50 protein-coding genes (1 of these 50 only partly in view) are annotated in these 56,439 nt (G+C 65.8%); 21 read left to right on the top strand and 29 right to left on the bottom strand.

The features are described from left to right. The first annotated feature begins 67 nt into the window (after positions 1–67). From KVP10_RS03960 to KVP10_RS03950, 3 genes are read left to right on the top strand one after another with little or no spacing between them, the layout of a single operon-like run. Positions 68–1,045, top strand: a complete 978-nt coding sequence (locus KVP10_RS03960) for a Bug family tripartite tricarboxylate transporter substrate binding protein (RefSeq protein ID WP_217963185.1) — start codon at positions 68–70, stop codon at positions 1,043–1,045. Positions 1,046–1,056: 11 nt separating this feature from the next. After that, positions 1,057–2,649 carry a class I adenylate-forming enzyme family protein gene (locus KVP10_RS03955; RefSeq protein WP_217963184.1) on the top strand — a complete coding sequence of 531 codons (1,593 nt, stop codon included), beginning with the start codon at positions 1,057–1,059 and terminating at the stop codon, positions 2,647–2,649. 25 nt (positions 2,650–2,674) lie between these two features. After that, a complete protein-coding gene (locus KVP10_RS03950) occupies positions 2,675–3,451 on the top strand; it encodes a citryl-CoA lyase (RefSeq protein ID WP_217963183.1) in 777 nt (258 codons plus the stop codon). On the opposite strand, the gene KVP10_RS03945 is transcribed toward KVP10_RS03950, so the two are convergent. Next, a complete protein-coding gene (locus KVP10_RS03945) occupies positions 3,439–4,395 on the bottom strand; it encodes a LysR substrate-binding domain-containing protein (RefSeq protein ID WP_217963182.1) in 957 nt (318 codons plus the stop codon). The two genes, KVP10_RS03950 and KVP10_RS03945, sit on opposite strands and share 13 nt — an antisense overlap. Before the next feature lie 148 nt (positions 4,396–4,543). On the opposite strand from KVP10_RS03945, the gene KVP10_RS03940 reads away from it, so the two are divergent. Together KVP10_RS03940 and KVP10_RS03935 are read left to right on the top strand one after the other, a co-directional pair. Then, complete coding sequence (locus KVP10_RS03940; RefSeq protein ID WP_217963181.1) at positions 4,544–5,605, top strand: aromatic ring-hydroxylating dioxygenase subunit alpha; 1,062 nt, start codon at positions 4,544–4,546, stop codon at positions 5,603–5,605. 1 nt (position 5,606) lies between these two features. Further along, the gene (locus KVP10_RS03935) at positions 5,607–6,767 is read left to right on the top strand and encodes a 2Fe-2S iron-sulfur cluster-binding protein (protein WP_217963180.1); all 1,161 of its coding nucleotides are present in this window, start codon (positions 5,607–5,609) and stop codon (positions 6,765–6,767) included. A gap of 48 nt (positions 6,768–6,815) precedes the next feature. Here KVP10_RS03935 and KVP10_RS03930 read toward each other — a convergent pair whose 3' ends face one another. The 4 genes from KVP10_RS03930 to KVP10_RS03915 form a co-directional block, all read right to left on the bottom strand. Next, positions 6,816–7,451 carry a thiol:disulfide interchange protein DsbA/DsbL gene (locus KVP10_RS03930; protein ID WP_217963179.1) on the bottom strand — a complete coding sequence of 212 codons (636 nt, stop codon included), beginning with the start codon at positions 7,449–7,451 and terminating at the stop codon, positions 6,816–6,818. Between the two features lie 111 nt (positions 7,452–7,562). Continuing rightward, positions 7,563–8,291: an SPOR domain-containing protein gene (locus tag KVP10_RS03925; protein ID WP_217963178.1), complete on the bottom strand. Its 729-nt coding sequence runs from the start codon at positions 8,289–8,291 to the stop codon at positions 7,563–7,565. 6 nt (positions 8,292–8,297) lie between these two features. Further along, positions 8,298–9,983 (bottom strand): arginine--tRNA ligase, encoded by a 1,686-nt coding sequence (argS, locus tag KVP10_RS03920; RefSeq protein WP_217963177.1) that lies wholly within the window; start codon positions 9,981–9,983, stop codon positions 8,298–8,300. Positions 9,984–10,128: 145 nt separating this feature from the next. Continuing rightward, complete coding sequence (locus KVP10_RS03915) at positions 10,129–13,965, bottom strand: phospholipase effector Tle1 domain-containing protein (RefSeq protein ID WP_217963176.1); 3,837 nt, start codon at positions 13,963–13,965, stop codon at positions 10,129–10,131. A gap of 110 nt (positions 13,966–14,075) precedes the next feature. On the opposite strand from KVP10_RS03915, the gene KVP10_RS03910 reads away from it, so the two are divergent. Beyond that, positions 14,076–14,423, top strand: a complete 348-nt coding sequence (locus tag KVP10_RS03910; protein ID WP_217963175.1) for a DUF1840 domain-containing protein — start codon at positions 14,076–14,078, stop codon at positions 14,421–14,423. A 201-nt stretch (positions 14,424–14,624) separates the two neighbouring features. Here the strand turns inward: KVP10_RS03910 and leuA are convergent, their stop codons facing one another. Continuing rightward, positions 14,625–16,331 carry a 2-isopropylmalate synthase gene (gene leuA / locus KVP10_RS03905; RefSeq protein WP_217963174.1) on the bottom strand — a complete coding sequence of 569 codons (1,707 nt, stop codon included), beginning with the start codon at positions 16,329–16,331 and terminating at the stop codon, positions 14,625–14,627. Between the two features lie 273 nt (positions 16,332–16,604). Continuing rightward, the gene (locus tag KVP10_RS03900) at positions 16,605–17,177 is read right to left on the bottom strand and encodes a hypothetical protein (protein ID WP_217963173.1); all 573 of its coding nucleotides are present in this window, start codon (positions 17,175–17,177) and stop codon (positions 16,605–16,607) included. Here KVP10_RS03900 and rpoN point away from each other — a divergent pair. From rpoN to bfr, 3 genes are all read left to right on the top strand, one after another. Further along, a complete protein-coding gene (gene rpoN / locus KVP10_RS03895; RefSeq protein WP_217963172.1) occupies positions 17,176–18,618 on the top strand; it encodes an RNA polymerase factor sigma-54 in 1,443 nt (480 codons plus the stop codon). The two genes, KVP10_RS03900 and rpoN, sit on opposite strands and share 2 nt — an antisense overlap. Before the next feature lie 194 nt (positions 18,619–18,812). Further along, complete coding sequence (locus KVP10_RS03890) at positions 18,813–19,103, top strand: (2Fe-2S)-binding protein (protein WP_217963171.1); 291 nt, start codon at positions 18,813–18,815, stop codon at positions 19,101–19,103. A 516-nt stretch (positions 19,104–19,619) separates the two neighbouring features. Next, on the top strand, positions 19,620–20,096 hold the full coding sequence (gene bfr, locus KVP10_RS03885) for a bacterioferritin (protein ID WP_217963170.1): 477 nt from the start codon (positions 19,620–19,622) through the stop codon (positions 20,094–20,096). Positions 20,097–20,208: 112 nt separating this feature from the next. Here bfr and KVP10_RS03880 read toward each other — a convergent pair whose 3' ends face one another. From KVP10_RS03880 to KVP10_RS03865, 4 genes are all read right to left on the bottom strand, one after another. Further along, positions 20,209–20,883, bottom strand: a complete 675-nt coding sequence (locus tag KVP10_RS03880) for a hypothetical protein (RefSeq protein WP_217963169.1) — start codon at positions 20,881–20,883, stop codon at positions 20,209–20,211. Positions 20,884–21,107: 224 nt separating this feature from the next. After that, the gene (locus KVP10_RS03875; protein ID WP_217963168.1) at positions 21,108–22,715 is read right to left on the bottom strand and encodes a peptide chain release factor 3; all 1,608 of its coding nucleotides are present in this window, start codon (positions 22,713–22,715) and stop codon (positions 21,108–21,110) included. 164 nt (positions 22,716–22,879) lie between these two features. After that, complete coding sequence (locus KVP10_RS03870) at positions 22,880–23,509, bottom strand: LysE family transporter (RefSeq protein WP_217963167.1); 630 nt, start codon at positions 23,507–23,509, stop codon at positions 22,880–22,882. A gap of 295 nt (positions 23,510–23,804) precedes the next feature. Beyond that, positions 23,805–25,307 carry a DEAD/DEAH box helicase gene (locus KVP10_RS03865; protein ID WP_217963166.1) on the bottom strand — a complete coding sequence of 501 codons (1,503 nt, stop codon included), beginning with the start codon at positions 25,305–25,307 and terminating at the stop codon, positions 23,805–23,807. Between the two features lie 335 nt (positions 25,308–25,642). Here KVP10_RS03865 and KVP10_RS03860 point away from each other — a divergent pair, with 335 nt between their 5' ends. The 3 genes from KVP10_RS03860 to KVP10_RS03850 are packed head-to-tail and all read left to right on the top strand — an operon-like array spanning position 25,643 to position 27,815. After that, positions 25,643–26,257, top strand: a complete 615-nt coding sequence (locus KVP10_RS03860) for a LemA family protein (RefSeq protein ID WP_217963165.1) — start codon at positions 25,643–25,645, stop codon at positions 26,255–26,257. 13 nt (positions 26,258–26,270) lie between these two features. Then, positions 26,271–27,218 carry a TPM domain-containing protein gene (locus tag KVP10_RS03855; protein WP_217963164.1) on the top strand — a complete coding sequence of 316 codons (948 nt, stop codon included), beginning with the start codon at positions 26,271–26,273 and terminating at the stop codon, positions 27,216–27,218. Positions 27,219–27,275: 57 nt separating this feature from the next. Next, the gene (locus KVP10_RS03850) at positions 27,276–27,815 is read left to right on the top strand and encodes a TPM domain-containing protein (RefSeq protein WP_217963163.1); all 540 of its coding nucleotides are present in this window, start codon (positions 27,276–27,278) and stop codon (positions 27,813–27,815) included. Positions 27,816–27,888: 73 nt separating this feature from the next. On the opposite strand, the gene KVP10_RS03845 is transcribed toward KVP10_RS03850, so the two are convergent. The 9 genes from KVP10_RS03845 to argE all read right to left on the bottom strand — a co-directional run bounded on the left by KVP10_RS03845 (position 27,889) and on the right by argE (position 38,501). After that, positions 27,889–29,328 carry a GTPase/DUF3482 domain-containing protein gene (locus tag KVP10_RS03845; RefSeq protein ID WP_217963162.1) on the bottom strand — a complete coding sequence of 480 codons (1,440 nt, stop codon included), beginning with the start codon at positions 29,326–29,328 and terminating at the stop codon, positions 27,889–27,891. Next, complete coding sequence (locus KVP10_RS03840) at positions 29,315–30,850, bottom strand: DUF2868 domain-containing protein (RefSeq protein ID WP_217963161.1); 1,536 nt, start codon at positions 30,848–30,850, stop codon at positions 29,315–29,317. The genes KVP10_RS03845 and KVP10_RS03840 overlap by 14 nt, the downstream gene beginning before the upstream one ends. Further along, entirely contained in the window at positions 30,850–31,224 is a 375-nt protein-coding gene (locus tag KVP10_RS03835; RefSeq protein WP_217963160.1) for a YkvA family protein, read from the bottom strand. The genes KVP10_RS03840 and KVP10_RS03835 overlap by 1 nt, the downstream gene beginning before the upstream one ends. Before the next feature lie 239 nt (positions 31,225–31,463). Continuing rightward, the gene (locus KVP10_RS03830) at positions 31,464–31,712 is read right to left on the bottom strand and encodes a GlsB/YeaQ/YmgE family stress response membrane protein (RefSeq protein ID WP_217963159.1); all 249 of its coding nucleotides are present in this window, start codon (positions 31,710–31,712) and stop codon (positions 31,464–31,466) included. A gap of 189 nt (positions 31,713–31,901) precedes the next feature. Further along, positions 31,902–33,641 (bottom strand): dipeptide ABC transporter ATP-binding protein, encoded by a 1,740-nt coding sequence (locus KVP10_RS03825; protein ID WP_217963158.1) that lies wholly within the window; start codon positions 33,639–33,641, stop codon positions 31,902–31,904. A gap of 14 nt (positions 33,642–33,655) precedes the next feature. Beyond that, entirely contained in the window at positions 33,656–34,576 is a 921-nt protein-coding gene (locus KVP10_RS03820; RefSeq protein ID WP_217963157.1) for an ABC transporter permease, read from the bottom strand. Between the two features lie 13 nt (positions 34,577–34,589). Further along, positions 34,590–35,561 carry an ABC transporter permease gene (locus KVP10_RS03815; protein WP_217963156.1) on the bottom strand — a complete coding sequence of 324 codons (972 nt, stop codon included), beginning with the start codon at positions 35,559–35,561 and terminating at the stop codon, positions 34,590–34,592. Positions 35,562–35,648: 87 nt separating this feature from the next. After that, on the bottom strand, positions 35,649–37,247 hold the full coding sequence (locus KVP10_RS03810; protein WP_217963155.1) for an ABC transporter substrate-binding protein: 1,599 nt from the start codon (positions 37,245–37,247) through the stop codon (positions 35,649–35,651). Between the two features lie 105 nt (positions 37,248–37,352). Next, entirely contained in the window at positions 37,353–38,501 is a 1,149-nt protein-coding gene (gene argE, locus KVP10_RS03805) for an acetylornithine deacetylase (protein ID WP_217963154.1), read from the bottom strand. A 515-nt stretch (positions 38,502–39,016) separates the two neighbouring features. Here argE and KVP10_RS03800 point away from each other — a divergent pair. Then, positions 39,017–39,685, top strand: coding sequence for an O-methyltransferase (locus KVP10_RS03800; protein WP_217963153.1), 669 nt, complete (start codon positions 39,017–39,019; stop codon positions 39,683–39,685). A gap of 96 nt (positions 39,686–39,781) precedes the next feature. On the opposite strand, the gene KVP10_RS03795 is transcribed toward KVP10_RS03800, so the two are convergent. From KVP10_RS03795 to KVP10_RS03760, 8 genes are all read right to left on the bottom strand, one after another. After that, positions 39,782–40,561, bottom strand: a complete 780-nt coding sequence (locus tag KVP10_RS03795; RefSeq protein WP_217963152.1) for an SDR family oxidoreductase — start codon at positions 40,559–40,561, stop codon at positions 39,782–39,784. Between the two features lie 40 nt (positions 40,562–40,601). Continuing rightward, positions 40,602–41,348, bottom strand: coding sequence for a class II aldolase/adducin family protein (locus KVP10_RS03790; RefSeq protein ID WP_217963151.1), 747 nt, complete (start codon positions 41,346–41,348; stop codon positions 40,602–40,604). Continuing rightward, positions 41,345–42,328 (bottom strand): Bug family tripartite tricarboxylate transporter substrate binding protein, encoded by a 984-nt coding sequence (locus KVP10_RS03785; RefSeq protein WP_217963150.1) that lies wholly within the window; start codon positions 42,326–42,328, stop codon positions 41,345–41,347. The genes KVP10_RS03790 and KVP10_RS03785 overlap by 4 nt, the downstream gene beginning before the upstream one ends. Positions 42,329–42,492: 164 nt before the next feature. Further along, positions 42,493–43,302: a 4-hydroxy-2-oxoheptanedioate aldolase gene (hpaI, locus tag KVP10_RS03780; protein WP_217963149.1), complete on the bottom strand. Its 810-nt coding sequence runs from the start codon at positions 43,300–43,302 to the stop codon at positions 42,493–42,495. 409 nt (positions 43,303–43,711) lie between these two features. Beyond that, a complete protein-coding gene (hpaH, locus tag KVP10_RS03775; protein WP_217963148.1) occupies positions 43,712–44,518 on the bottom strand; it encodes a 2-oxo-hept-4-ene-1,7-dioate hydratase in 807 nt (268 codons plus the stop codon). Positions 44,519–44,571: 53 nt separating this feature from the next. After that, positions 44,572–45,348: a fumarylacetoacetate hydrolase family protein gene (locus KVP10_RS03770; RefSeq protein ID WP_217963147.1), complete on the bottom strand. Its 777-nt coding sequence runs from the start codon at positions 45,346–45,348 to the stop codon at positions 44,572–44,574. A 9-nt stretch (positions 45,349–45,357) separates the two neighbouring features. Further along, positions 45,358–46,044, bottom strand: a complete 687-nt coding sequence (locus tag KVP10_RS03765) for a fumarylacetoacetate hydrolase family protein (RefSeq protein ID WP_217963146.1) — start codon at positions 46,042–46,044, stop codon at positions 45,358–45,360. After that, positions 46,041–46,457 carry a 5-carboxymethyl-2-hydroxymuconate Delta-isomerase gene (locus tag KVP10_RS03760; RefSeq protein WP_217963145.1) on the bottom strand — a complete coding sequence of 139 codons (417 nt, stop codon included), beginning with the start codon at positions 46,455–46,457 and terminating at the stop codon, positions 46,041–46,043. The genes KVP10_RS03765 and KVP10_RS03760 overlap by 4 nt, the downstream gene beginning before the upstream one ends. Before the next feature lie 229 nt (positions 46,458–46,686). On the opposite strand from KVP10_RS03760, the gene hpaE reads away from it, so the two are divergent. Then, positions 46,687–48,153, top strand: coding sequence for a 5-carboxymethyl-2-hydroxymuconate semialdehyde dehydrogenase (gene hpaE, locus KVP10_RS03755; protein WP_217963144.1), 1,467 nt, complete (start codon positions 46,687–46,689; stop codon positions 48,151–48,153). A 111-nt stretch (positions 48,154–48,264) separates the two neighbouring features. Beyond that, positions 48,265–49,119: a 3,4-dihydroxyphenylacetate 2,3-dioxygenase gene (gene hpaD, locus KVP10_RS03750; RefSeq protein ID WP_217963143.1), complete on the top strand. Its 855-nt coding sequence runs from the start codon at positions 48,265–48,267 to the stop codon at positions 49,117–49,119. A gap of 195 nt (positions 49,120–49,314) precedes the next feature. On the opposite strand, the gene hpaR is transcribed toward hpaD, so the two are convergent. Further along, complete coding sequence (gene hpaR, locus KVP10_RS03745) at positions 49,315–49,764, bottom strand: homoprotocatechuate degradation operon regulator HpaR (protein ID WP_217963142.1); 450 nt, start codon at positions 49,762–49,764, stop codon at positions 49,315–49,317. A gap of 304 nt (positions 49,765–50,068) precedes the next feature. On the opposite strand from hpaR, the gene KVP10_RS03740 reads away from it, so the two are divergent. The 6 genes from KVP10_RS03740 to KVP10_RS03715 all read left to right on the top strand — a co-directional run. Further along, positions 50,069–50,989 carry an N-formylglutamate amidohydrolase gene (locus KVP10_RS03740; RefSeq protein ID WP_217963141.1) on the top strand — a complete coding sequence of 307 codons (921 nt, stop codon included), beginning with the start codon at positions 50,069–50,071 and terminating at the stop codon, positions 50,987–50,989. Between the two features lie 23 nt (positions 50,990–51,012). Continuing rightward, complete coding sequence (locus KVP10_RS03735) at positions 51,013–52,719, top strand: M28 family metallopeptidase (protein WP_217963140.1); 1,707 nt, start codon at positions 51,013–51,015, stop codon at positions 52,717–52,719. Between the two features lie 46 nt (positions 52,720–52,765). After that, positions 52,766–53,752, top strand: a complete 987-nt coding sequence (locus KVP10_RS03730; protein ID WP_217963139.1) for a Bug family tripartite tricarboxylate transporter substrate binding protein — start codon at positions 52,766–52,768, stop codon at positions 53,750–53,752. A 67-nt stretch (positions 53,753–53,819) separates the two neighbouring features. Next, positions 53,820–54,590 (top strand): IclR family transcriptional regulator, encoded by a 771-nt coding sequence (locus tag KVP10_RS03725; protein ID WP_217963138.1) that lies wholly within the window; start codon positions 53,820–53,822, stop codon positions 54,588–54,590. After that, the gene (gene thpR / locus KVP10_RS03720) at positions 54,577–55,209 is read left to right on the top strand and encodes an RNA 2',3'-cyclic phosphodiesterase (RefSeq protein ID WP_217963137.1); all 633 of its coding nucleotides are present in this window, start codon (positions 54,577–54,579) and stop codon (positions 55,207–55,209) included. Before KVP10_RS03725 ends, thpR begins: the two co-directional genes overlap by 14 nt. Positions 55,210–55,332: 123 nt before the next feature. Then, positions 55,333–56,439, top strand: partial view of an NAD(P)/FAD-dependent oxidoreductase gene (locus KVP10_RS03715; protein ID WP_217963136.1) — the 5' portion only. The gene runs 111 nt beyond the window's last position; the window shows 1,107 of its 1,218 coding nt (coding positions 1–1,107); it begins with the start codon at positions 55,333–55,335; the stop codon falls past the right edge of the window.

The following is a 56,439-nucleotide window of genomic DNA, read 5'->3' as shown; positions in this document are numbered from 1 at the left end:
GCAATCGGGATCCGATGGGTCCGAGTTGCCGCACTTGACTCTTGTAAATCAACGACGGAGACGCTTAGTGAAATTTTCAAGAATTGTTGCCGCCGGTATCTTGGCCGGCTTCGGCGTGACTTCGGGCTTCTGTGCCCGCGCCGCTGCGGACGAATTTCCATCCCGCCCTGTTCATATCGTCGTGCCTTTCGCAGCGGGTGGCGGTGGAGACTTCATTGTTCGGGCGATGTCCGACAAATTGGCTGCGGCATTGAAACAGCCGGTCATCGTGGAGAATCTCGGTGGCGCCAGCACGGTAGTAGGCACCGAACACGTCGCCAGGGCTGCGCACGATGGTTACACGCTGCTGTTCACCAGTACGGCGCTCTCCACCAACCCGACTTTGCTTCCCAAGCTTCCCTACAAGACTCCCGACGATTTCGCACCCATCGGCCTGGCCATTACTTACCCGCTCGCGCTGGCGGCCAGAAAAGATCTGAATATAAACAGCATCCCTGAACTGATCAGCTACGCCAAAGCAAACCCCGGCAAGATCAGCATCGCCAACTCGGGCAATGGGTCGGGCTCGCACCTTGCCGCGCTGCTCCTGGAAGACACTGCGGGCATCAATCTTACGACGGTGCCGTATCGGGGCGCGGGCCCTGCGGCCAACGACCTGGCGGGCGGGCACGTCGATCTGATGTTCACTGGAATGTCGCAGATCAAGGCCCTGGCGGACGCCAAGCGGGTCAAGCTGCTGGCGACGTCCGGGGCGCATCGGATCGATTCCGCTCCCGAAGTGAAGACTATCGCGGAGCAAGGCCTGCCTGGTTTCAGGGCCGTCGTATGGTGGGGCCTGCTAGCCCCCAAGGGCACTCCGAAAGCTGTGGTCGATACCTTGAACCAGGCCTTGCGCACAGCCCTGGCTGATCCTGCTGTGGCCAAACGCATGGCCGTTATTGATGGCGAAGCGAGCGTTTCGACGCCTGCAGCGTTCGATGCCCTTATCCGCGAGGAGATCCAGCGTTGGCGCAGGCTTCTGCAACCTTCCTCTAGCAAGTCCTGAAAGGGTTTTCCATGCTGTCCCCTTTGAGTGTATTGCAGAGCTATCCGCCCCACGATTCGACACTGGACGGATTGTTCGAGAGCCGGCATGCCATCAGGGCTGCGATGCCGATGCTGATGGATGACGATCGGTCGCTGTCCTGGGATGAGTTTGGCAGGGCGTACCATGCGCTCGCTCGGGCGCTTTTCTCAATGGGAGTGCGCCCGCTTGATCGGGTTGCTTTCGTCGCTCCCAATGGCGTAAGCCATGTGATCGTGCTGTTCGCGCTGGCGCGCCTGGGCGCCATCATGGTGCCCGTGAACCCGGGCTTTTCCGGCCGGGAGCTGGAATACGCGCTCGGCCATGCTGATGTGTCAGCCGTTTTTGCCAGCAACGAAACAGTGGCGGCTGTGCAGGAAGCGCTTGCTGCCAGGCAGAAGGAGGCCGCCATTATCCTTGTTCGGGAAGGCGGGCCATTTCCTGCCTTGCAGGGGCTGATCGATGGGGCTCCCGAGGTGGATCTGCCGCCCAATCCCTCAGCCGATGCGCCCTGCGTCATGATTTTCACCTCCGGCACCACGGGGTTCCCAAAGGGGGTTCTGCACAGTCAGTCCAATCTGGTGAAAGCTGGAGAGGCCAATCTCGGGCGGCTGCACCTTCAGCCCGAAGACCGCATTCTGGTCGTACTGCCGTTTTTCCACGTGAATGCGCTGTTCTACTCGTTGGGCGGAGCGCTTGCAGCTGGCGCGGCGTTGCTTATTCAGGCCAGGTTCTCGGCTTCGCGCTTCTGGCACATTGCCGCGGACTCAAAGGCTACCGTCGTCAACATCATCGAGGCGATGGGCACAATACTCCGCTCGCGGGACCGTTCCGAATTTCGTCCAGATCACTCGCTGCGTATTGCCTACGGGGTACGCCAGCATTCGGTCCCGTGTTTCCGCGACGAATTCCACATCCCGTATTTGTTTTCCGGCTTCGGCATGACCGAAATCCCCGGCGTCACGTGCAACCCGATAGATCGCCCCAACAAGCCTGGATCCATGGGCATGCTCGCCACGCATCCGGACCCCGCCCAGCCTTGGGCCCAGGCACGCATCGTAGATGACGGCGGTAGCGATGTTTCCGATGGCGAAACGGGCGAGCTATTTGTCAAGACGCCTGTCGTCATGCTCGGTTATTTTCGTGATCCCGATCAGACCGCCTCCAGCTTCCAGGACGGCTGGTTCAAAACCGGCGATCTGGTCCGCCGCGACTCTGATGGCTATTATTTCTATGTTGCTCGCAAGAAAGACATTATCCGCAGGCGCGGGGAAAACATTGCTGGTGCGGAACTGGACCTCGTCATCAACGCCAACCCCAAGGTATACGAATCCGCTGCCATAGGGGTGCCTTCTCCCCTAGGCGAGGACGATGTTCTGACAGCTATCGTCGTCAAACCCGGCCATGCACTGAGCGCTGCCGAGGTCGTCGAATGGTGCCGCCCACGCCTGGCTGCGCACAAGATCCCGCGTTACGTCGTTTTCTTGGACGCTCTGCCTCACACTCCGACACACAAGATCGCCAAGGCTCAATTACGCATGAACGCTTCATTGCGCGAGCAGGCGATCGATACGGACAATCTCTAACCCACCCAGCAAATCGAGGTCGAACATGGCAAAACACAAACCCATCAGTTCTGATATCGCCTGGAGCACGACCGACAAGATCACTGTCAAGGGCCTGGATCTGTGCCAGGACATTCTCGGCAAGGTTTCCCTGGGCGATATGGCATTTCTGGAATTGACCGACCGCCTGCCCACGCCGCAGGAATCCCGGGCCTTCAACGCGATTGCCGTTGCCCTGGTCGAGCACGGCCTGACGCCCAGCGCCATCGTGGCACGCATGACTCTCGCCGGCGCGCCCGAAGCCATGCAGGCGGCCGTCGGCGCCGGCCTGTGCGGCTTGGGCAGCGTGTTTGTCGGCAGCATGGAAAACGCTGCGCGCCTGCTGCAGCAAGCACTGCCGGACAAGAACCAGTCTATCGATATCGGCGCGCTGGCGGTGCAAATCGTCGATCGCGAACTGGCCGCGGGAAGAAATATCCCGGGCATAGGCCATCACATCCACAAGCCGATAGACCCCCGCACGCCCGCCCTGTTCGCCGTGGCTCGGGAAACCGGGTTTTCGGGGCAGTACGTTCAACTGATGAACGCCCTGGCTGAAGAGGCCGGCCGGCGCCTGGGCAAGAGCCTGCCGGTCAACGCGACGGGAGCGATCGCGGCGATCGCCAGCGAGCTCGAAGTACCCTGGGACGTGGTGCGCGGCATCGGGGTGATGGCGCGGGCCATCGGCCTGGTTGCGCATGTGCTGGAGGAATTCCGCAATCCGCTGGCGCGCCAGGCCAAGGCCATGATCGAAGGGCAGGCCACGGCCCATCATCTCGCCTGACGGCCGAGCATCCTTTTGTTCAGTTCTTCCTGCTGCCTGCCGCGTGCCGCCAGCCAGCGATGGAAGGCGCGGCAATGCGGCCTGTCGAAGGCGCTGGGCTTCCATTTCAGCACATAGGGCCACGGCAGGGGCAGGGCCAGGCGGAACGGGATCACGAGCCGCCCGTCCGCCACCTCGCGGCCTATCATCGAGCATTGCGCGAGGGCGAAGCCCTGGCCCTCGAGCGCGGCTTCGATGGCCATGTGCGATAGCGAAAAAATGCGATGGCAGGCCGGTTCGGGCGCGGCGGCGCCGGACTGCGGCATGTACGCAGCGAACCAGTCGCGCCAGGATGGCGGCGAGGTGAACTTGGGCCGCCAGTCGGTGGCCAGCAGCGGGTAGCGCAAGATGTCGCGCGGCTGCCGCAAGCCGCGCGACGGCGCGATGAGCGCCGGGCTGCACACCGGCACGACGCTGTCGGTATAGAGCGCGAGCGAGTTCGGGCTGGGCGCGGCGTTGTTGCCATAGGTGATGCGGAAGTCGATATCTTCCAGTTCGCTGGCCGGCTCGGAGTGGCTGCCGAGGAACTGTATGGTGAGTTCGGGGTAATGCCGGTCCTGCCATTCGTACACCAGGGGCGCGAGCCAGGCCTTGAGCAGCGACGGCAGGGCGCTGAGCGACAGATTGTGCTGGTTCTTGGAGCGTTCCAGTTCGGCCTGCGCCTCGCGCAACTGTTCGAAGGCCCGCGCGCAGGATTCGTGGAAGCGCAGGCCTGCCTCGGTGAGCCGCAGGCGCTTGCCGTCCTTGAATGTCAGGCTGGCGTCCAGCGCCTGTTCGAGCAGGCGGACCTGCTGGCTGATGGCGCCCGGGGTGATCTGCAGGCGCTGCGCCGCCTCGGCCAGGCTGCTGCTGCGGCCCAGGGTGTCGAAGATCTGCAAGGCCCGCAAGGGAGGCAGGGCATCCACGATATAGTTTTCCTAAACGATCAGGCTGATTATCGCAGAATTGCCGGAGTTATCATTATTCCTGTTCAATTCATTCATGCCGGCCCGACAGCCCCGAAGCCCGCGAAAGGCGGCGTCTTCCGGGCGCGGCAGGCATCGGGAGATGCTCATGTTCCTCAAGAACGCATGGTATGTCGCTGCCTTGCAGCACGAAGTCGACCGCGGCCTGCACGCCACGAAAATGCTCGGCGTAGACCTGGTGCTGTACCGCCGCCAGGATGGCGGCGTGGCCGTGCTGGAAGATGCCTGTCCGCACCGCAAGCTGCCGCTGTCCATGGGCCGCCTGCAGGGCGACACGGTCGAATGCGGCTATCACGGGCTGACCTTCGACTGTTGGGGGCAGTGCGTGCGGGCCCCCGGCGTGTCGCATATACCCAAGGCCGCAGTCGTGCGCAGCTACCCGGCGGTGGAGCGCTACGGCCTGGTGTGGGTCTGGATGGGCGACCCGGCATTGGCCGATCCGGCGCGCATCATGGAAGTCGCGCATTGGGACGATCCGGCCTGGGGCGTCAACCGGGGCGATGCGATGACGGTGCAGTGCAACTATCTGTACGTTACCGACAATCTGCTCGATCCCTCGCATGTGTCGTGGGTGCACCAGACTTCGTTCGGCAATGCCGCGATCGTGGGCGAACCCCTGAAGACCGAAGTCAGGGACGAGGGCGTGGTGGTGTCGCGCTGGATGCGCGACGTCGAGGTGGCGCCGTTCTACGCCAAGTTCGTGAAATTCCGCGGCAACTGCGACCGCAAGCAGCACTACGAGGTGCACTTCCCCGCGCACGCGCTGATCAAGGCGATCTTCACGCCGGCCGGCGCGGCCGCAGACTCCGAGCCCTTCCACGAGGATGTGTTCCTCATGGATTCGTACAACTTCATGACGCCGGTGGACGAGGAAACGACGCGCTATTACTGGTTCCAGATGCGCAACTTCAGCCCGGACGACGAAGAGGTGTCGCGCCAGTTCTCGGAAGACGTGCGGCATGCTTTCGAAGAGGATCGCGCGGTGCTGGCCGCCGTGCACGCCGGCATGGCGAAAAGCCCGTCGAAGCTGGATTTGCCCCTGGATTCAGGCCCTTTGCGCTTTCGTCGCAAGCTGCGCCAGTTGATCGAGGCCGAGCAGGCCGGCGCGGCGCAGGCCGTGCGCCCCGCGGCGGCCTTGCAGGAGGCCTGAAGTGAAAGACGACAGCCCGGCCGCAGGCGCCGCGGCGGTCGATCGCGCCTTCCGCGAATACCGGGTGGTGGCGCGCCGGGACGAAAGCCGGATCATCACCTCATTGGTGCTGGCGCCGCTGGACGGCGCGCCCGTGCCGGACTACCGGCCCGGTCAGCACCTGGTGTTCCGCCTGAATGCAGGCGACGGGAACATCCTGCGCCATTACAGCGTGTCCGGCGACCCTGCCGACCGCGGCCAGTTGCGCATATCGGTCAAGCGCGAGCCGGCGCCGCCCGGCCGGCCCGAGCTTCCGGCCGGGCTGGGCTCGGCCTATATGCACGACCACGCGCGGGTGGGCGATGTGCTGAGCGCGGCCGGCCCCCTGGGCGGCTTCGTGCTGGACGAAGACAGCGAGCGTCCGGTGCTGCTGCTGAGCGCCGGCGTGGGCTTGACGCCCATGATGGCCATGTTGCATCGCCTGGTGCGCGACAGCGCGCGCCGCGTGTACTTTGTGCATGCCTGCGAGAACGGCGAAGTGCACGCCTTCGCCGAAGAGGTCCGGGCGCTGGCGGCCGCGCGGCCCGGCGTGGCGGCGCATTTCCGCTACCGCTGCGCCACGGACGAAGACCTGGCGCGGGGGCGTTGCCACAGCCGGGGGCTGGTGGACAAGGAACTGCTGCAGTCCTTGCTGCCGCTGGACGACTACGATGTCTATCTGTGCGGGCCGCCGCCCTTCATGCAGGCCGGCTGGAGCCTGCTGCGCGGCCTGGGCATTGCGCCCGGACGTATCCACTACGAGTTCTTCGGCCCCGCCACGGTGCTGGAGGCGCAAGAAGCTGCCGGGGCTCCGGCGGCCGGCAGCCCGTCTGCCGACGATCGCCAGGCGGCCGAACCTGCGGCGGAGCCGCAGTCCGCGTCCGCAGCCTTGGTGCGTTTCGGGCCGGCGGGACTCGGGGTACCTTGGGACGATGCCTGCCCCTCGCTGCTCGACCTGGCCGAGCGGGCCGGCCTGGACCCGGATTTCAATTGCCGGGCGGGCCTGTGCGGCACCTGCATGTCCACGCTGGTCAGCGGCACGGTGGAATATTTCGAAGAGCCACTGGATCCGCCGCCCGAAGGCAAGGTGCTGCTGTGCTGCTCGCGGCCGGTGGGGCCGGTGGCCATAGACCTGGCCGGCTGAGTGTCATGCCGCGGTCCGGGCGGCGAGCGCCGCCCCGGCGCCCGCGCTTTACTTCTTCTCGGCCATCTCGACCAGTTTCTGGGCTTCCGTGATGGTGCCCTCGTAGCTTTGCGTCATGGACGGCGAGGTCACGTACTTGCCTGCCACCGAAATGCTGGGCGTGCCTTCGATCTGGTAGTTCTTGGCGAGCTCGTTGGCCCGCGTGACTTCCGTCTGCACGCCGAAAGAATCGAAGATGGATTTGAATTTATTGCGGTCCAGGCCTTGCGACGCGGCCCAGTCGACGATCGCCGGCTCGGTATAGATGGCCTTGTTCTGCTCGTGTATGGCCTTGAAGACCGCCGCATGCAAGTCCAGCCGGTTCATGGTGGCCAGGGTGTAGTAAAGCTTTTGCAGGTCGGCCATGCTGGCATTGAAGGCCACCGGCACGGGGTGGAACACCACGTTCGCGGGCAGCGTCTTGACCCACTTTTCCACCATGGGTTCTATGGCGTTGCAGTGCGGGCAGGTGTAGGCGAAGAATTCCAGCACCTCGATCTTGCCCGGGGTGTCGGTAGGCTGCGGCTGGTCCAGCGTGACGTACAGGGGGCCGCTGGCGGCAGCCTGGCTAGCGGGCGCCAGCATGGCGCCCGAACCCAGGGCGATGATCGCAATTGCACGCAGAAGCAAGGTTTTTAGCGACATGGTCTATGGTCCGTAGATGAACCGGCCGCCGTGGCCGGCAATGGGTGTGGCAGGTGAGACAGGAAATGCCGGCGCAAGTTCAGCTTGCGAGCCGCGCCGGCCATGCATGTATTACTGGCGCACCACCGTCGAGGCGATCTGTTCTTCCCCGAGGCGGCTGCGCGAGCGGTTCATTTCGTCTATGCCTTTGAAAGGCCCTACGCGCACGCGGTTCACTGTGGAGCCGTTGACCTGTGCCTTCTGCACGGCCACCGGCAGGCCCAGCATCAGGATGCGCGCCTTGACGGCTTCGGCCTCGCTGCTCGAGTGAAACGAGCCGGCCTGCAGGTAGTAAGTGGTTTGCGTGCCCGGCGCCGGAGCGGCCTTGGGCGCGGCCGCGCTCTTGGGCTGCGCAGCGGCCGGATGGTCGGGGGCCGCCGGACGGGGATGGGCGGCCGGCGCGGCGCCCTGGGCGGGCGCGGGCTTGCTGGTATCGGTCAGCGTGGCGATCAGCTTGCTGATGTTGTCGTTGCCCGAGGGCGCCGGCGCGCCGTGCGGCGCATTGCCCGGCAGGGGCTTGGGCGCGGTATTGACCGGCCCCGTGGCGCCGGGCGCGGTGCCGGCGCCGCCATCCGCCCCGTACAGGCCGAGGTTGGGATCGGGGGCGTCCTTGACGTTGGGCAGCAGCGCCGTCTGGGCGGGAGCGCGGGTGGCATGGTCGACGAAGGGCATGGGCGCGCGCATGACGAACACGGCTACGCCGGCGGCCACCGCCAGGCCTATGATCAGCCCCGCCAGCATGGCGAACAGCGTATTGCCGCCCGATCGGGATCCGGAGGATTTGCGATTGGATTTGGCCATGGCGGATTACATCCTTTCGGGGGCGGACACGCCCAGTACCTGCAGGCCCGCGGCGATCACCTGGCGGGTCGTCCAGGCCAGCCGCAGGCGCGCCAGTTGCAGGCCGGTATCGGGCACCAGCACGCGCTCGGCGTTGTACCAGGCGTGGAAGTCCGCTGCGCAGTCGCGCAGCCAGAAGGCGATGTGGTGCGGCGCCAGTTCTTGCGCGGCCAGCGCCAGGGTGGCCGGGTATTCGGCCAGGCGTTGCAGCAAGGCGAATTCGGTGGGTGCAACCAGCAGGCCCGGGTCGGCCGCGGCTATGGCCTCGGCCGGATGTTCCGACTGCGTGAGCATCGAGCAGATGCGCGCGTGCGCATACTGGATGTAGTACACCGGGTTTTCTTCGTTGCGCGAGAGCGCCAGGTCGATGTCGAAGACGAACTCGGAATCGGCGCGCCGCTGGATCAGGAAAAAGCGCACCGCGTCCTGGCCGACCCAGTCTATCAGGTCGCGCATGGTGACGTAGCTGCCGGCGCGCTTGGAGATCTTGACCTCGGCGCCGTTGCGCACCACCTTGACCATCTTGTGCAGGATGTAGGCCGGGAAGTCCTTGGGTATGCCCAGCCCCAGGCCCTGCAGGCCGGCGCGCACCCGCGCGATGGTGCCGTGGTGGTCGCTGCCCTGGATATTGATGGCGCGGTGGAAGCCGCGTTCCCATTTGGCCACGTGGTAGGCCACGTCGGGCACGAAATACGTATAGCCGCCCCCGGACTTGCGCATGACGCGGTCTTTGTCGTCGCCCGTGCCCAGTTCGGTGGTGCGCAGCCACAGCGCGCCCTCGCTTTCGTAGGTATGGCCGGCGGCGATCAGGGCCTGCACGGTGCGTTCGACCCGGCCGCTGGTGTAGAGCGAGCTTTCCAGGTAGTAGTTGTCGAACTTCAGGCCGAAGGCCTGCAGGTCGAGATCCTGTTCGCGCCGCAGGTAGGCCACCGCGAAGCGGCGGATGTCGTCAAGGTTTTCCACGTCGCCGCTGGCCGTGACCGCCTCGCCGTCGGAGGCCTGCACCGTCGCCTTGGCCTGGAAGTCGCGGGCGATGTCGACGATATAGTCGCCCTTGTAGCCGTCGGCGGGGAAGTCGGGCGCATCGGGCGCGATGCCGCGGGCCCGCGCCTGTACGCTGATGGCCAGGTTGTCGATCTGGTTGCCGGCGTCGTTGTAGTAGAACTCGCGGGTGACGTCATAGCCCCGGGCGGAAAACAGCCGGCACAGCGAATCGCCCAGCGCCGCCTGGCGGGCATGGCCCACGTGCAGCGGCCCGGTGGGATTGGCCGAGACGAACTCGACCAGTACTTTCTCGCCGCTGGGCGCCAGCATGCCGTAGCGTTCGCCCTGCCGGGCCACGACATCGATCACGGCCTGGCGCGCGGCCGCGGCAAGGCGGAAATTGATGAAGCCCGGGCCGGCGACCTCGGCGCTTTCGACCAGTTGCCGGAAGGCGGGCTCGGCCAGCAGTTTCTCGACGATCTGCTGCGCCAGTTCGCGCGGGTTGCGCCGCGCCGGCTTGGCCAGTTGCATGGCCGTGTTGGTGGCGATGTCGCCGTGAGCCGCTATCTTGGGACGTTCGAGGGTGACCGTAGCCTGGGCGTCGGGGACGATATCGGCCACGGCGGCCTGGATCAGTGCAATGAGTTGTTTTTGTTGCTCTGGGAGCATAGAAAGTGCAGGTATAAGGCGTAACAGGGTCGCGCGCGGCCCTGTGGCGGGGTCAGGCGGAAATGCCGGCCGGCAATGCGCGTTGCAGCGGGCCGGAAGGTATAAATAATAGCGTGATTTGCCGCGCGCCGCCGGCCGGACGCCCTCACGCGGGGACGGCCTGCCAGCCCAGTTCCTGCTGCAGCCACAGGGCGTAGCCGGCCATGTCCACCGTGCCGACTTCGTCCGAGCCGCTGGCGTGCCAGCCTTCCAGGCGCGCGATGAGCTGCTCGGTGGCCTGGCGCCGCTCGCGGCCCAGGTCGGGGTGGGCGTCCTGGCGCGGGTATTGCGTGGACCCGTCGGCGGCCTGCACGGCGCGGTCGCCGTCATACAAGGTGCGCGTGACGGCCGAGCGCTGGTCGTGCAGGATGGGGTCGGTGACTTGTCGGTCGGCCGCCGGGGGCGTGTCGAAACGCACCAGCGCCGCCCGCGCCTGCCACAGCATCCAGTTCAGGGCCACGTCCGAAAGATCGCCGCGGGTCTGGTAGCGCCCCTCTTCGTCGACCGCCAGGCCGCCGCCGATGTCGGAGTGCGCGCCGATGAAGGGCGCTTCCACGGTATTGCCGCCGGGCGCCGCGGCGACGCTGGTCAATGGGAACATCCAGCGGTATTCCTGCAGCGCCACGGCGTGCGCCACCCATTGCCAGGCCGAGGCGATACTCAGGTCGTACAGCGGGTTGGCGACGCCGCTCAGGCCGAACTGCGCCACGGTGTCGAACAAACCCATGAAGCGCAGGTCGACGCAGGCGGTGACCAGGCCCAGGTCGGCGTCCAGATAGGAAAACAGGCCGTCGCTCACCTGTTGCGCGATCATATTGCCGAAGTGCCGGGCCAGGGCCGCGCCGCGGGAAAAGCCGATGATATCTATGGGTATGGTCTCGCCGCGGCCCGCCGTTGCCGCTGCCTCGGCCAGTTCGACCAGCAGGAATTCCCATTGGGCATCGAGTATCAGCCCGGCGGTCTGGGCGGTGACGGCGTCCCAGTCCAGGTAGTGCGGGTTGCCGGGGCCGCTCTGGTAGAACACGGGGCCGTCCTGGTACCACTGGCTCATTTTCCAGACATTGGTCTGGGATATGGGGCTGTTGCGCGTGCCGTCGAAGGCGAACAGCAGCAGCCCGAGCGGATCGGCATGGCGCCGCGGCTGCTGGGCGGCATAGCCCAGGGCCTGGCTGCCGGGCAGGGGCCCCAGCGGATCGGTTTCCAGGTATTGGCCGAGGCCGGGCAGGTAGGTGCGCAGCAGGTTGTCGTGCCAGCCGGTGCCGCGGTCCAGCACCTGGCCGGGCAGGCGCAGGTCCAGTTCCAGGTCGCCCGCCTTGCGGACGGCGGCCCCGGTGGGTTCGTAGTCGGCCAGCCAGCGGATCCGCCGGCCGGCGTCCGTGACCAGGCGGGGCGCGCCCAGCAGGTCGGAATGCACCGCGTACAGGGTGGCCGAGGGCGTGCCCGTGGCAGGGTCGGCGGCATAGTCGATGAAGCCTACCAGGGCGTGGCGGGCGTAGATATAGCGGCGCGTGACGAGCGGCCTGCCGGGCAGTGCCTGGGGAGTTTCACCAAGGCTGTGCTCGGCCCGATTAGCCTTGCCGGCCGGTGCCTGGGGAGCTTCAGCTAGGCTGTGCCCAGCCCGATTTACTTTGCCGGCCAATGTCGCAGCAGGCGCGCCGGCCTGCCCATGATGGGTTTCGGCCACCAGCCGGTTGTCGAGGTAGAAATAATCGATATCGCCGGCCGGGGAACGCACGGCGATGCGTTGGCCTCGGGCATTGTGGAAATAGCGGTGGACCTGGCCGCCGCGCTCGGCAGCCGCCAGGCGGCGTTGCGGTCCATAGCGCAGCCGGAAGCCGTCGTGCGCGAGCGGCAGGCCGCTGGCATCGCGCGCGATCACCGGCTTGGCGGCCCGCCCCGGCTCGCCGCGCGCCGCCAGCGAGCCGTCCTTGTTCCAGGCATACCAGATGGGCTTTGCCGCGCTTGCCCGCTGCGCCCCCGCCAGGCGCGAACGCGCGTCGTAGGCATAGTGCCACGCCTGTTCATGGCGCAGCGCGGGCACGCTGTGCCGTTCACCGGTGATACGGCCCGCGCCGTCGTATTGCAGCCGCTGTATCCATACGGGCGTTCCGTCGTGGTGCAGCGCCAGGCTGCTCGCCCGGCCTCCCGCCACCAGCACCTGCAGTTCCAGGCCGTTGCCGTAGCGGTAGCCGGGCCGTCGCGGGTCGCCGGCGATGACGGAATGGCTGCGGCCCTGCGCGTCGACCCAGTCTATGCCTTGCAGCCGTCCATGGAGGCCCCAGCGATAGTGCAGGGCGCCGCCTTCGGGCAGCAGGTGGCTCAGCAGGCGGCCGGCGGAGTCGTGCCGGAAAGCTTCACTGTAGCGGATAGCGGGGCGGCCGCCCAGGGCGGGCCTGGCGATGTCGCGTCTCGTCAGGCGCCCTGCGGCATCGTAGTGGCGGGTCTCGGTTTCACGAGGATGCTCGATACGCACCGGCAGCGCGCCCCGCCAGGCCACGCGCGTGCTGGCCGAGCCCGCGGCGCCGGCGTGCAGGATGCGGTCGGGGCGGTTGCGGGCGTCGTGGTGGTAGGCCCAGCGATCGCCATTGGCGTAGACCCTCTGGACCAGGCGGCCGCGGGCGTCGTAGCGCAGGCTTTCGAGCCCTGTGAGACCGCTGGACCACGAACTGCGCCGGCCCCATAGCCCATAGTGCAGTTCCAGCCCGGGCCAGCCGGAGTCCGGCGCATGAATGGCCGCCGGGGCGCCCGAGGGGCGGCGGACGACGTCGATGCCGTTGATGTGCAGCAGGCGGCCCTGTGCGTCGTAGCGCGCCCGGGTGCCCGGGGCCGGGCAGCCCGCGCAGGCTGCACCCTCTACCCGCAGCACCCGGTAGCGGTCGCCTATGCGCGCGATGCGCAGGCGGGTAAGACGGCCGCCGCTGTCGGTGACTTCCGTCGTGCCGGGACGCCCGGCCGTGGCAGCCTGGACGTAGCGCAGGCGCAGGCCGCCGGCGGTGTCCGGTGCGCCGGGCGCCCACATGATGGCGCGGCCCGATGTGTCGTAGGCCCAGCTCGCCGTGCGCAGGCTGCGGCCGTCGGCGGCGATGATTTGTATGCCGGTCAGGTGCCGCGCGTGGCCCGCCTGCCATTGCGGCTCGTACAGATAGCGGCGCCGCATGCCGTCGGGCCGGACGACCTCGCGCAGGCGCCGGCCCGCGCCCGTGGGCAGCGCTTCGAAGACATAGCTGAAAACGCCTGCGGGCGACTCGATGCGGTCGATGTAGGCGCGGCCGCCTTCGACCCGGTAATGGAAAGCCAGGCTTGCGCCGCCGCCGGCGGCCAGCCGCTTTATCAGGCCCGCCAGCGCCCGCGGCCGCAGGCCCGCCGTGGCGGATTCATGGCGCTCGATGCGCAGCGTGTCGCCATTGGGGAATACGATGCGCGCGAGCCACCCCTGGCGGTCGAAATGATTCTGCTGGCGATCGGGCCATATCCAGACCCACAGGCCGCCGCGCCGCTCGAGCCTGCCCTGCGCGTCATGCAAGGCGCGCACGATGTCGTCTCCGCGGTCATCGGCGGCGAAGGCGACGCGGCTGCCGTCGGCCTGCACGATCTGCCAGCGGCCCCCCGCGCGGTAGAGCCGCGTGTCGTAGGACCAGGCCCAGCCGCGACCCAGGGCCGAGTCGCGCGGGTCTTGCGCGTTGTAGTGGCGGCGCAGTTCCAGCCGTGGGGCGCGGCGGCTGGGGGGTAGGTCGAGTTCTTGCTGGTATTTATTGCCGGTGGCCAGATTGATGGGGTTGCCCGCCCCGAGATTGATGCCGGGCTCGGCATCGCCGGGCAGGGTGGCGATGCCTCCTTGCCCGCAGGGCTGGCCCAGCGGCGAGGGGCCGCAGCTCATCTGCGCGTGCGCGCTTGCCGCGCAGCACAGCGCGAGCAGCGGCACCAGGATGCGGCGTAGCGGCATGGATGGTTCTCCTGCATGGGGCGGCACGGATATCGCTACCCATATTGCCGCTTGGCAGCCTGTGCAAGATAGGGTAGTGTATCCATGTGTCCATTGAGGAAAACCTGCCAATGCTAGTTGTATTTCATTCGAAGGCCGCGGCCGAAGTCTTGATGTTCAAGGAACACGCGCTGCCCATATTGAAGGCGGCGGGCAAGCCTTATACCGACAGCATGCCGGATCGCGGGGTCATCACGCGCGACCAGCTCGGCCAGGCCGTCGCCGGCATCGAAAATGCCATCTCGGCCAATCCCGACTCGGCAATTCCCTACGACAACGACCAGAACGATTCCAAAGATCATCCGGTGTCGCAGGCCGTAAGTTTTCGCCGCCGCGCCTGGCCCTTGCTGGCCATGCTGAAGCTGTCGCGCGACGAAGGCGCCGACGTGCTCTGGGAACCCGCCCCCACGACGTGGTAGCGCCCGGAAACGGCCGTCCTGCCCGCGGCATTGCGCCGCGCAGCTGCTGCCGTGCGTAAGCCCGAGTCGCGGCGCAACGCCGCTGCCGGCCAGGCGATGCAGTAATAGACGATGCAGTAATAAAAGAGCCACGCCGGCGTAATGCCGGCGTGGCTCTTTGCTGCTGCTTTACCCGATGCCGCGGCGGCTGCCGCGGGCGGATCAGGCCTCGGTTGTTTCAGCCGTGTCGGGCTGCGTGACGTCTGCCGCAGCATGGCGGTTGACGGCGCTCAGGATGGCCAGGAACGACGCCGTGACGATGTCGCGATGGACGCCGACGCCGAAGCCGGTGGCCGAGTCGCCGACCCGCAGTTCCACATAGGATGCGGCCCGGGTGTCGGTGCCGGTGCCGATGGCGTGTTCGTGGTAGTCCATGATGCGTATCGGCATGCCCACGGCGTCGACGAAGGCCGCGATGGCGCCGTCCCCCTTGCCTTGCAGGTGCCGGACTTCGCCGTTTACCTCGACCTCGGCGTCGATGCTGAACTGGTGCCCGCTATCGGCCTTGGGATCGCCGGTGATGCGGTGGCGCACCAGCTTCCAGGGCTGGTCTTGTTCCAGGTATTCTTTGCTGAAGATCTTGTAGACCGCGCCGGAAGTGACTTCCGAGCCGGTCTCGTCGGTGACGCGCTGGATGGCGCGGCTGAATTCGATCTGCAGCCGGCGCGGCAATGCCAGCCCGTGTTCTTGTTCGAGCAGGTAGGCGACGCCCCCCTTGCCGGACTGGCTGTTGACTCGGATCACCGCGTCGTAGCTGCGGCCCAGGTCGGCCGGGTCGATCGGCAGATAGGGCACTTCCCAGAGCGCATCGGGCTGCTGCTGCGCGAAGCCCTTCTTGATGGCGTCCTGGTGCGAACCCGAGAAGGCCGTAAACACCAGGTCGCCGGCGTAGGGGTGGCGCGGGTGTACGGGCAACTGGTTGCAGTATTCGACGCAGCGGCGTACTTCGTCGATGTCGGAAAAATCCAGCCCCGGGTGTATGCCCTGGGTGTACAGGTTCAATGCCAGCGTGACCAGGTCGACGTTGCCGGTGCGCTCGCCGTTGCCGAACAGGCAGCCTTCGATGCGGTCGGCGCCGGCCATGACGGCGAACTCGGCGGCCGCCACCGCGGTGCCTCGGTCATTGTGCGGGTGCACGCTCAGCACCACGCTGTCGCGGCGCTTCAGGTTCTTGTGCATCCATTCGATCTGGTCGGCGTACAGATTGGGCGTGGTCGCCTCGATCGTGGCCGGCAGGTTGAAGATGATCTTGGATTCGGGCGAGGGCTGCCAGACGTCGCCCACCGCGTTGCAGACTTCCAGCGCGAATTCGGGCTCGGTGGTGCTGAAGACCTCGGGCGAGTATTCGTAGCGCCAAGAGGTTTCGGGATGCTGCCCGGTGAACTCCTTGACCGCGCGGGTGCCGCTTACCGCGATTTCCTTGATCTGGTCCTTGCTCATGTTGAAGACGATCTTGCGGAACGCCGGCGCGCAGGCGTTGTACAAGTGGACGATGGCGCGCTTGGCGCCGGCGGCCGCCTCGACGGTGCGGCGGATCAGGTCTTCGCGCGATTGCGTCAGGACGATGATGGTGACGTCTTCGGGGATGCGCTTTTCATCGACCAGCTTGCGCACGAAGTCGAAGTCGGTCTGCGAGGCGGACGGAAAGCCGACCTCGATTTCCTTGAAGCCGATCTTCACGAGCTGCTCGAAGAAGCGCAGCTTGCGTTCCACGCTCATGGGCTCGATCAGCGACTGGTTGCCGTCGCGCAGATCGGTGCTCATCCAGATGGGGGGATGCTCGATGCGGCGGGAAGGCCAGGTTCGCTCGGAGAAATCGCGGGCAAAGGGCCGGAACGGACGGTATTTGTCGGAAGGACGGGGAATCATGTGGTGCACCTATCGGGCTGGAGTCTGGCGAGATCGCCGGCCGGCAGGGATAGATCAGGAATGGGCCGAGCGGCGATGCGGAACTGCGTGGCGCAACGGTTGCCGAACTGCCACGGGAACGCTAGGCCCGGCAACCGATCGGTAGCAGTAGCGATAGGGCGAGGGTAAGCGGAAGGGGGAAGGCAAGGCGCGCGTGTTCACCCGCAGCGTGGCTGCGCAAGGCGAAGTGGCAAGAATGGGCGCGTGCTTCCATCCCCGTAGTCGACCATATTTTCAGGAAGATTGCAAGCCGCTCGGGGCGGGGCTGGCAACCGGATCGGCCGCGTCCAGGGCCTGTTCGTGCTGGCGCGCCAGGGTGATCTTGGCGGCGCGGCGCGCCCGGAGTTCGTGCGCGGTGCGTTGCAGATCGCCAACGGTGACCGGGTCGCGGCGGTCTTGCCAGGCCCAGCGCAGCACTTCTTTGGCGGGATCGGACAGGTGCCGCACCAGCTCGGTGAACATTTCGGCGCTGACCAGCTTGCCGCGCACTCTTTCCTGGCTGCTGCGCACGTAGCGATACAGAAAATACGCAATAATTAGCGTGCAGAGCGCGACCACGCCCCACCAGAAGAACGGGTTGTACTGCTGCACGAATTCGATGGCTTGGGGGCCGAGCGCATGCAGGCCCGTGTAGTCCAGATCGTGGCCGAAGGCTACCACGCGGTTGAGCAGGTCGTACCAGATCAGCGCCACCACGACGATCACCACCACGCAGGTGATTTTCTGGGCCGCGGTAAGCTTGAGCAGGGCATTGCGCAACAGGACGTCATCCTGGCGGGTGGGCTGTGATGTCGGATTCTGTTTCATGCAAAATATTGTACCTATGCAATCGCGCCATTCATTAGAACTTCGTAACCATCAGCAATTGGCGCTGACACCCCAGCTGCAGCAATCGATACGGTTCCTGCAGCTTTCGGCGCTGGATCTCGAAGCGGAAATCGCACAGGCGCTGCAGGACAACCCGCTGCTCGAGCGCCAGGCGGATGCAGAGTATGACACCGATGGCCAGCCACAGGAACCGGCCGGGCCCGAATCCGCCGCCGAAGAGCCGCGCGACGACTGGGCGAACCTGACGCTGCCGGGCCGCCGTTCCGACGAGGACGGCGAGTTCGAGCGGCCCGAGGCGGCCGCGGCGGAAACGCTGGCGCAGCATCTGCTGGGCCAGCTCGGCCTGACGCGCGCCGGCGGGCGCGACGCGGCGCTGGTCAGCCTGCTGGTCGACGAGCTCGACGAAGACGGGTATTTGCAGACGCCGCTCGAGGACATCGCGGCCTGCCTGCCGCCGGAACTGGGCGTCGAGCCCGAGGAATTGTCCACGGCGTTGCGGCTGCTGCAGTCCTTCGACCCGCCCGGAGTGGGCGCGCGTTCCCTGGGCGAATGCCTGGTGCTGCAGATGGACGCGGCGGATGCAGGCGACGGCGCTCAGGGCGAGCCCGAAGTGCGGGCCTGCGCGCGCCTGCTGGCGCTGCACCACCTGGACCTGCTCGCCTCCGGCAACCTGGCGCGCCTGCGTACGGCCTTGGGCTGCACCCAGGACACCCTGCGCGCCGCGCATGCGCTGCTGCAAGGGCTCGAGCCCCGCCCCGGGCGCGCCTGGGCGCGCAATGTCGCCGACTATGTGACGCCCGAGGTGCTGGTGTCCAAGGGCGCGGGCGGACGCTGGGTAGCGCGCCTGAATCCCTCGACCTTGCCGCGGCTGCGCATCGACAGCCAGTACGAACGCATGCTGGCGCAAAGCGGCGAGCGCGGCCCGCTGCACGAACAACTGCAGCAGGCGCACGGGCTGCTGCGCAGCGTCAACCAGCGCTTCGACACCATCTTGCGGGTGGCGCAGGCCATCGTCGAGCGCCAGCAGGAATTCTTCGAGCGCGGCATGCAGGCCATGCGGCCGCTGGTGCTGCGCGACATCGCCGAAGCCCTCGGCATGCACGAATCCACCATATCGCGCGCCACCCGCCAGAAATTCGCGGCCACGCCCTGGGGCGTGCTGGAATTGAAGCGCTTCTTCGGCGCCGCGCTCGAAACGGGCGATGGCGACACGACCTCGGCCGCGGCGGTGCGCACGCTGATCATTCAACTGGTGTCCCAGGAATCGGGCGCCAAGCCCCTGTCGGACAGCCAGATAGCGGCCAGCCTGGGCGAACGCGGCGTGGTGATCGCACGCCGCACCGTTGCCAAGTACCGCGAGGCCGCGGGCATACAGCCCGCATCCCTGCGCAAAGCCAGGGCCGCGCTGGAGTCGGGCTGAGCGGCGGGCTGTGTATTGGGCGGTAGACGATGGACGATAGAGGGCAGACGGCAGACGGCAGGGCCTAGGTCCGCTGGCTTTGCGGCGGCGGAGCCACACATTCGGGGGGCGACGGCAGGCTCGGCAGAGGGTGATCGATGCGGTGCAACATTTCGCGCTTGCTTTTTGCTTGGTGCCGGATGATAATTCTTCTCATGTTCATTTGTATCTGCAACGCAATCACCGAAGGCCATGTCCGTTCCGCTATTGCGGAAGGGGCCAGTTCGCTTCCGGACCTGCAGGCCCAGCTTGGGGTCGCGACTTGTTGCGGCTGTTGCGCCGAGACGGTTGCCGAATACTTGCCCGGCGGCCGCTATGCCGATCATGCCACCAGTGAATACGGCTTGGGCGGTGGCGGAGTGCTCGCCGGCGCTGCGGCCAACGACGCCCACGTCAGCACGGTCGAGCGGGTCGAACTGGTAGAAGTCGTCGCGCGCCGCGCCTGATTCGCCGCCGCGCCTGCGTGCGCCTTTACCGATAGTTTGTCCGCAGCTGAAGCTAGAGCTAAAGCTGAAGGTACAGGGACAAAGTACAGATCCGGGCATTCCTCTCCCTTCTCTCCCCCTGTGCTACCTCGTTCTTACGCTCGTTCTTACGCCTTGATTGCATTTTGTTGCAATTTTCTCGGGCGTGATTTTCCTCTTGTTTATTGCCGTCATCGCACCCGCATCGGGGCTGCTTCGTCCCCGTTTTTGCCCGAAATCCGCCGGGCGGCTCGCCCACGGCCCTTGTATGTCCTGGCATCGGCCGCCGCAAGGCCTTAAGCGCTAGCTACATGCTGAATCATTAGCGTTCCCATCCCCGTTCTCTGTACATGTCCGCGCCCCCGTCGGCGATGGGTGAAATCGCCGCTTACCCATGCTAGCCTTGCATTCATGACGGCGCCATGGCGCCGCGCCGCGGGCGTTCGTCCCGCCTGGTGCTGCGATGCAAGCAGCCGCGCAACCTACAGGAGCAAGGCCATGAAAGGTGACAAAACCGTCATCCAGTATCTGAACAAGCAGCTCAAGAACGAGCTCACCGCCATCAATCAGTATTTCCTGCATGCCCGCATGTTGCGGCATTGGGGCCTGAACAAGATGGGCAAGCACGAGTACGACGAGTCGATCGGTGAAATGAAGCATGCCGATCGCCTGATCGAACGCATCTTCATGCTCGACGGCCTGCCGAACTTGCAGGATCTGCACAAGCTGATGATCGGCGAGAATACGCCCGAGATCCTGCAATGCGATCTCAAGCTGGAATCCGCTGCCCAGGAAACCGTGAAGGAAGGCATGGCGTACTGTGAATCGGTGCGCGACTTCGTATCGCGCGACCTGTTCCAGGACATACTCAACGACACCGAAGAGCACATAGACTGGCTGGAAACCCAGATCGAGCTGGTCGACAAGGTCGGCCTGCAAAACTACCTGCAGTCGCAAATGGACGACGACGAGTAGCCGGGGCGAACAAGCCGGACGAACAAGCAAAAGCGCCGCATTGGAATGCGGCGCTTTTGCTTTGGGGGCCCTGCTTCGGATGTCGCTGCGGGCCCTGGTTACGCGCGCGGGCCTAGAAGCTCTTGGCCGGGCAGTCGGGCACCTTGCCCCAGGCATTATTGGGCTCGCAGTATTTCTTGCGGGCGGTCCAGGCGCAACTGGGTCTTTCGAAGAAGCTCTGTGCGTCGCAGGCCAGGATCTCGCGGTGCAGGGCGACGCGCCATGCGCCGCTCGTGTCCAGCGGAGGCGCGGGAGGCGGGGGCGGAGTGTCGACGGGTTGCACTGGCTGCACGGGCTGTACCTGCTGGATGGGCTGCGAGCCGCCCGTGCCCAGGCCGCCCAGGTTCAGGCCGCCCACGTCGGCGATGCCGACCAGCGGCTGGCCGGTGCCGCCGCCGGCGGCGGCGATCTGCTTGGCCTCGTCTTCCGTGATGGTCGTCGTGGCCAGATCCACGACGGCATTGGGATTGGAGGCATCGACCAGCGCCTTCTCGGGCAGTTCCCAGGCGACGGGCGGGATGGGCTTGGGTATGCCGAAGCCGCCGTTGACCAGCGGCTGGGGCGGTTGGGCCGTATAGGGATGACCGTTGGCATCAAGCACCGGAACGGCGTCGGTCTTGGGCTGGCCGGGCATGTCCGTGGCCGCTACGGGGGCGTGAACCACCAGCCAGTCTCCCAGGTGCAGGCCGCCCCAGGCGGAAGCGCCTGCGGCAACCAACAATACGACAATGAGGAAACGCCAGGACATGCGACTTACCCTCGGTTCATGAAATATTACGAGCCTCCGGCGGCTGCCGCGGTTGCCGGGAAGCGCTTGGGCGCTTGCCCACCACGGCGATCGCCAGTCAGAGGACTGATCCTAGTATAAACAACAAGAACATGCGCGCGCCGCCGGGAATGTTAAGAGAAGTTCTCGGCTTGCCGGGGCTGCGCCGGCCCCGGACGATCCGTTCGTGGCTGCTCATTGCGCGTTCAGGCCTGGTCACCGAAGACCTGCCCGCCATGCTCGCGCATGGCATGGAAGCGCACGGCCGGGTAGAGTTCCTCGGCCACCCGCAACTGGGCCGGCGAACTGGCCAAGAATGCGGCCGCATCGACCACATCGTAGGCAATATTGGCGGCGTTGGAATCCAGGAATTTGCGCAGCGCCTTGGGGTCGTCCGAGGTGACCCAGCGCGCCATGTTGTAGCGCGACGGCATGAGCCGCGCGTCCACGCCGTATTCGGTCTTGAGCCGATGCGCCACCACTTCGAACTGCAGTTGGCCTATGGCCCCCAGCAGCAGCGCTCCGCCGGCGGCTGCCGGCTTGAACACCTGGATCGCGCCTTCTTCGCCGAGCTGGGTCAGGCCTGTGCGCAGTTGCTTGATGCGCAGCGGATCCTTGACTTCTACCGCCTGGAACAGCTCGGGCGCGAAGAAGGGCAGGCCGGTGAATTGCAGGTTCTCGCCCTCGGTGAGCACGTCGCCCAATTGCAGCACGCCATGGTTGGGTATGCCGATGACGTCGCCGGCATAGGCTTCGTCCAGCAGTTCGCGGCGTTGCGACAGGAAGGACACGACGTTGTTGGGGCGGATTTCCTTGCCGGTGCGCGACACCTTCAGGCGCATGCCGCGCTCGAAGCGCCCGGAACTGACGCGCAGGAAGGCGACGCGGTCGCGGTGCGCTGGGTCCATATTGGCCTGCACCTTGAACACCACGCCGCTGAAGCGCGGCTCGTCGGGCTGCACCTCGCGCTGCAGCGCGGCGCGCGGACCGGGCCGCGGCGCCAGCTCCACCAGCGCGTCGAGCACTTCCTGCACGCCGAAATTATTGATCGCCGAGCCGAAGAAGACCGGGGTCTGGCGGCCGGCCAGGAAGGCGGCGTGGTCGAAGGCCGGGGCCGCGGCCTCGATCAGGTCGATTTCCTCGCTCGCCTGGCGGTAGGTGTCGCCGAAGCGCTCGGCGATCGCCGGATTGTCGCGGCCCTCGATGATTTCGTCTTCTTCGCCGCGCCGTTCCTGGCCGGCCTTGAAGACGCGCATGCGGTTGCGGCGGATGTCGAACACGCCGCCGAAGCTGCGGCCCATGCCCACGGGCCAGGAAAAGGGCACGGCGTCCATGCCCAGGTGCGATTCGATCTCGGAGAGCAAATTCAGCGGCTCGCGCACTTCGCGGTCGAGCTTGTTGATGAAGGTGATGATGGGCGTGTTGCGCGCGCGGCAGACCTGCAGCAGCCGTATGGTCTGCGGTTCCACGCCGTTGGCCGCGTCGATCACCATCAGCGCCGCGTCCACCGCGGTCAGCACGCGGTAGGTGTCTTCGGAGAAATCCTGGTGGCCCGGGGTGTCGAGCAGGTTCAGCACGCAGTCGCGGTATTCCATCTGCATGACGGAAGACGCCACCGAGATGCCGCGCTGCTTTTCGATTTCCATCCAGTCGGAGGCCGCATGGCGGCTGGCCTTGCGCGCCTTGACGCTGCCCGCGATCTGGATCGCGCCGGCGAACAGCAGCAGTTTCTCGGTGAGTGTGGTCTTGCCCGCGTCGGGGTGGGAAATAATGGCGAAGGTGCGTCGCCGCGCGACTTCTTGTTTGATGCTCATGCGGTGATTTTAACGTGTGTCCGTGCCGCGCCCGAGGCGGCGGCGCCCTGCGCAGGCCCTTGTTGCGGGGTGAGATCGGCCGCCGGTGTGCTGCCGAAAGGCGCGGGCGTGGCTTGCGGTCTTGCGCGCCATGGCGCAGGTATCGAGTGCGGCGCGCATGGTGTCTATCTGTGGCGGGCGAACGATGCCAGCACCGTGCCGGCCAGGATGAACAGTGCGCCGAAGACGCGGTTCATCCAGCGGACATGGCGCGGCTTGCGCAGCAGCTTCAGGACGCGCGAGGCCAGGGCGGTGTAGCAGCCCATGGCCACCACGTCGGTGAAACACAGCGTCGCCCCTATGACCAGGTACTGAGGCGCCAGCGCCTTCGCCGGGTCCAGGAACTGCGGCACCACGGCCAGCAGGAATACGGTGCCCTTGGGGTTCGTGACGTTCACCAGCCAGCCGCGCAGCACCAGCTCGCGGATCCGGAAGACCGCCGGGTTGCCGGTGTCCACGGCCACGGGCGAGGCATCGCTGCGGAATTGCCGCCAGCCGAGGTAGATCAGGTAGCCGACCCCCAGCCACTTGACGATGGCGAAGCCCAGATCGGACGTCGCCAGCAGCGCCCCCAGGCCCACGCCCACCACCAGCAACTGGCACAGGATGCCGGAGATCAGCCCCAGCGTGGTCCAGTAGCCGCGCCGAAAGCCGTACTTGAGCCCCGCGGCCATGGCCGAGACGGCGCCCGCGCCGGGCGAGAACGAGATTGCCCAGGATGCGGCGAAAAAAGTGAGCCAGGTGGACAGTGACATGGCGGCAGGCCTCGCACGGGTTTGCGATCAGGACGGCAAGCACGCCTTAGGAACAAGGCGCGATGCCGCGGACGCTAGTGTCGTGCCTCAGAAGTTCGCACCCATGAAATTGCGTCTTCGCGCGCAGGCCGGCGTTGCAAATCCTCGCGATAGTTACGACTATCGCTGCGGTTTGCGCCTTGCCCTGCACACGAATCCGTCAATTTCATTATGGGCACGAACTTCTGAGACACGACACTGGCAATAGTACGGCAAGGCGCGGCCACGCTCTCGTCTTTTTGATCGCGGATCCGTATCAGGCGGATTTCCTCAGCAGCGCCGGGGCGTTTGTTGCCGGCCGGCGGCCGGATGACCGCGAGGCGTCGGGCCGGCCTGCCGCGTCGGAGCGCGCCATGCCGGGCTGTCCCGCATCGGATCGGGCCGCGTTCGGTCGGGCCGAGCTCGGCCGGGCGCTGCCCGATCGCGCTGCGCCGGATCTGTCCGTGTCGCGCCTTTCCGCGTTCCTGCCTGCCGGCTGGGCCGACCTGCCTGCTGCTGCCGGGCGCGCGCCGCGCGCATGCGGCGCCGCGTCCTGGCGGCCGCGGCCCTGGCCGGAGCGTCGCCCGGGTTGGGCTTCGCGCCGCTCGGGGGTGGGGTCGGCCTTGACCATCGAGGGCGACCAGCCCGCCACGGTGCTGCGTTCTATGGGCTTGCGGATCAGCTTCTCGATGGCGCCGAGCAGCTTGATTTCGCTGGAGTCGACCAGCGACAGGGCCGAGCCTTCGCTGCCGGCGCGGCCGGTGCGGCCGATGCGGTGCACGTAGTCTTCGGGAACATTGGGCAGTTCGAAGTTCACCACGTGGGGCAATTGTTCGATGTCCAGGCCGCGCGCGGCGATGTCGGTGGCCACCAGCACGGCGACCTTGCCGTCCTTGAAGCCGCTCAGGGCGCGGGTACGCGCAGCCTGGCTCTTGTTGCCGTGGATCGCGGCGGCCGACAGGCCGTCCTTGACGAGCTTTTCGGCCAGGCGGTTGGCGCCGTGCTTGGTGCGGGTGAAGACCAGCACCTGGTGCCAGCCGCTTTCGCGGATGATGTGGCTGAGCAGGTCGCGCTTGTGCGATTGCTCGGTCATGACCACGCTCTGGCTGACCAGTTCCGAGGCGGTATTGCGCCGCGCCACCGAGACCTCGGCGGGGTTGTTCAGCACGCCGCGCGACAGCTCTCGGATCTCGTCCGAGAAGGTGGCGGAGAACAGCAGGTTCTGGCGCTGCTTGGGCAGCAGCGCGAGCACGCGCCGTATGTCGCGTATGAAGCCCATGTCCAGCATGCGGTCGGCTTCGTCCAGCACCAGGATTTCCACGCCCGACAGGTCGACGGTTTTCTGCTGCGCGTGATCGAGCAGCCGGCCCGGGGTCGCCACCAGGATGTCCAGGGGCTTGCGCAGCGCGCCGATTTGCGGATTGATATTGACGCCGCCGAACATCACCATGGTGCGCAGCGAGGTGTATTTGCCGTAGGTGCGCACCGATTCTTCCACCTGGGCCGCCAGTTCGCGGGTCGGGGTCAGGATCAGGCAGCGCGGGCGCCCGGGCTTGTGTTGCGCCAGCGGGCGCTGCATGAGCTGGTGCAGGATGGGCAGTGTGAAGCCGGCGGTCTTGCCGGTGCCCGTCTGGGCAGCGGCAAGGACGTCGGCGCCTTGCATCACGACGGGGATGGCCTGCGCCTGGATCGGGGTCGGCTGGCTGTAGCCGGTGTCCGAAATGGCGCGCAGTAAGGGTTCTGCCAAGCCGAGCGAGGCAAATGAAGATTGCGTATTCAAGAAAAACTCCCGCGACAGCCTATCGCTCGAGTCGAGAGAGACCAATCTAGGCAGGCGAAAAAAAGTGAGGCTGAGGGATCAGCAGCTGGCAGGGCCAAGAACGGCCTGCGAGACGCGCGTTGACTGGCATGACGCGCAAGTCCGACATTGTAGCGTAGTTACCCGTTGTGCGCCGCGCCACCCGGCGGCGGCTCCCAATGGTAAGGTTTTGTTAAATGGCATGCCGACGCCCGCCGATTGCCGCGAAAATCCGCATATATCGCCGCGGCTGGTGTAGCCTGTGGCATCCTGCGGTTTCGCGCGGTTTCTTCCAACTTCCGTCAGACGGTTCATACATGAAACGATTCCTCCTGGCCCTGCTCCTGCCCTGCCTGGCTGTGCTGCTTTCCGGCTGCGGCTACAACGACATCCAGCGCCTGGACGAACAGGTCAAGGCCGCGTGGTCCGAGACCCTGAACCAGTACCAGCGCCGCGCCGAACTGGTGCCCAAGCTGGTGAACTCGGTCAATGCCTATATGGTCAACGAGCGTGCCGTGCTGACCCAGGTAACCGAGGCGCGCGCCAAGGTCGGCAGCGTGCAGATCAGCGCCAAGGACCTCGACAACCCCGAGCGCATGAAGCAGTTCGAGCAGGCCCAGGGGCAACTGACCTCGGCGCTGTCGCGCCTGATCGCGGTGTCCGAGAACTATCCGCAGCTCAAGAGCGACGGCTTGTTCCGCGACCTGATGACACAGCTCGAGGGCACCGAAAACCGCATCGCCACCGAACGCGGCCGCTACGTCAAGGCGGTGCAGGCATACAACCTGGCCATCCGGCAGTTCCCGACGCTGATCACCGCGAAGATCTTCGGCTATCACACCATGGAAAACTATGGCGTGGCCCAGCAAGAGCAATTGATGCGCGACCCCGAAGTGAAATTCAGCCTGCCGGAGCCGGCGGCCGCTAAATGAGCGCGGAGATAGCATGAGGCGATTTGACGCCGCGGTGTCGGCCCGCTCGAACCATGCTGGTTCGGAACGTGCCCGTTCGGGGCATGCCGGTTCGGGATTTGCGGCATGGTTCGCGCCCTTGCTGCTGTGCCTGTGCGCGCTGTACGCGGCGGCCTGCGGCGCGCAGCAGGCCGTGCCGGTGCTGACGCAGCGCGTCACCGACCTGACGCATACCCTGGATGCGGCCACCCAGTCGCAGCTCACGCAGCAACTGGCCGCGCTGGAACAGCGCAAGGGCGCGCAGATCGCCGTGCTGATGGTGCCGTCCATCGGCAACGAGACGATCGAGCAATACGCCACCCGCGTCTTCGACCAATGGAAGCTCGGGCGCAAGAATGTCGACGACGGCATCCTGTTCGTGATCGCCAAGGACGACCACAAGCTGCGCATCGAGGTCGGCTATGGGCTGGAGGGTGCAGTGCCCGACATCTCGGCCGGGCGCATCATCCGTGAACAAGTCACGCCGCGCTTCAAGCAGGGCGATTTCGCCGGCGGCGTGAAGGCCGGGGTGGACAGCCTGGTCAAGCTGGTCGACGGCGAATCCCTGCCGCCGCCGGCGCATACCGGGGCTTCGGGCAGCGGAGACGCCCCGCCCGTGCACATGCTGGTGCCGCTGGCCTTCATCGTCATGCTGCTGCCCTCGGCCTTCGCGGCGCTGGCCGCGGCGCTGTTCGTCTACCTGATGTTCCATAGCATAGGCATCGCGCTGATAGGTGCCTTCGTGGCCTTCATCCTGAGCCGGTTCGCCCGCGCCGCCAGGGCCGGCGGGCGCGGCGGCTCGGCCCGCATCTCCCGCACGGGCGGCGTGATAGGCGGCTTGGGCGGCGGGTTTGGCGGAGGCTTCGGCGGTGGCGCAGGGGGCGGCGGTTTCGGCGGCGGCGGGGGCGGCAGCGGAGGCGGAGGCGCCTCGGGCAGTTGGTAGCGCCGCGCAGGCCAGGGGCGCGAGCCGCGACGATAAATCGAACAGGACACCGACTACATGGCCGATGCCAAGACGGGAGAGGAAATCAAGGTGCGCAAGAGCGGCGCCGCATGGCGGGAATTCACGGGCTGGGGGTTCGTCCACGGACATTGGCTGCGCCGCAAGCACTTCAGCGCGCGGCTGCTGGGCGAGATCGCCGAGCGCATCCGCCAGGCCGAGCTCGGCCATTCGGGCGAGCTGATGGTGGCGGTCGAGGCAGTGGTGCCGCCGCATGAACACGACAATTCCCTGCGGGCGCTCGAGGTCTTCGGCCGGCTCAGGGTCTGGGACACGCCTGGCGATACCGGGGTGTTGTTGTACCTGGCCCTGGACCGGCACCATGTAGAGATCATCGCCGATCGCGGGGTCGGCGTGCCGGACGCCGCATGGAAAGATGTCTGCACTCGGCTGCAGGCCGGCCTGGCCGCCCGGCGTTACGGGCAGGCGCTGCTGGAGGCGGTCGACGCCATCGAAACGCTGCTGCAGGCGCACTGCCCGGCGGTGCCGCCCGGCGCGGCGCGCCCCAATGCGCTGCCGGACGAGCCGGTGCTGTTGTAGCCGGGAGCCCAGGCTTGGCGCCCCGGTAGAGCTTCGCCGCGTACGGATCGCATACGCGGATACACGATAAAAATCAGGGCGGGTCGCCGCCCAGGCGCCTGGCCAGCGTGCCTATCGCCCGCCGGCGCTCCGGCGTGTTTTCGTAGTCGTCCGACAGCGACGACCATTGCGGCTGGCTGCGGGCCAGCACGAGCTCTTCCGGCAATCTTCCCTTGCGCAATGCGGCGGCGGCCCCGCCGTCCGCGGCATCGGCTTGTGCAGCGGCCCACATGGAGCCGGCATCGCGCGGCAGCTCGATGCCGTCCTGTGCGGCGTGGCCGCGCCGTTCCAGGGCCGCCAGCAGGTCCAGTTGGCGCAGGCCGAGCAGGCGCAGCACGGCATCGTCCGCGCCCAGTTCGCGGTAACCGCGCACGCGTCCCAGCAGCCGCTTGCCGAGCCGGTCGGCGCCTTGCCACAGGCCGCCGATGGCGGCGCCCGCCAGCGCCGCCGCCCCCAGGCTCATGCCGGCCGTGAACGCGTCGATGGTCGCGCCCGCCATGGCGCCGGCCGCTACGCCCTTGCCCACGTGCACGCCCATGGACTTGAGGGCCTGCGGATGGAACAGGTCCATGCCCCAGCGTTCGCCTTCCAGGGGCAGCGCGTGCTGCGGGAAGTCGGCCGCGCGGAAGCGGTACAGCTTGAGCAGCGCCTTGACGCAGCGGTTCTCGCGGCGCCGCAGCTTGTCGCGCAAGGCGGCGGTGGCCTTTTCCACGGATTCCTCGTCCGCCGCGGCGGCCAGGTGCCAGGCGGCCGCGTCCACGAGCAGTTCGGCGATCAGCGCCAACGCGTCTTGGCGGCGCCGCTCGCGCTGGACGGCGATGTCTTCCTTGAGCGTGCGCAACAGGCCTGCGTAGCCGTCCAGTAGCAAGGCCAGCTTGTCGTAGAGCTGAGCTTCGCCGTCCAGGGCCGGCGCGACGGAATCGAACTCGACGCTGGCATGCAGGCCGAGCCGGGCCAGGGCCTCGCGCCATGCGGCGCCGCGCTGCTGCGGGCTGCGCATGAAGTTCAGCACAGGCAGCAGAGGCTTGCCGCAAGCGGCCAGTATCGCCAGTTCGTCCCTGTGCTTGGCCAGGACCGGGTCGCGCGCATCCACCACGTACAGGCCGGCGTCGCAGTCGAGCAATTGCTTGAGCACGCGTGCTTCCTGCTCGAAACGCCGCCGGCTTTCGGGGGTGTCCAGGAAGCGGCGGATGCGTTCGGGGCCGTCCAGGCGCGTACCGGCGTGCTGCGCCAACTGGTCCAGATAGTCCAGCAAGGCCATGCCGTCTTCCATGCCGGGCGTATCGAACAGCTCCACCGCGGGCTGGCCCTCGACCAGCAGCCGCGCTCCCTGCACATGACGCGTGGTTCCGGGGCTGTCGCGCACCTCGCCGAAGTCGGGGTCGCGCGTCAAGGTGCGCAGCAGCGATGTCTTGCCGGTGTTGGTGTGGCCCACGACCGCCAGCCGCAGGCGGGCGCGCTCAGTCTCGGCCATCGCGATCCTCCGGCGGGCGGGCTTGCGGGCCCGTATGTTCGGGGTTTGTCCGCTCGGCGAGTGCGGGCGCCGGGCGTCCGGGCCCGGGGGCTTCGGGTTCGAGCCCCTGGGCTGCGGAGCCGCCCGTCCGGCCCTGTGCGCCGTCGCGCAGCCACGCGAGCGCGGCCGCCTGATCTTCGTACAGATCGTCTGCGGAGCGGCCCGCGGCAGCAAGGCGCTCGCGCCATGCCGCGACCCGGCTTCCGTCCTCGTTGCGAGCGGCGCCCTGCAGCAGCACCCGCAACTCTCCGGCTGCCGCGGCCAGTTCGGCCAGCAGGGCCAGGACGCCGCGGTCGGGGGTCTGGCGCGCGTCGCAGACGGCCAGCAGCCTTGACGGCGGATGGGCCCGCAGGGTTTCGAGCAGCGCATTGCGCTGCGCGCGGGTATCGAGATTGCCGCCGTCGGCCACCCCCTCGGGCAAGGCTTGCGCCGGCCAGGGCTCGTCGTCCGGCAGTTCGATGCCGACAGCGAGCGGGCCGCCCCGCAACGCGGCAGCAAGGCCGGGCGGGATTTGCGGCGCGCTTGCGCCCGCGTCCGGAGCGTCGATGCCGGTCTGTTCGCTGGAGGGCTGCAGCCGCTCGCGCAGCTCGGCATAGCCCGGCAGGCTCGTGTCCAGTGCGGTGCAAGCCAGGCGCTTGCGGCCCATGTACAGGCACAGCAGCAGGGCCAGCAGGCGCGGCAGCAGGCCGTACGCCAGTACGCAGCCGATCAGCCAGCTCGACCAGAGCATTTGTACCGAGGCGGGCAGGACCTGCAGGCCGTCGCTGGCCCGCACCATATCGGTCGCCGGCATGGAGAAACCCAGCCATCCGGGCAGCCAGCCCAGTATGGCCGTGACGTGCACGAAGGTGTCGGGCGACAGCAGCGTGGTTTCCCAGTCGAAGGTATAGCGGCGTGTGGACAGCACCGCCACCAGGACCACCATCAGGCTGGCGAAGGCGCAGGTCCACAGCCCATGGCTGACGCCGCCCAGGACCCAGCGCAGCGCGCCGTTGCGAGCCAGCACTTCGACCAGCGCGCGCGGCGCCAGCGCGGCATCCGGGCTGCGTGCCAGCTTGCGGGTCAGCCATAGCCACAAGCGGCCCAGGCCCGCGACCCGGGCGTGCAGGCCGAAGCTCAGCAGCCAGGCGAGGAAGGTGAGCGTGTGCAGCCCCAGCATGGCGAACAGCGCGAGCAGCAGATTGACCGGCCGGCTGCCGTCGCCCAGGGCGCCCAGCGCCGCGCCGGCGCCGGCGAACAGCCCGGCTATCGCCAGGGCCAGGAGGGTCAGCCGCGCGCCGCGCGTCCAGTGGGCCAGCAGCTCGTCGAGTTTTTCGCGCCGCCCCAGATAGCGGGCGCGCAGCAGGATCTTGTCGGGCAGTTCCCGGCCTTGGGCGCGGGCTTGGCGCGATTCGGAGGCGTCTTCCAGCGGCCCCCAGTGCGCCTCGCGCAGGCGCACGGTTTCGGCCATCCAGTAGGCGGGCAGGCCGTCGGGGCCGGACATCAGGGGGTGGTGTGGGTGGCGCCGTGGCGCGGCGCGTCGTCGAACCATTGCGCCAGCTTGCCATGCGCCAAGGCCTTGACTTCCGGGGTGATGTACAGGGCCACGGTCGCCAGCGCCGCGGCCATCACGCCCAGGTCGTCGGTATAGCCTATGCCGGGTATCAAATCGGGTATGGCATCCAGCGGCAGCACGAAGTAGGCCAATGCGCCGTAGATGATGCGCCTGGCCCATTTCGGGGTGTTCGGGCTTTGCGCGGCGTAATACAGGTACAGCGCTTTTTCGAGCACGGTCCGGCCCGCTCCCTTGGCGTGCTGCTGCAGCTTGCGCCAGAAGCCTTGTGGAGCCTGCGGCTCGCGGGTATGTCGACGGTTCATGATTGCTCCGCTATAAAAGTGACGGCGGCGTGGGGACATTGTAGTGGGCCGGGCGAAATGAAGGCCCGCTGCGGCCCGGGTGCGGCGCGCCACCCCCGGCGAGCGCGGCATGGGCGCCATGATGCGGCTGCCCGTTGCACCCGCGCCGAAGCGCCTGCCGGGGCTTGCCGCCCGCTGCGATCCATGAAAAAGGCACCCCGCCGGGTGCCTTGAGATCGTGCGAGAGGCGCCCGCGGCGATCAGGACTTCTTGACGACGAGCCCGTATATGAACAGCACGATGATGGCGCCCACGATGGAGCCTATCCAGCCGGCGCCCTGTCCGGGCGCATACCAGCCTAGCGCGTGGCCGAGATACCCGGCGACCAGCGAGCCGACTATACCCAGGATGACGGTCATGATGATGCCGAGTTTTTGATCCCCCGGCATGATGGCCCTGGCGATTAGGCCGACGATGAAGCCGACGATGATCATGCTGATGATACCCATGGCGATCCTTTCTGATAGTTGACGAGAAAAACCGATAAAGCAGCACGAGTCGAGTATGCGCGTCCATCATAGGGTGCGCAATGCGCTATCGTCCAGAGCAGGGCGGCAATTTTCGTTTCAAAAAGTTAGGGCTTGGCGTATTTGCGACGGATTTCGGCCACAGGTGTGGCGCCGACGATACGCCGGCGCTCACGCCGCCGGCTGCTCCAGTTCCAGGCCTTCGCGCGACATGAAGTGCAATGTAGGCATCAAGGACAGCAGATGCTTGCTGTATTCGTGCTGGGGATGGGAAAAGAGCGTCTCGGTGTCCGCCACTTCCAGCAGTTCGCCGTAGCGCATCACGCCCACCCGGTCGCACATCTGGCGTATGACGGGCAGGTCGTGGCTGATGAAAAGAATTGTCAAGTGCAGCTTTTCCTGCAGGTCCTTGAGCAGGTTGAGGATCTGCGCCTGGATCGAGACGTCCAGCGCCGAGGTCGGTTCGTCGCAGATCAGGAAGCGCGGCCGGGTGGCCAGCGCCCGCGCGATGCAGATGCGCTGGCGCTGGCCGCCGGAGAATTCGTGCGGATAGCGGCGCAGCGCGCGCTGGCCCAGCCCCACGTAGTCGAGCAGGTCGGCAACGATGGCGCGGGTCTGGGCCTCGGTGGCGGCTAGCTTGTGGAAGCGTATGGGCTCGGCCACGATGTCCAGGATGCGCATGCGCGGATTGAGCGACGAAAACGGGTCCTGGAACACCATCTGGATCTGCCGCCGGAAGGTGTTGAGCGCGGCTTCGCTGCGCAGCGCCGTCACGTTGACGTTGTCGAAGATCACCGAACCGCTGCTGGCCTTGTACAGGCCCGCGATCAGGCGCGCGATGGTGGACTTGCCCGAGCCCGATTCGCCTACCAGGCCGAAGACCTCGCCCTCGCGTATGTTGAAGCTGGCGTTCTTGACGGCGTCCAGCATGCGGCGATTCTTCTTCAGGAAAGCGTCCTTGAGCACGAAGCGCATGCCGAGGTTTTCCACCCGCAGCAGCGGCGTGTCGTCATGCCGGCCGTAGTCGCGCGCCTGGCCCAGCCAATGGGTGCGGATGTCCAGGTCTTTGCGGCTGTCGACCTGCACGTCTTCGATGTAGGTCACCATCGGGAAGCGCCGCAGCTTGACGTCGGGGCGCGGCACGGCCGAGATCAGGCTCTTGGTGTAGGGGTGGTCGGGGTTGCCCAGGATCTTTCCGGTGGAGCCTTCCTCGACCAGCTTGCCGCGGTACAGCACGGCGACCCGGTCGGTGATTTCGGCGATCACTCCCATGTCGTGGGTGATGATGATCATGCCGACCTGTTTTTCCTTGCAGAGCTTGCGCAGCAGGTCCAGGATCTGCGCCTGTATCGACACGTCCAGCGCGGTGGTCGGCTCGTCGGCGATGACGACTTCGGGTTCGCAGCACAGCGCCAGGGCGATCACCACGCGCTGGCGCATGCCCCCCGAGAACTGGTGCGGATACTGCTGCAGGCGCAGCCGCGGCTCGGGTATGCCTACGCTTTCGAGCAGCTCGACGGCGCGCTCGCGCGCCTGCTGGCGCGTCAGGTCCAGGTGCACCAGCATGGTTTCCACCAGCTGGCTCTCGATGGTCTGCAGCGGGTCCAGCGAGGTCAGCGGGTCCTGGAAGATCATGCTGATGCGGCGGCCGCGCACCTCGCGCAGTTCGTGCAGCGGCAGCCGGTCGATGCGCCGGCCCTGCAGGTTGACCTCGCCCGCGGTCATCTTGCCGGGAGGTTCCAGCAGCCCCATCACGGCATTGCCTATGGTGGACTTGCCGGCGCCCGATTCGCCCACCACGCCGAGTATTTCGCCTTTTTCCAGCGACAGCGTGACGTTGTCGATGGCCGTGAGCGCGCCATGCCGGCTGGCGAATTCGATGCGCAGTTTTTCTATGTCGAGTAGTGCCATGTATCGGGTCGCCGTCAGTTCAGCCGGGGATTGAGTGCGTCGCGCAGCCAGTCGCCGAGCAGATTGACCGAAAGCGCCAGCAGCACCAGGGTCACGCCGGGAAAGATCGAGATCCACCATTCGCCGGAGAACAAATAACTGTTGCCTATGCGTATCAAGGTGCCCAGCGAAGGCGTGGTGGGAGGAATGCCCACACCCAGGAACGACAGCGTGGCCTCGGTGATGATGGCCACGGCCAGGTGGATGGTGGCGATCACCAGCACGGGGCCGAGCACATTGGGCAGGATGTGGCGCCGCAGGATGGTGACCGAACGCATGCCGATCAGGCGCGCGGCCTGCACGTATTCCTTGTTGCGTTCGACCATGGTGGCGCCGCGCACCGTGCGCGCGTACTGCACCCAGCCCGAAATGCCTATGGCGAAGATCAGCACGTACAGCGACATGCTGTCCTGCAAGTCGCGCGGCATCAGGCCGCGCGCGACGCCGTCGATCAGCAGCGCGATCAATATGGCGGGGAAGGAAAGCTGCACGTCGGCGATGCGCATGATCACGCCGTCGATGCGTCCGCCGGCATAGCCGCTGATCAAGCCCAGCGATACGCCCAGGATGATGGAGAACAACACCGAGGCCAGGCCGACCAGCAGCGAAATGCGCGAGCCGTACAGGATTGCCGAGAGTATGTCGCGGCCCTGGTCGTCGGTGCCCAGCAGGAACTGCGCGCTGCCGCCGTCGGCCCAGGCCGGCGGGTTGTTGGCGTCCAGCAGGTTCAGGGATGCGAGGTCGAAGGGGTTGTGCGGGGCGATCAGCGGCGCGCACACGGCGCCCAGGATGATCGCCAGCGCCAGCAGCGCCGAGACGATTGCCATGGGCGAGTGGCAGAAACTGTAGAACAGGTCGCTGTTGCGCAGGCGAGCCCAGGTACCGGTGGAGTCCATATGACGCAGGCTCTCAGTTCTTCTGTATGCGCAGCCGGGGATCGACCGCAAAATACAATAAATCGACGATCAGGTTGATGATCACGAAAAAGAAGGCGATCAACAACAGATAGGCAGCCATCACGGGTATGTCGACCGCGCCTATGGACTGTATGAACAACAGCCCCATGCCGGGCCACTGGAACACGGTCTCGGTGATGATGGAAAACGCGATGATGGAGCCGAGCTGCAGGCCGGTGATGGTGATGACCGGCACCAGGGTGTTCTTCAGGGCGTGGCGGAAGTGGATCATGCGTTCGGGCAGGCCGCGCGCGCGGGCGAACTTGATGAAATCGGTCTGCATGACTTCGAGCATTTCGGCGCGCACCAGCCGCATGATGAGGGTCATCTGGAACAGAGCCAGCGTGAAGGCCGGCATGATCAGCGACAGCCAGCCGCTCTTGGTGAGAAAGCCCGTGCTCCACCAGCCCAGGTGCACCACCTCGCCGCGGCCGAAACTGGGCAGCCAGCGCAGCAGCACGCCGAAGACCAGGATCATCAATATGCCGATCAGGAAAGTGGGCAGCGAAATGCCCAGGAGCGAGATGGTCATGAAGGTGTGCGACAGCACGCCGCGCCGCTTGAGCGCGGTATAGATGCCCATGGGTATGCCCAGCAGCAGCGCGATCAGCGCCGAGACGAAGGACAGTTCCAGCGTGGCGGGCATGCGGCTGGCGATGAGCTCGCTGACCGGGCGGCGCTGGCGGTACGACACGCCGAAATCGCCGCGCGCGGCATTGCCGATGAAGCGCAGGTACTGGACCATGAACGGATCGTCCAGCCCGAGCTGCTTCTTGAGCGCTTCGCGCTGGGCGAGCGTAGTGTCCTGGCCCACCATATTGTTGATGGGGTCGCCGACATAGCGGAACATGGCGAAGGCGATGAAGCCGACGGCCAGCATGACGAAGACCGACTGCAGGATACGCCGTGCGATGAAACTTAGCATGCGAGGAATCTTTGCCTGGTGGCGAGTGCGGGGAACCCGCCTCGGGCCGCCGTGGCGGCCCGAGGCGCGGGCAAGCGCCTGCCGGGTTTACGGCATGACAACGTTGCGGATGTCGAGCACGTCGTCGGCGCGCTGCGCCACCTTGATGCCCTTGCGCACGCCCCAGGACATGGGCTGCTGGTGCAGCGGCAGGTAGCCGTAGTCGTCACGCAGCATGGTGAACGCCTGTTTGATCAGGGCGTTGCGCTTGACCTGGTCGGTCTCGGACTCGATCTTCGCGACAATGGCGTCGATCTTGGGGTTGCAGTAGCCGCCGAGGTTGAACTGGCCGGCCGCGGTCTTGGAGTTGCGGCATTCCACCAGGTTGACCAGCGAATTGTCGGCGTCGATCGAGCTCGGCGTCCAGCCCAGCAAGTACATGCTGGTGTTGTTGCCGGCCTGCAGCAGCACCTTGGCGAAATACTTGGACTTGGTCTGCGCCAGCAGGTCGATCTTGATGCCGACGCGCGCCAGCATGCTCGCCACCGCCTGGCAGATCTTCTCGTCGTTGACATAGCGGTCGTTGGGGCAATCGAGCTGCACTTCGAAGCCCTTGGGATAGCCGGCCTCGGCCAGCAGCTTCTTGGCCTTGGCGAGATCGGGCTTGTAGGGCTTGCCGAAGGATTCGTCGTAGCCGTTGATCTTGTCGGCGATCAGCGTGCCCAGAGGCTTGGCCGCGCCGCGCATGATCTTCTGGTTGATGACGTTGGTATCGACGGTAAGGTCGATGGCCTCGCGCACACGCTTGTCCTTGAACGGATTCTTGCCCTTCACGTTGGAGAACAGCAACTGGTCGCGATGCTGGTCCATGCCGATGAAGATGGCGCGGGCCTCGGGCTCGTTCAGCACGCGCACATTGGGCTCTTTTTCCAGGCGCGGCCAGTCTTGCACGGGCACCGGCTGCACGATATCCATTTCGCCCGATATCAGCGCGGCCACGCGGGTCGATTCCTGGGTGATGGGCTGGAACACCACGTCGGTGACGTTGGTGGGCATGTTCTTGTTCCAGTAGCCGTCGAAGCGCTTGAGCGTGGTCTTGACGTCGGGCTGGCGGTCGACGACGATGAACGGGCCGGTGCCGTCCTCGTGCATATTGGCGTAGTTGCTCTCGCCGCCCTTGACGTTGGTGGCCTGGGTCGTGTTGTGCGCCTCGGCCCACTTCTTGCTCATGATGTACAGGAAGGTCCAGTCGCGCGGCAGGATCGGATTGGGGCCGGGAGTGGTGACCTCGACGGTGTAGTCGTCGATCTTCTTGACGTCGGTGGCCTTGGCGCCGTAGCCCTTCATGTCGGAGCCGGGGGTCAGGCTGCGCTTCCACGAGAAGATCACGTCGTCGGCGGTGAAGGGGCTGCCGTCATGGAACTTCACGCCCTTGCGCAGGTGGAATATCCATTTCGTGGGCTCGGGGTTTTCCCAACTGGTGGCCAGCATCGGCACCAGTTTCAGGTTCTTGTCGTAGCCCGCCAGGGTTTCGTAGAACCAGCCCTGGAAGCCCAGGGTGAAGGTTTCGTTCAGGGACATCGGGTCCAGCGACATCATGTCGCCCTGGTAGGCCCAATGCAGCGTCTTGCTCTGCGCCTGGGCGCCCACGCCCAGCACGATGGCCGCGGCAACGGCCGTGTGTCGTATCAACTTGGAAAACTTCATCGCTTATCTCCTGCCGGTTATCTATTGTTCGTGTGGCACGACTTGCGTCGCGGATTCTGCTGTCGATTGGGGGCTCACCTCGGTTGGCAATGGGCTGGGCCTGCTTCAGGCGGCCAGCTGGTCTATGAGTTTTTCCATGAAGGCCTCGCAGGCTTGCACTTGCGAGATCTCGATGTATTCGTTGGGCTTGTGCGCATTGTCGATGGAACCCGGCCCGCACAGCACGGTGGAATAGCCTTTTTCCTGGTATTGGCCGCCTTCGGCGGCGTAGGGCACCACGCCGCCGCATTGGCAGCCCGAGAGGCGGCAGGCGATTTCCTGTGCTGCGCCGCCCTGGTCTTGCAGCGGCGGGGCGTCGGCGAAAACCTCGGTGGTAATGGAGGTTTCCGGCGCGACCGCGCGCATGTCGCGCAGCAGCGTGTCGGCATAGGCCTCGAAACGTTCGAGGTAGGCGCGCCAGTTGTCTCCCGGCAGCGCCCGGATATCCCACACGAAGCTGCACTTGCGGGCGATGATGTTCAGCGCCGTGCCGCCTTCGACGGTGCCGACGTGCAGGGTGGTATAGGGCGGCACGAAGGGACTGGAGAGATCGGCCTCGGCCTTGTTGCGGGCCATCATGTCGTCGATGTAGGCGATCAGCCGGGCGGCGATGGTCACCGCGCTGACGCCATCCTGCACCTGGCTGGAATGGGCCTCGTGGCCTATGACGGTAGTGCGCAGCGCCGCGATGCCTTTATGGGCGACGATGGGCCGCATGCTGGTGGGTTCGCCGATGATGACGGCGCTGGGCCGTGCCGCCTCGATGGACAGGCGCTCGATCAGGGACGGCGCGCCGACGCAGCCGATTTCTTCGTCGTAGCTGAGCGCGAAATGCACCGGTCGGCGGATGTTGCGCGCGAGCATGTCGGGCACCGCGGCCAGCCCGATGGCCGAGAAGGATTTCATGTCGCAGGTGCCGCGGCCGTGCAGGCGGCCGTCTTTTTCCACGACCTGGAAGGGGTCGGTATCCCAGGGCTGGCCGTCGACCGGCACCACGTCGGTGTGGCCGGACAGCACGATGCCGCCTTCGACTTGCGGGCCGACGGTGGCGAAAAGATTGGCCTTGGTGCCTTCGCGGTTGGCGATCAGCTGGCTTTGCACGCCGTGCCCGGCGAGGTAGTCGCGCACATAGTGGATCAGTTCCAGGTTGGAATTGCGCGAAACCGTGTCGAATCCGACCAGCTTGGTGATCATTTCTAGGGACTGGGGCTTCACAGCGTGCTTTCTCCTGCTCGGCCACCGGGATCGTATAGCCCCGCGCACTCGCGGGACTGCGGCCGACTCTCTGCTCTCAATGTCGGTAACGGGGGATGTTAGTCACGCAATAGTTTGAACGTCAATGATTTCACCTTGGGGTAAGCCCCAGGTTTGCCATGAATTCGGCAGCAACCTAGGGTTTACTATAAGTCTATACATTTCGGCTCGGCCTATGCGGCCCGTGCATCTCGTACGGCCCATGTAGTCCATGCAGCTAATGCGGCCAATGCGGCCAATGCGGCCAATGCGGCCAATGCGGCCCGCGCCGGCTGCAGCCCACGCGAGCACGGTTCGGTGCGCCCGCGGGGCCGGGGGCGCGGAGCGCGCGGAAATGCGCACGCCATGTATTCATGGTATAGATGGCGGACAGCGCGGCGGCCGGATTTGTCGCCCGCGCGGCAAGCGGCGCAGCCCGCCGGCGCGGTTCGCCCGATGCGTCGCGGCCCCGGCCGCGACAGATACAGGAGTCATGCATGGACCAGGAAAAATGGACGGCCGTCGATGCGTATTTCACCGACACGCTGCTGGACCCCGACCCGGTGCTCGACGAGGTGCTTGCCCGCTGCGAACGGGCCGGCCTGCCGCCGATCAATGTGGCGCCCAACCAGGGCAAGTTGCTGTACCTGCTGGCCTGCATGAAGGGCGCGCGGCGTATTCTGGAAATTGGCACCCTGGGCGGCTACAGCACGATCTGGCTGGCGCGCGCGCTGCCGGAGGGCGGCATGGTGGTGAGCCTGGAGCGGGATGAGCGCTATGCCGCACTGGCTGAGAAGAATGTGGAGCTGGCCGGCCAGTCCGGCAGGGTCGAGATCCGCTGCGGCCTGGCGGTGGAAACGCTGGAACGCATGATCGGCGACGACGAAGCGCCGTTCGACCTGGTCTTCATCGATGCCGACAAAGAAAACAATCCGCGCTACCTGGAGCTGTCCCTGGCGCTGTCGCGGCCCGGCACGGTGATCATTGGCGATAACGTGGTGCGCCGAGGCCAGGTGGCCGACGCGGCCACGACGGACCGCGACGTGCAAGGGGTGCAGCGCTTCTGCGAAATGATGGCGGACCACTCGCGCTTGACGGCCACGGCGATACAGACGGTAGGCAGCAAGGGCTGGGACGGGTTTTCGCTGGCCCTGGTGACGCAGTAAGTTTCGCGAAGACGCGGGCGCTGCGCGGCAGGCAGCCCCGGATCATCATGGAGCCATCATGGCGGTTGCCGCCTGCCTGCGGCCGGAGCCGCGCCTTCAAAAAGACGCGGAATAGCCCCCGTCCAGAACAATGGTGTGCCCATTGACGTACGATGCGGCCGCAGACGCCAGGAATATGGCGGGGCCCACGATTTCCGAGGGCTCGCCCCAGCGGCGCAGAGGGTTGCGCCTTTGCATGGTCTCGATGTTCTCGCGCTTTGTGGTGAGTTCGCGGTTGAATTCGGTGGCGAAAGTGCCCGGGGCGATCGCATTGCAAAGAATCCCGTCTTTGCCGAGTTCGACGGCGGCCACACGAGTCATGGCCTCGAGCGCCTGCTTGGTGATCGGGTAAATGAAGTCCCCGCTTCTGGCCAGGCGCCCTTGCAGGGAAGTAATGTTGATGATGCGGCCGTACTGCCGCTTCCGCATGAGAGCCGCGGCCAGGCGCGACATTTCGATGGCCGCCAGAAGATTCGTGCCGACTACGCGATGGATGTCGGCTTCTGAAAGTTCCGCCAGCGGGCTCCTGGCACGCACCCCCGCGTTGTTGACGAGGATGTCCAGCCTGCCGTGCCTGGCCTGGATGGCATCGAAGGCTTGCGTGCGGCCCGCCCCGTCCGCAATGTCGAATGCCAGCCAATCCGCATCGAGGCCCGCCGCGGAGAGCTGTTCGCATACTTGCGCGGCCTTGGCCGACGAGCGGCCGTGCACAATGACCTTGGCCCCGGCGGCGGCATAGCCTCGGGCGATTTCCAGGCCCAGCCCCTGGCTGGACCCGGTTATCAGCGCAACCCGGCCTTGCAGCGAGAATGAGTCGGGCACGGCTTGTTTATGCATGTCTTGCGCCTGGTCCTGCATGCTGGGTAGCCGCCGGTTCTCAGTCCTTGTAGCTCGGGTCGCGCCTGTCGAGATAGCGCAGCATGGCGGGCCATTCCATGAGCCCGAACGGCCGGCGCACGGAAGGTTGGTACAAGTGGTGTGTCTTGGTCGCAATGGCCTCGGAGGGAATATTCAATTCCGCCCCCGAGCACATCGCATCCACCTGGGCGCGGCATGCCATTTCCAGCCAGTACACGGCATTGAAGGCTTCCGCGATGCTCGGGGAAGCGACCAGCAGGCCGTGGTTGCGCAGGATCATGGCGTCCTGCACGCCCAGGTCGGATACCAGCCTGGCCTGCTCGTCCATGTCGAGCGCGACGCTTTCGTAGTCGTGGTAGGCAATGTTCTTGAAGCGCATCGCCGTCTGCGTGAGAGGCAGCAGCCCCGCTTTCATGCAAGAAACCGCCATCCCTGCCCGCGAGTGGGTATGGATGACGCAGCCGACATCGTGGCGCGCGCCGTGGACCGCACTATGTATCACGTAGCCGGCCTGGTTGAGGCTGTAGTCGGCATGCGGATTGTCCAGGATCTCGCCCTTGAGATTGATCTTTATCAGGCTGCTGGCGGTGATCTCTTCGTACATGTACCCGTAGGGATTGATCAGGATTTCATTGTCAGTGCCCGGGATACGCGCGGTGATGTGGTTGTAGACCAGGTCGCTCATGCCGAACAGCGGCATCAAGCGGTAGCACGCGGCAAGATCGATACGTGTTCGATGTTCCTGCTCGCTGTATTTTTCCGTCATTTCTGGGTTACTCCTGCTGTTTTCACCAGGTCGCCCCACATCTTGTAGTTTGTTTCGACCATCTGGCGAAATGCCTGTGTCGAGGGGCTGGAGACGACTTCCGAGCCCAGCGCCACCAGCTTTTTGTGGACCGCGGGGTCCGCAAGGGTACGGTTCAGGTCGGTGTGGATCTTCTCGATGATATCGCGAGGCGTGCCCTTGGGCGCGAAAAATCCCAGCCATGCCCCCATGTTGAAGTCTTTGATGCCGAGTTCCTCGAGCGTGGGGACGTCGGGCGCCAGCTGCGCGCGCGTGCTGGTGCTGACGGCGATGGCCTGCAGGCGCCCCGCCTTGATGTGCGGCAGCGTGGATACGACCGTGTCGAACGTCATGTCCACATTCCCCGCGATGACGTCGGTCTGGGCCTGGCTGCTGCCTTTATAGGGAACGTGCGTCATCTTCGTATCGGTTTTCTTCATCAGCATGGCCATCAGCAAGTGGCTGGTGGTTCCGGTGCCGATGGAAGCGAATGTCAGCCCGCCCGGATGTTGATGGGCGTAGTCGATGATTTTCTTCAAGCTGTCCAGCCCTTTTTGCTTGTTGGTGACGAGCATATAGGGCAGCCAGGTCGTCTGGCCGATGAACTCGAAATCCTTCAGGGGATCGTAGTTCAGTTGCTTGTATACGTAGGGATTGATGTTCATGGGCGCGGTCGCCGACAGCACCAGGGTGTAGCCGTCGGGCTTGGCCCGTTTCACTTGTGCGACGGCAAGGCTGCCGCCCACGCCGGGCTTGTTTTCCACGATGATGGGCTGGCCCCATTCCTTGCTGAGCTTGTCGCCGATGATGCGGGCGACGGAGTCCGTGGAGGTGCCGGGCGGAAAGCCGACCACGATGGTGACCGGGTGCTCCGGGAAGCCCTGGGCTTGCGCCGGCCCCGTTGTTGCGCACAGGGCTGTTCCGCACAAAGCGACGGCAATTGCGAGCTTCGCCAATTTCATTTGTTTCCTCCATAGTTGTTTTAGGTCGCAGCAATTCTTGCATACAAGAATTGCGCGCCCTATTTGCAATTATGGAATCCGGGCTTTTCGATTATGAAATAAGCGTGGGGCTCGCGCCCCGCCGTCTCGCCGCCCTTTTGGAAGGCGGCGTTCCTGACTATGCGCTAGTACGGTCCCGCGGGCGTGGCCGGCGCGGCGTTGGCGGGGCTGCGTCCGAATTCGCCGGCGAGTTTTTCCGCGGCACGGGCAAGCAAGGAGGAATCCACGCCCACGGCGACGAAGGTGGCGCCCAGTTCCAGGTAGTGGCGGGCCTGCTCGATATTGCTGTGCAGGATGCCGGCGGCTTTGCCGGCGCGCACGATGCGAGTGATGGCGTCGTCTATGGTCTTGGCGACTTCGGGATGGCCGGGCTGGCCCAGGTAGCCCATGCTGGCCGACAGGTCGGCGGGCCCGATGAATACGCCGTCCACGCCTTCGGTGGCGAGGATGTCGTCCAGGGCGGCGACGCCTTGCGGGGTTTCGATCTGCAGCAGCACGCACATTTGCTCGTTGGCGCGGTGCAGGTAGTCGGGGATGCGGCCCCAGCGCGCGGAGCGCGAGATGGAGCTGCCGACGCCGCGCACGCCTTGCGGCGGGTAGCGCACGGCGGCGACTGCAGCGGCGGCTTCGGCGCCGGACTGCACCATGGGGATCAGCAGGGTCTGCGCGCCGAGTTCGAGGATTTGCTTGATTTGTACGGGGTCGTTCCAGGACGGCCGCACTACGGGGGCGACCGGGTAGGGCGCGGCGGCCTGGAGTTGCGGCAGCAGGGTCTGCAGGGTGTTGGGGGCGTGTTCGCCGTCGAGCAGCAGCCAGTCGAAGCCGGCGCCGGCGCAGATTTCGGCGGTCAGGGGATTGGCGAGGGCGACCCACAGGCCGATTTGCGGTTTGCCCTGGCGCAGGGCCTGCTTGAATGTGTTGGTCAGGATGTCCATGATGATTGTGTCGGGGTCCGGTTCGGGTGCTGGTTCGTTTGTGGAAGTGAGGTGTGGTGCAAGACCAAGGGCTGCGGATTCATGCCGATGCGGGCACTGTGCTGCGCAAAGGGCTCATCTCTCAAGTGTAGCTATGGTAGTGGCGTGTAGGGCGTGTTTGCGGGATGGGCGCGGTCGTCGCCGCGCCGGGTTCTTGAACCGCGGCCTGGTATGGGGTATTCCCCTCCGGCTCGATGACCCGCTCGCCTCCGGGAAACACCCCATACCCTCCGCTTGCGCCGTAGACGGCTGGATGCCGGGGACGGTGGAGGGGCCTGGCGTCGGGCGTGGCGCCGGTGACGGGGCTTGCCTGCGCATTTGAAGGCCTTGGGGGAACCCTGGGGCCTGCACGTTGCCGGGCCTCGCGCCTTCAGGCGGCGAAGTGGCAGTTGACCGAGCCCAGCGGTCCGTAGTCCACGGCGAAGGTGTCGCCGGGGCGGGCGAATACGGGGCGGGTGAACGAGCCCGACAATATGACTTCGCCGGCTTCCAGCGCGACGCCGTAGGGGGCGAGCTTGTTGGCCAGCCACACCACGCCGTTAGCCGGGTGGTTCAGAACGCCGGCGGCGACGCCGGTCTCTTCGACTACGGCGTTGCGCGACATGATGGCGCTGACCCAGCGCAGGTCGAATTCGCGGATCTTGACGGGACGCCCGCCGATGACCACGCCGGCGTTGGCGGCGTTGTCGGAGATGGTGTCGAAGACCTTGCGCGGGCGCTTGGTGTCGGGGTCGGTCATCTGGATCCGCGCGTCGATGATTTCCAGCGCGGGGGTGACGTAGTCGACGGCGTCGTAGACGTCGAACAGGGTGACGTCGGGCCCTTGCAGGCGCTTGCCGAGGACGAAGGCCAGTTCGACTTCGACGCGGGGCATGATGTAGCGTCCGGCGGGGATTTCACCGCCGTCGTAGTAGAACATGTCGTCGAGCAGCACGCCGTAGTCGGGCTCGTCGATCTGCGAGGACTGCTGCATGGCGCGCGAGGTCAGGCCGATCTTGTGGCCCTTGACGCGGCGGCCTTCGGCCAGCTTCAGCGCGACCCAGGCGCTTTGCACCGCATAGCCGTCTTCGATGGTCATTTCGGGATGTTCCAGCGAGAACTGGCGGACCTGCTCGCGGCTGCGCTCGGCCTGGTGCAGTTTCGCGGCCAGTGTCTTGATGGTGTCTTGGTCTAGCATGAGTTGGGTTCCACGGTATGGATTGGGCGGCCGGGCCGCCGGACGGCGGCGGTTCAGGCGGGGTCGGAGAGCGGCGCCGTGTCTCCCGGACATGCCACCAGAGTGTTGACCAGGCGTCCTATGCCTTCGATTTCGGTGACGACCTCGTCGCCGGGCTGCACGTTGACGATGCCGTCGGGCGTGCCGGTGAGGATCAGGTCGCCGGGCGACAGGGTCATGAAGCTGCTGAAGTATTCGATCAGCGCGGGGATGTCGAACACCATGTCGCGGGTATTGCCGCGCTGGGTCTCGGTGCCGTTGACCGTGGTGCGCAGGTTCAGGTTCATGGGGTCGGGCACGTCGTCGCGCTCGACCAGCCAGGGTCCGAGCGGCGTGCAGGTGTCGCGGCTCTTGACGCGCAGGTTCGGGCGGTACCAGTTCTCGAGGTAGTCGCGCAGCGCGTAGTCGTTGGCCACGGTATAGCCGGCCACGTAGTCGTAGGCCCGGGCGCGCGGCACATCGCGGGCCTCGCGGCCGATCACCACTGCCAGTTCGCATTCATAGTGCATGAAGGCGACGTCGGTAGGGCGCAGGGTCTGGCTGCGATGGCCCACGAAGGCATTGGCCGCCTTCAGGAAGCCCAGCGGCTCTTCGGGGGCCTTGAAGGCCAGTTCCTTGGCGTGGTCGGCATAGTTGATGGCCAGGGTGAAGGTGGTGCGCGGCTCGATGGGGGGCAGCCATTGCACGTCGTCTTGCGAGACGCGGCGGCCGTCGGCCAGGAGCAGCGCGCCGTCGCCGGCGTCGGTGGCCAGGTGGATCTTGTCCTGATAGCGTATGCGTGCGTGTTTCATGGGATATACCTATGCCGCGACGAGGCGATTGGCGAGGCTGCCCAGGCGGGCGATGTCGATTTCGTAGCGCTGTCCGGCGCGGGCCCGGGGCGCGCCGGCGGGCACGCCCACCAGCAGGACGTCGCCGCTGTCCAGGCTCATGAAGCGGGTGACGTCGGCGATGAGGCGCGCCACGGGACGGATCAGGTCGCGGGTATGCGCCTGCTGGGCCACCTTGCCGTCGATGCGCATTTCGATGGCGAGGTCGTCGGGGTCGGGCACCTCGGCGCGCGGCACGGTGCGTGCGGCCATGGGGCAGAAGCCGTCGCGGCATTTCTGCTTGATGGGCGGGCGGTAGAAGCTGGCATGCGGCACGGACAGGTCGGCCACGATGCGGTAGCCGGCGACATAGTCCAATGCCGATTGTTCGGATACCCGGGTGGCCTTGCGGCCGAATACGATGCCCAGGCAGGCGCCGATTTCCACTTCGGGCACGTCGGCCGGCAGGACGATGTCGCTGTCCTGGCCGGCATAGGTATTGGCGGGCTTTATATAGAGTATGGGGGCCTTGGGCGGCGCCTTGTAGGGAGGCTGGCTGGCGGCCTCGCCCAGTTGCTCCAGGGCCTGGCGGTAATTGAGCAGGGCGCCCACCACGGTGCGGGGCAGGCCGCCGGCGGGGGCGGCCGCGAGTGCGGCGTAATCGAGGCTGGAACTCATGGCTGGCCTCCTTGCTTGGCCGCGGCCCGGGCCTTCAGGTAGTCCCGGTAATTGTTGGTCTTGTAGTTCAGCACCGGGTCGGCCTCGTCGATCTGCATGCTCAGGCCCAGCGGCCGCGCGGCCATGATGGGCGCGGTGGCTTCGCGCAGCGCGGCAAAGACGCGCTCGCCCAGCTGCTTCTTGGTCTCGAGGTCGCGCCCGTGGCCTATCTTGAGGGTCAGGTGCACGAAGCTGTTGTCGGGGTGTCCGTCGACGATCAGGTAGTCGTCGATGGCGATGGCGCGGGTGCGCGCCCCCGCCAGGGGAAAGACGCTGCCGTCGTCGATGGCGGCGTCCTGGATGGTCTTCATCAGTTTGCGGACCTCGAGCTGCGGGCGCAGGTTCGAGGAATATTCGATCCAGATATGGGGCATGGCCGGCCTCCGATCCCATGGAAATTGGCGTTCTAATTAACATGTTAAAGAAAATGAAGGGCAGCGTCAATGCGGCGCCGGAAGGGCGCTCGGCCCGGCGCTGCCCCCTGGATGAAGCATTGACAAGCGCCGAGAAAAAGTAGATCATTAACCTGTTAATTAATTGGCGCGCCGGACCGAGCCGCGCGCCCCTCGTCACGGGCGGGCATACGCCCGTAAGGAGCACAGCGTGAGCATCAAGCACTGGATCAACGGCAAAGAAGTCGACAGCAACGACCGCTTTACCACCTACAACCCGGCCACCGGCGAGGCTCTCGCCGAAGTCGCCGCCGGCGGCGCGGCCGAAATCCAGGCCGCCGTGGCGGCCGCCAAGGATGCCTTCCCGGCCTGGGCCAACACGCCGGCCAAGGAACGCGCCCGCCTGATGCGGCGCCTGGGCGAGCTCATCGACCAGAATGTGCCCATGCTGGCCGACCTCGAAACCAAGGACACCGGCCTGCCCATTTCGCAGACCAGCAAGCAGCTCATCCCGCGCGCCTCGCACAACTTCGAGTTCTTCGCCGAAGTCTGCACCCGCATGAACGGCCATACGTATCCGGTCGACGACCAGATGCTGAACTACACCCTGTACCAGCCGGTCGGGGTCTGCGCGCTGATCTCGCCCTGGAACGTGCCCTTCATGACCGCCACCTGGAAGACCGCGCCCTGCCTGGCGCTGGGCAACACGGCGGTGCTGAAGATGTCGGAACTGTCGCCGCTGACGGCCGACCAGCTCGGCCGCCTGGCGCTGGAAGCCGGCATCCCGCCCGGCGTGCTGAACGTGGTGCAGGGCTATGGCGCCACGGCCGGCGATGCGCTGATCCGCCATCCCGACGTGCGGGCCATTTCGTTCACCGGCGGTACGGTCACGGGCAACAAGATCATCCAGAACGCCGGCGGCATCAAGAAGTTCTCGATGGAACTGGGCGGCAAGTCGCCGGTGCTGGTGTTCGACGACGCCGACGTCGATCGCGCCCTGGACGCCGCGCTGTTCACCATATTCTCGCTCAACGGCGAGCGCTGCACGGCCGGCTCGCGCATCTTCGTGCAGGAAACCATCTACGACGACTTCGTGCGCAAGTTCGCCGAACGCGCCAGCCGCCTGGTGGTGGGCGATCCCACCGATCCCAAGACCAACGTCGGCTCGATGATCACTCGCCAGCACTGGGAAAAGGTCACCGGCTACATCCGCCTGGCCGAGCAGGAAGGCGCGCGTATCCTGTCGGGCGGCCCCGACAAGCCGGAAGGCCTGCCCGAGCACCTGAAGCTGGGCAACTTCGTGCGCCCGACCGTGCTGGCCAATGTCGACAACCGCATGCGCTGCGCCCAGGAAGAAATCTTCGGGCCGGTAGTCTGCCTGATTCCGTTCAAGGACGAGGCCGAAGGCCTGGCCCTGGCCAACGACGTGCGCTACGGCCTGGCGTCTTATATCTGGACCAACGACCTCGGCAAGGCGCACCGCCTGGCGCGCGGCATCGAGGCCGGCATGGTGTTCGTCAACAGCCAGAACGTGCGCGACCTGCGCCAGCCTTTCGGCGGCATCAAGGATTCGGGCATCGGGCGCGAGGGCGGCGAATACAGCTTCGAGGTCTTCGCCGACGTCAAGAACGTGTGCGTGTCCATGGGCAGCCACCACATCCCCAAGTGGGGCGTTTGAATCCGCGATGCCCGCGGCCGCCTGGGGCTGGCCGTGGGCGCGACCGCCAGGCCGCAGCCGCAAGCCGCAGCCCGGCGCGCCGCCTTCGGGGCGGCGATCCAGGAGGGAGACATGGGTAAATTATCGCTGGCGGCCAAGATCACGCACGTGCCGTCGCTGTATCTGTCGGAAATGCCCGGGCCGCACCACGGTTGCCGCGAAGCCGCCATCCGGGGCCATCACACCATAGGCCAGCGCTGCCGCGAACTGGGCGTGGACACCATCGTGGTGTTCGACGTGCACTGGCTGGTCAACGCCGGCTACCACGTCAACTGCAACAGCCGTTTTGCCGGCACCTACACCAGCAACGAGTTGCCGCATTTCATCAAGGACATGAGCTACGCCTATCCCGGCAATCCGGAGCTGGGCCGCCTCATCGCCGAGACCGCCACCGCGAACGGCGTGGCCACGCGCTCGCACGAGATCGACAGCCTGGAACTGGAATACGGCACCCTGGTGCCGATGCGCTACATGAATTCCGACCAGCACTTCAAGGTGGTGTCGGTGGCCGGCTGGTGCGCCTGGCACAACTTGCAGGACAGCCGCCGCTTCGGCGCGTCGGTGCTCGAGGCCATCGAGCGCAGCGACAGCAACGTCGCGGTGCTGGCCAGCGGTTCGCTGTCGCATCGCTTCAACGACAACGGCAGCCCCGAAGAGTCCATACACCAGATCAGCCGCGAATTCTTCCGCCAGGTCGATCTGCGCGTGGTCGACCTGTGGCGCAGCGGCGACTGGAAGACCTTCTGCAAGATGCTGCCCGAATACGCCGATCTCTGCGAAGGCGAGGGCGGGATGCACGACACCGCAATGCTGCTGGGCCTGCTGGGCTGGGACTCCTACGACCGTCCGGTGGAAATCGTCACCGATTACTTCTGCAGCTCGGGCACCGGCCAGATCAACGCGGTGTTCCCGCTGCCGCGGGCCTAGGCCGGTCCGCCCGCCGGGCGGCGCCGAGCCACAGCTTTCCCGGCTGGCGTCACGCCATCCTCGAAGGCTGCGGCGGCATCGGCCGGACGCAACACATCCCGCGTATCAGGGGCCCGATAGCCCGTATCGGGATGTGGCGGCTGCTGCCGGCGCCGGCAACAGCCGAAAGAGTGTGTAGTCGCAGGGCGGCGCCGCTCAGGCGCCCGCCGACTTGTCCTGCCTGACCAGCGCTATCGCCGCGTCGACGTCGCGGTAGAGGCGGTCCAGCAATTCCTTCCCTATTTTTTCTTCCAGTTCCTGGTATTTCCGGTCGATCTGGGGCCGCATGTGCTTGATGAGCGTGGTGCTCTTGGGCGTCAGCGAAATTTCCTGGCGGCGCTGGTCGGAATCCGATCGCGTACGCACGATCAGCCCCGATTGCTCCATGCCCGCCAGCATGCGCGTCAGGCTGGGGCTCAGGATCTGGCAACTGCGCGCGATCTGGTTGGGCTCCATGGGCCCGGCCTCGCTGAGCGTGCGCAACACGCGCCACTGCTGCTCGGTGACGCCGGCCTCGTTCAGCACGGGCCGGAAATGCGCCATCAGCGCTTCGCGAGCGTAGAGGAACAGGTGCGGAAGGTTGCGGTGGTGGAAGGATGCATTCATGTTGCGATGTTAACAAGAAAGGGTGCTGTTCCGGCCATTGGTCTGAGCTTCATGCTCGATTTTCAGTGCATCCCGGGATGAAAAGACCTTCTGGCCGCCTCAGAGGGTCTGCCTAAAGAGGCGGGGCCCGGCCTCCCTGCATACGGGCACACTACCTATTCCTTATCTTGATGACGAAGGCCCGGACGCCGCGAGCGTCGCTGCCGCCCCATGTCTCGTAATAAGGGTTAGCCCTTATTTTGAAGACTGCAAGCCTGCATTAGCATTCGAATTTGGTTCATTCAACAAATCATTGATTCGTTAGATGAAACAAACTACAGGATTGACCTACGCAGCGGCGCGGGAAATCGCTGCTCCCTTCCGGGTCGAGGGCAAAAAAGTTCGGCCGGAAACGGCGCTGGTATTCGATTCTCCGCACAGTTGGCCGGAATGGCCGCAGGACTGCCCAGTTCCTCGCGCCGGGCTGATGAGCAGTTGGGATGCGTGGGTGGACGAGCTATGGGCAGGCGCGGTCCGGGGCAGGGGGCCGCTGCTGGCGGCACACTTTCACCGGGCTTATATCGACGCCAATCGGGCTCGCGACGACATTGATCCGGGGCTGCTCGACGGCGTCTGGCCCGGTCCGATCGCGCCCGGCGCAAAGTCGCGGGCAGGCATGGGGCTGATCCGGCGCTATGCGTTGCCCGGCGTGCCGATGTATGAGCAGCCGCTGCCGGTGGCGGAGGTCGCGCGGCGCATTGCGGACTATTACGACCCCTATCACAAAGAGCTGGCCGATCTTATTCAGGCCGCACAGGACGAACATGGCTTTGCCTGCCACATTGATTGCCATTCGATGAAGTCGATAGGAAACGCCATGAATGACGACGGCGGCAAGGCCCGCCCCGATATCGTGGTGAGCGACCTCTTGGGCAAGAGCACTGCGCCGGCGCTGACCGAATGGGTGGCCCAGGCGTTCTCGTCGCTCGGGTATCGAGTGCAGGTCAATGACCCGTATCGCGGGGCGGAATTGATCCGGCGGCATGGCTGCCCCGCCCAGGGCCGTCATAGCGTGCAGGTGGAGATAAATCGCGCGCTGTACATGAACGAGACAGCCTTGGTGAAAACATCCGGCTATTCCGACTTGGCCAGGAACCTGCAGGCCTTCGTGGATCGGCTGTCGGCGGCGCTTGCCGGTTCGCTGGGCGCCACATTGCGCAGCCTCCCTGAAGCGCATCTTTATTGAATCTCACTTTTACGGCGATAAATATGGAAGCATTTGAATCGGAATTACTCGGGTCGAGCGCCAGCGATCGCGGCTGGAGCCTGGTCGAGACTTTTTCCCGGACGCGGCGGGAGCTGCCAGACGAGTTCGAACACGGGGCCGCAGTCCTGGCGCGGCACTTGGAAGAGTCGGGATTGCCCGTCAAATCGTATCGGCCGTCCATTTATCAAGGCGTGCCGCTCGATACCCGCCTGCAATGTGAAGGCAGAAGCTTCCCCTGCAAGGCGGCGGCATTGTCGCCGGCGCAGGCAGAGTTCACCGCGCCCTTGGTGCATGTGCCGGCGCGCGATGGCAAGACCCGGGTCCATACCAATGATCCGGCCCTGCTCTTTGGCGAGGGCATGACCCGCCTGAGCCTGGCCGCCTTGGTGAGAGGCAAGGTTGTCTTGACCGAAGGCCTGTCCAATCCGGCCCGTTCCCAATTGCTCGAGGAGCTCGGGGCCTTGGCGATCATCGCAATCAATCCCGGGCGGGCGGTACATTGGGGCGCAAGCTCCGTGATCTGGGGCTCGCCCGGCATGGAGGATTTTGGCCGGCTGCCCGGCATCGTGTCGATGGCGGTGAATCGCGAAAGCGGCGACTGGCTGGTCGACGCCGCCGCCCGTAACGCTTCGGTGACGATTGCCGCCGACATGCTGCACGGCTGGTTCGAACAGACGCTGCTGACTGTGGACATTCCCGGAAACGGGCCTGCTGCCGACGAGTTCATCTTGTTGCATGGCCATATGGATTCCTGGGACCTTGGGGTTGGCGACAATGCCACGGGCGATGCAGTATTGCTGGAAGTCGCCCGGACGCTATATGCGGGGCGGCGCCATCTGCGGCGCAGCGTGCGCGTGGCATGGTGGCCAGGCCATTCCGCCGGACGCTATGCCGGCAGCACCTGGTATGCCGACAATCAAGCCCGGGCTCTGCACAGTCGCTGCGTGGCGCACCTGAATTGCGATTCGCCGGGGTGCCGGGACGCTGTTGACTACGGCAGCATTCGCGGCATGGCCGAGGCGCAGCCGCTAGTGGCCGGCGCGGTCAGTGACCTGTTCGGTCAGCAATGCCGGCTCGAGCGCCCCGGCCGGGCGGGCGACTACTCATTCAACAATCTCGGGGTCAGCGGTGCCATGCTGACCAGTTCTATGGTCCCGGCCGAAGAAAGAAAGCGGCGTGGCTGGTATTCGGTAGGCGGAAACGGCGGCAGTCCCACCTGGCATACCGAGGACGATGTGCTCGAGGTCGCTGATCGCAAGGTCCTGGAAAACGATATTCGCTTGTATGCGCTGGTGGCTGCGCGGTTGGCCTGCGGCGTCACCCCCCTGCTGGATTTCCGGCTGCCTTGCGCGCAGATCGTTCGGCGCATCGAAGAGGTACAGGAAACAGTCGGCACGGCGATGGACTTCGGCGAGCAGCTCGCGCTGGCGCAAGCCTTGCAGGTGGAGGTGGGCGCGGCTTACGAGGGTCCGCAAGCCGCGCCGCGCGCCGGTCGTTGGCCGGCCTTGTTCGCCGCGTCGCGGTCGATCGTCCGTGCGGGATACAGCGAAAGAGGCATATACGACCAGGATCCCGCGATCGCTCAGGCCGCCGTGCCCATGCTTGGTGCGGCTACCGAGTGGGGGCGTCATGCGGCGGCCGCGGCCAGCCTGCAGCGTGGGGCGAACAGATTGCACGCCGAACTGGAAAATGCCCTGCGCTGCCTGTAGAGGGGCCCGGGATCCCACTTGAACTCAATCCGATTGTGGACATGCCATGAAATTATCCAGAAAGGACTTCCTGAAACTATGCGCCGGCGCCGGCGTAAGCCTTGCGGCGCCCGCGATACGAGCCCAAGGCGCGTATCCCTCCCACCCTATACACCTGGTGGTGCCCTTCGAGGCAGGCGGCACCACGGATGTGCTGGCACGCCTGCTGGTCAGCGGCTGGGCCGGTTCTTTGGGTGGGAACATCATCATCGACAACAAGCCGGGCGCTAGCGGCAATATCGGCACGAATTACGTTGCCCATGCCGCCAAAAACGGCGAAACCCTTCTCTATGGCACGATTTCCACTTTCGTGCTCAATGCCGGGCTATACAAGAAGTTGCCTTTCGATCCGATCAAAGACTTTTCGTTTGCCGGCATGGTTGTCCAGATACCTATCGTGCTGGTGGTTTCGCCCCAACTGGGAGTGCATGATTTCCAGGGCTTCGTGAAGCTGCTGAAAGATCATCCGGGCAAATACAATTTCGGCTCCGCCGGCGTGGGTTCCTCCGCGCATATCGCCTGCCAGTTGCTGCTGGAGATGACCGGCACGCAGGCCGTCCATGTGCCATACAAGGGCAATATCGGGGCTCTCAATGCGATCATTTCCGGCGATGTGGCTTTTGGCGTCTCTTCCATCCCGTCTGCGGAACAGCTCGTCAAGAATGGGAAATTGCAAGCGCTGGCGGCTATCTCCGCACAAAGGCTTGCACAGTTTCCTGATCTGCCTACGACCGACGAGTTGGGGCTCAAGGGGTACGATGCCTATGCCTGGAATGCGGTCGCAGCGCCTGCGGGGACGCCGGAACCGGTCATGGAAAAATTGAACGCGACCTTGCACCAGGCCCTGCAGTCTCCGAGCCTGGCGCAAAAACTGCGCAATGCGGGCGTGGTGCCCTTGCCCGACTACACGCGCGTGCAAACGCTGGATTATGTCAAGAGAGAGCTCGCAAAGTGGATACCCATCGTGCGTAAGTCGGGTGCTAGCCTGGGCTGACGCCACACCATGCCTCTCGGAGGCTGGGCATCGGTAAAATGTGCTCAGCCTATACGAGGGGGATGGTTTGGACTATACCGTTGCTGCCGTGGATGAAGCTGCGGGGCTGCTGTTTCTGGTGGCCCGAGAACCTGGATTGGGCCTGAGCGAGCTCGCCAAGAAATCAGGGAACACGAAAACCCGTAGCTTCCGTCTTCTTACTACTCTGGAACAGCGCAGCCTGGTCAAGCGCCAGGGCGAGCCGTCTCGCTATTACCTCAGCTTCGCCGCGCTGAGTCTGGGGGCGGCGGCGCAGCAGCAGATTGACCTGGTGCGGGTAGTGCGTGAACCCTTGAATGCGCTTGTCGACATTCTAGGGGAGACGGCCATGGTGCGTGTGCGCGATGGCCTGGAGACGCTGTGCGTGGCCCGTCACGAACATCCACAGGCGCTGATTCGAGTGGGCAGCGAGATCGGGCACCGGCGTCCGCTGCATGTCGGGGCATCTGGCAAGCTGCTGCTGGCCTATGCATCCACGGACGTTATCAACGATATGTTGCGGGCCAGCTTGCCCTCTTATACCGAAAACACGCTGGTGAATCCGGATGCCTTGGACGCTGAACTGAGCTTGATTCGGGATCAAGGTTACGCGGTTTCCCGAGCCGAACTCGTCGCCGAACTTGCCTCCGTCGCTGTGCCCATACGGGACTTGAGCGGGGATGTGATCGCAGCGTTGACCATGTCCACGCTGCTCGCGAGAATGACTGAGGATCGCCTGCCGCGCTACCTGGCCGAACTGCGCAAGCAGGCCGCAGCCATATCAGGCGCCCTGGGATATCGTGGGAATGACCATCGATAGATCGTTTATAGCCGTCGATGCCATGCACGATCGTCCGGACTGGTCGAGCGGCGGGGCCATGCGGCTGTTCTTCGCCCTCTGGCCGGACGCCGGCACGGTGGACCGCTTGATGGCCTGGGCGCGCGAGGCCCAGGCCCTGTGCGGCGGGCGGATCATGCGGCCGGAAACCTTGCATATGACGCTGGCCTTCCTGGGCGAGACGCCTGCCGATGCCGCGCGGGATCTCGCGCGCGAGGCGCGCGGCTGGAACGTATCGCTCGGATCGCTGGTGTTGAGCGACTGCGGGCGCTTCAAGGGGCCGCGCATCGTGTGGGCCGGCCCCTCGCTTGCCGAGGGGCGGGTAGGCTGGCTGGATGCGCTGTACGACAGCCTGTGGAGCCGCCTGGAACAACATGGCTGGAGCCGGCCGGCGGGCGCTTTCCGGCCGCATGTAACGCTGCTGCGCAATGCGGGGCCCGGGGAGACGAGTCTGCTGGACGCGCCGCCGCTGGCATGGTCCCCGACGCGCTGCGTGCTGGTGGCGTCCAGGCCGCAGAAAGGCATGGCTCATTATGAGGTGTTGGCAAGCCTGCCCGTCTCCGCCCATGACCGGGCCGGCCGCCACCCGGGCCAGGCATAGCCGGCGCGGGCTGTTGTACTGTATCAAACCTGGATCGAACGGCCGCTGGCCGCTGGCCGCTGGTCGATGCCGCGGCATGCGGCAAGCCGGCTCGAGGCCGAACGGCGCTGTGGTGGAGGAAGCATGAAAGCAGGGTCTGATCGCATAGCGGTGATAGGCGCCGGCATTGTCGGCGTGTGCATAGCCCACGAGTTGCGCAAGCGCGGCCGCGATGTCGTGCTGGTCGATCGCGATGCGCCGGGCAACGCTTGTAGTTTCGGTAATTCGGGGGCCATCAGCGAGGGTTCCGTGGTGCCGCTGGCGATGCCGGGTGTGCTCAAGAGCGTGCCGGGCATGTTGTGCGACCCGGAAGGGCCTTTGTACCTGCCGCCGGGCTATCTGCCGCAGGCCCTGCCGTGGCTGGCGCGGTTCGCACTGGCGTCGCGGCGGACCGCTGCCCTGGATGCCGCAGCGCGCCTGGCCGCGGTGCATCGCGATGCCCTGCAACTGCACCTGGACCTGGCGCGCGAAGTGGGGGCGCCGGAACTCATCCTGCGCCGCGGCCACTTGTACCTGTATCCGGACGAGGCCGCGCTGGCCAAGGACATGGCCGGCTGGCGCCTGCGCGAGCAGTACGGGTTCCGGGCCGAGCGCCTGGATCGCGGCGGCATCCTGGCGCTGGAGCCCGGCATTGCCGAGCGCTATCGCGTCGGCATGTTCCTGGCGGATCATGCCACGGTGGCCAATCCATGGCGCTATGTACAGGCCATATTCCAACACTATCTCGCTTTGGGCGGCGCATATCGGCGCGCCGAGGTGCGCGGCTTGGCGCCGGACTCATCCGGATGGCGCATCGACTGCGCCGATGCCGCGGCCGGCGACACGGCCGGACAGGTCGTGGTGGCGGCGGGGGCCTGGTCGCGCAAGCTGCTGGACCCGCTGGGCGTATCCCTGCCGCTGGAATCACAGCGCGGCTATCACGTGCAATTCGAGGGCGGCGCCGAGGTGTCGCGCACGGTGGTGCTGGCCGACCGCAAGGTGTTCATCACTCCGATGGAAACCGGGCTGCGGGTGGGCGGCACGGTGGACATCGGCGGCCTGAGCGCCGCGCCGAACCCGCGGCGCTCGCAGGCGCTGCTGCGCATCGCCCTGTCGGCGTTTCCGTCCTTGAGCGGGCGCCGGTACTCGACGTGGATGGGGCACCGCCCCTGCATGCCTGATTCCGTGCCGCGCATCGGCCCCGCGCCGGGG

Origin of the sequence: Candidimonas humi, assembly GCF_019166065.1 — a bacterium.
GTDB lineage: Bacteria > Pseudomonadota > Gammaproteobacteria > Burkholderiales > Burkholderiaceae_B > Candidimonas > Candidimonas humi.
Note: the sequence above shows the minus strand (reverse complement) of the source record. Positions and strands in the feature narration are given on the sequence as shown.

What these genes read in the sequence shown, in the direction of transcription:
- KVP10_RS03955 (WP_217963184.1), top strand. Translation starts at nt 1,057, where the DNA reads ATGCTGTCCCCTTTGAGTGTATTGCAGAGCTATCCGCCCCACGATTCG.
- KVP10_RS03950 (WP_217963183.1), top strand. Translation starts at nt 2,675, where the DNA reads ATGGCAAAACACAAACCCATCAGTTCTGATATCGCCTGGAGCACGACC.
- KVP10_RS03940 (WP_217963181.1), top strand. Translation starts at nt 4,544, where the DNA reads ATGTTCCTCAAGAACGCATGGTATGTCGCTGCCTTGCAGCACGAAGTC.
- KVP10_RS03930 (WP_217963179.1), bottom strand. Translation starts at nt 7,451, where the DNA reads ATGTCGCTAAAAACCTTGCTTCTGCGTGCAATTGCGATCATCGCCCTG.
- KVP10_RS03925 (WP_217963178.1), bottom strand. Translation starts at nt 8,291, where the DNA reads ATGGCCAAATCCAATCGCAAATCCTCCGGATCCCGATCGGGCGGCAAT.
- argS (WP_217963177.1), bottom strand. Translation starts at nt 9,983, where the DNA reads ATGCTCCCAGAGCAACAAAAACAACTCATTGCACTGATCCAGGCCGCC.
- KVP10_RS03915 (WP_217963176.1), bottom strand. Translation starts at nt 13,965, where the DNA reads ATGCCGCTACGCCGCATCCTGGTGCCGCTGCTCGCGCTGTGCTGCGCG.
- KVP10_RS03910 (WP_217963175.1), top strand. Translation starts at nt 14,076, where the DNA reads ATGCTAGTTGTATTTCATTCGAAGGCCGCGGCCGAAGTCTTGATGTTC.
- leuA (WP_217963174.1), bottom strand. Translation starts at nt 16,331, where the DNA reads ATGATTCCCCGTCCTTCCGACAAATACCGTCCGTTCCGGCCCTTTGCC.
- rpoN (WP_217963172.1), top strand. Translation starts at nt 17,176, where the DNA reads ATGCAAAATATTGTACCTATGCAATCGCGCCATTCATTAGAACTTCGT.
- KVP10_RS03900 (WP_217963173.1), bottom strand. Translation starts at nt 17,177, where the DNA reads ATGAAACAGAATCCGACATCACAGCCCACCCGCCAGGATGACGTCCTG.
- KVP10_RS03890 (WP_217963171.1), top strand. Translation starts at nt 18,813, where the DNA reads ATGTTCATTTGTATCTGCAACGCAATCACCGAAGGCCATGTCCGTTCC.
- bfr (WP_217963170.1), top strand. Translation starts at nt 19,620, where the DNA reads ATGAAAGGTGACAAAACCGTCATCCAGTATCTGAACAAGCAGCTCAAG.
- KVP10_RS03880 (WP_217963169.1), bottom strand. Translation starts at nt 20,883, where the DNA reads ATGTCCTGGCGTTTCCTCATTGTCGTATTGTTGGTTGCCGCAGGCGCT.
- KVP10_RS03875 (WP_217963168.1), bottom strand. Translation starts at nt 22,715, where the DNA reads ATGAGCATCAAACAAGAAGTCGCGCGGCGACGCACCTTCGCCATTATT.
- KVP10_RS03870 (WP_217963167.1), bottom strand. Translation starts at nt 23,509, where the DNA reads ATGTCACTGTCCACCTGGCTCACTTTTTTCGCCGCATCCTGGGCAATC.
- KVP10_RS03860 (WP_217963165.1), top strand. Translation starts at nt 25,643, where the DNA reads ATGAAACGATTCCTCCTGGCCCTGCTCCTGCCCTGCCTGGCTGTGCTG.
- KVP10_RS03855 (WP_217963164.1), top strand. Translation starts at nt 26,271, where the DNA reads ATGAGGCGATTTGACGCCGCGGTGTCGGCCCGCTCGAACCATGCTGGT.
- KVP10_RS03850 (WP_217963163.1), top strand. Translation starts at nt 27,276, where the DNA reads ATGGCCGATGCCAAGACGGGAGAGGAAATCAAGGTGCGCAAGAGCGGC.
- KVP10_RS03845 (WP_217963162.1), bottom strand. Translation starts at nt 29,328, where the DNA reads ATGGCCGAGACTGAGCGCGCCCGCCTGCGGCTGGCGGTCGTGGGCCAC.
- KVP10_RS03840 (WP_217963161.1), bottom strand. Translation starts at nt 30,850, where the DNA reads ATGTCCGGCCCCGACGGCCTGCCCGCCTACTGGATGGCCGAAACCGTG.
- KVP10_RS03835 (WP_217963160.1), bottom strand. Translation starts at nt 31,224, where the DNA reads ATGAACCGTCGACATACCCGCGAGCCGCAGGCTCCACAAGGCTTCTGG.
- KVP10_RS03830 (WP_217963159.1), bottom strand. Translation starts at nt 31,712, where the DNA reads ATGGGTATCATCAGCATGATCATCGTCGGCTTCATCGTCGGCCTAATC.
- KVP10_RS03825 (WP_217963158.1), bottom strand. Translation starts at nt 33,641, where the DNA reads ATGGCACTACTCGACATAGAAAAACTGCGCATCGAATTCGCCAGCCGG.
- KVP10_RS03820 (WP_217963157.1), bottom strand. Translation starts at nt 34,576, where the DNA reads ATGGACTCCACCGGTACCTGGGCTCGCCTGCGCAACAGCGACCTGTTC.
- KVP10_RS03815 (WP_217963156.1), bottom strand. Translation starts at nt 35,561, where the DNA reads ATGCTAAGTTTCATCGCACGGCGTATCCTGCAGTCGGTCTTCGTCATG.
- KVP10_RS03810 (WP_217963155.1), bottom strand. Translation starts at nt 37,247, where the DNA reads ATGAAGTTTTCCAAGTTGATACGACACACGGCCGTTGCCGCGGCCATC.
- KVP10_RS03800 (WP_217963153.1), top strand. Translation starts at nt 39,017, where the DNA reads ATGGACCAGGAAAAATGGACGGCCGTCGATGCGTATTTCACCGACACG.
- KVP10_RS03795 (WP_217963152.1), bottom strand. Translation starts at nt 40,561, where the DNA reads ATGCATAAACAAGCCGTGCCCGACTCATTCTCGCTGCAAGGCCGGGTT.
- KVP10_RS03790 (WP_217963151.1), bottom strand. Translation starts at nt 41,348, where the DNA reads ATGACGGAAAAATACAGCGAGCAGGAACATCGAACACGTATCGATCTT.
- KVP10_RS03785 (WP_217963150.1), bottom strand. Translation starts at nt 42,328, where the DNA reads ATGAAATTGGCGAAGCTCGCAATTGCCGTCGCTTTGTGCGGAACAGCC.
- hpaI (WP_217963149.1), bottom strand. Translation starts at nt 43,302, where the DNA reads ATGGACATCCTGACCAACACATTCAAGCAGGCCCTGCGCCAGGGCAAA.
- hpaH (WP_217963148.1), bottom strand. Translation starts at nt 44,518, where the DNA reads ATGCTAGACCAAGACACCATCAAGACACTGGCCGCGAAACTGCACCAG.
- KVP10_RS03770 (WP_217963147.1), bottom strand. Translation starts at nt 45,348, where the DNA reads ATGAAACACGCACGCATACGCTATCAGGACAAGATCCACCTGGCCACC.
- KVP10_RS03765 (WP_217963146.1), bottom strand. Translation starts at nt 46,044, where the DNA reads ATGAGTTCCAGCCTCGATTACGCCGCACTCGCGGCCGCCCCCGCCGGC.
- KVP10_RS03760 (WP_217963145.1), bottom strand. Translation starts at nt 46,457, where the DNA reads ATGCCCCATATCTGGATCGAATATTCCTCGAACCTGCGCCCGCAGCTC.
- hpaD (WP_217963143.1), top strand. Translation starts at nt 48,265, where the DNA reads ATGGGTAAATTATCGCTGGCGGCCAAGATCACGCACGTGCCGTCGCTG.
- hpaR (WP_217963142.1), bottom strand. Translation starts at nt 49,764, where the DNA reads ATGAATGCATCCTTCCACCACCGCAACCTTCCGCACCTGTTCCTCTAC.
- KVP10_RS03740 (WP_217963141.1), top strand. Translation starts at nt 50,069, where the DNA reads ATGAAACAAACTACAGGATTGACCTACGCAGCGGCGCGGGAAATCGCT.
- KVP10_RS03735 (WP_217963140.1), top strand. Translation starts at nt 51,013, where the DNA reads ATGGAAGCATTTGAATCGGAATTACTCGGGTCGAGCGCCAGCGATCGC.
- KVP10_RS03730 (WP_217963139.1), top strand. Translation starts at nt 52,766, where the DNA reads ATGAAATTATCCAGAAAGGACTTCCTGAAACTATGCGCCGGCGCCGGC.
- thpR (WP_217963137.1), top strand. Translation starts at nt 54,577, where the DNA reads ATGACCATCGATAGATCGTTTATAGCCGTCGATGCCATGCACGATCGT.